This window comes from Synechocystis sp. FACHB-908 (assembly GCF_014698595.1).
Taxonomy (GTDB): Bacteria; Cyanobacteriota; Cyanobacteriia; order Cyanobacteriales; family Microcystaceae; genus Synechocystis.
The window spans coordinates 1-57,671 of record NZ_JACJTH010000006.1; the positions used below are offsets into that span (position 1 = coordinate 1).

Sequence of the window (57,671 nt, forward strand, 5' to 3'; positions counted from 1 at the left end):
CTTTTTTTGCCGAAATATTCTCCTGATTTAAATGATATTGAGCATGACTTTAGTGCCTTGAAACGAGCTAGAATGTACGCTCCTATTGACACGTCTCTTGATGAAATTATCCGTTCTTACTGTGGCGTTTAGCGTCTCAGCTTTATTTTAAACTACTATATATTGAAACCAAGCTCTTTTATTTCTTTGATAATTTCCCCTACTATCTCTGGTTTACTTTTGTATTTATCCCCCTCTTTTAGTCTTGTCTCTGGTTTATATACTTTGCTGATTAATGGTACTGTCATTCCCTTTATAATTCCATAACACATCACCTCTACTATTCCATTTTCTATTTTTCCTAGATTGCCAATATACTGACGCGCAACATAATCTGTCTTTCTTCCTTTTTTCCTATCCCCTGTTTCGTCTATGAGCATTGTTATTGCTTCTCCTTCCGCAAAACTCAGAATTTTATTAATTCTTCTTTCCCTTACCTCCTCTAACGACCAAGGGCTGTTACCGAAGAAATAGTCAAATCCTTGTCCATTTTCTAGTCCTACTACCTTAGCTATTTCTGGGAAGGTTTTTCTCTTTATATTCGCAATTAATCCTAGATGCAAGTATTTAAAGTATTCAAAGCTTCTCACTTTTGGAAATAAAATAAGTCTCTGTATCCTTCGCAGTATTTGTCAATGAATTGTACTGTTTCTTTTGCTTCACGTGGGGCAACCATATACCACCTCTGCATTTCAGACTATCTTCTCCATCTTATCCTACCCACAATGATAGAAGAGCGATATCGTTTTAAGACTTGGTGTAATTTACCTGATTGGCCACATCACCCTCAAGTTTCCGGAGACTGGTTAGGTTCTCGGTTACTCTGCTCAATTAGTAACAGTCCACCAACTCAGGGCATAGTTTTCTGGTCGGGGTGCAGTTCCACCGCCCTGATGTTTGACTTGAATAGTATATTTCCCCGTACTAGCAATGGGGCAGAGAAAATGTTCTACGTTATCAACTTTGCTTTGAGAAGAACAAACCACCGGGGTAGCCCCGCCTTGGTCAGTGATAAATAGATCTAGGTTACTTAGGGGCTGGGCTTGAAAACTCTCCCCTAGGTCATATTGTTGATTACCATTACTGTCCAACAATTGCACTAGTCTTTCCCACACAAGGGTGACACTGGCAAATTCTCCTCCCTTTAAAGGTTTAGACAAAGAATAACTGATGGTCTGTCCCGGTTGAATTGCCCCGTAATCCCAGGCGATCGCCGGGAGATCATTTTCCCCAGGCCCATAGGCTCCAGACTGGAATTGTTCTAGGGCTCGACGGGCGTTCAGTTGACCAGCTCCCATTTCCAAATCCAACGGTAGGACGGGGTCTCGGTAAGCTTCCGTTGCTAGCCAATCCCGTTTTTTACTGCTGTAAAGAGTGTAGTTTGTGCCCAAACCGGCATTGCGAATTTTTACTGCTGAATTGAGTAACACCGCTTTCATCACCATGGGCCTGCGGGCATCTAAATTCCAGCGGCTACTGTTGGTATTGACCAATAACTGGCGATCGCCAAATTCCTGCAATAAAGCAACGGTGCCCGTCACCAGAGGGGAGGCAAAGCTACTGCCACTGACCCATTCCACTCGCCCCTTCATGTCATACAGATAAAAATCACTGCCTGGAGCCACCAAGCTCACCCCCTGGCGTCTCCCCTGATTGATTTCCCGTTCCACTATTCTTTTGCCCATGCCCTCCGGTTGCCGACTCAGATTTGTAAAGGCCATGCGGTCATAGCGCCCCTGGCGATCGGCAGATTGGACAGTGTAGGCGACGGTGATGCCATTATAGTTATCCGTCGGAATGGCAATGCCTCCCGTACCCTGGTTTCCGGCCACCACAAAGAGTAGATTTTGCTGTTGGGTCAGCCAATCTAAACACAAAGTTAATAAAGCATTGCCGTCCAACTGGGCATCCCCCCTAGCGTCCCGCTCCAACGACTCCCCATAGCTCAAATTGACTGCCCGGATGTTGCTCCCATCTTGGCGACTAACAAATTGTCCGGCCAAGCATTGTTGGGGTTGCAAATTTTCTGATAGTGGCCCCATGGCGGTGGAGTAAAGTCGAGCTTCCGGTGCTACCCCTGGATAACGTTTATCCCGGCTAACCATGGCCTGGGCCACCATACCGGCATGGTCGTCAAAAAAACGATTGCGGGGGGAAATTTGATTGAGATGAAACACCCCTGTTAAACGGTAAGGGGGTTGCCAACCGCCCAACTTATCCCAAAGATATTGCACTGGCCGACCCATTTCCATCTGGCCAATGGCGATCTTGCGACCAGTTAGACTGTGGGGAGACTGATGCAAAAACTCACTTTCGATGCCCTTTTCGCTGAGATAACTAGGGTAAACTTCATTGGCAAATACAGAACCGGCCAGCAACGCTCCTTGGCAGAGAATTGTGCAATGGAATGCTAATATTTGTCGAATTTGTTTCAATTGATGACCGTAATTATGTTTGAGCAAAATTTCCTGCCATTAGATCACCGTCAAGTCTTCACCGCAGTGGGAATAAATTTTAGGATAGCGTAGCCTTCTAAGAACCTGTTTATAAAGTCTGATTCTGCCCCCTAAATCTCCTCACTAAAGCTCCGGCAATACTGGGGGACTTTGACTTAGTTTCCCCCCAAACTTGTGGAGCCAGGGGGGCTTTTCAAACACGCTCTAAAGGGCGATCGCCAAAATATCGGCCAGTTGGCTGAGGCGATGATCCACTGGCAAATCCGCTGGGAGGGAACCATAGCCATACTCAGCAAAAATACTCACTGCGCCGCAGGCTTGTCCCATGCGAATGCCCACTTCTGCATCTTCTACGTGCAACAGGGTTTGGTAATCGTAGGGAGCGAGCAATTGTTGTAGGTAACGGGGATCGGGCTTGGCAAATGGGGAATCATCCGCCGCCAGCATGGTTTCAATGGCCGACCATAAACCCACTCCTTGCAAGGCCGCTGTTTGGGTACGGCGATCGCCGGAAGTGCAGGCTAGAATGCGGTAATCCCGTTGCTTTAAAGTAGTTAAAACCGTTACCGCGTTGGGCATGGGGGCCGCCAGTTGGGGGAGATTTTCGATGTAAAAAGGTTGGACAAAATCTTTAAAAATACGTTCTACTTCTTGCCTAGGGCAGCCTAATTTTTCTAGCATGAGGGAAGCTTTCAGTCCCACTAGGGAAACCACCGTTTGGCGATCGGGCCTAGGTAAGCCTAACTGTTCAATGCCATAGGCAAAGGCTTGGTAGTTAGCTTCTTCGGAGTCGATTAATACTCCATCGAGGTCAAAAACAATAATTTTTTCGTTAGCCATAGTTAAGATGAGGGTAACAATTATTTGATTCTTTAAAAAAGTAAATTTGCAAGTTTTTAACTAAATTTTGTTCAAAAGTTAATGAAATCCAAGATTAGTTAGATTAATTTTTAATTCAGCACAACTTTTGGCCGTAACACCGTGCCATGGTCTTCTGGAGTCACCAGGGCAACGCCCAAGCATTTTACTGGGCCTAGCTCCGATGTGATTAGTACCACTCCCACGGGTAGATCTGGCAAGAGCAATCTTTGGCCGTGGAACCACCTTTTTTCCAATTCGCTATTCAGTTGAACTGTGGGTAAATGGCTTAACGCTTCCTGGGGAGGAATGAGAGGAATATGCTCCTCCTCCGCCACGATTTTTTCCAGGGCGGTTAAACCAACGCTATTATCCAGGGCCATGCCCCCACTCTGTTGCCGTACCAAGCCCGCCAACGTTGCCCCTGTTCCCAGGCGATCGCCAAGGTCCCTGGCTAAGGCTCGAATGTAGGTTCCTTCCCCACAGGTAACTTGTAAATCTAATTCCGGCTGATTCCCCGATCGCCAACCGAGTATTTTCAAATCATTAATAGTCACCATGCGACTGGGCACTGCTTGGGGAATGCCAGCCCTGGCCAATTCATACAAACGCTTACCATTAACCTGAATAGCGCTGTATTGAGGGGGAATTTGCTCAATTTCCCCCAAAAAAGTCGGTAAAATCTGTTCAACGGCGGCAAGGGTTAAATAACTAACATTTTTACTCTCTAATACCTCCCCAGCTAGGTCATCGCTGTCGGTACGTACCCCAAAGCGAATAAGGGCTTGATATTGCTTTGCCCCAGGTAAGTAGGGCAGTAAACGGGTAGCCGACCCCACCGCCAGGGGCAATACTCCCTCCGCCAAAGGATCTAGGGTGCCTCCGTGCCCCACCCGTTTTTGCCTTAATAGACGACGCACCTTGGCCACACAATCATGGGAAGTGAGGTGCAGAGGTTTATGGAGATTGAGGAAACCAAACATAGGGGGAGAATTGCTGGAGTTAAGGGGCGGCCACCAAAAACCTTAGCAGTTCCCTTTGGCGATCGCCTGCTTTGGCCGTTGAAAAGAGTTGTTGGAAGTTAGCAGAAACAATTAATTGGGATTGGGGCCTTGCCAGTCTGGACATTGTTCCGTTTCCCAACCGTAGGGATGCATGGCACACACCAACAGTTGCCCGTTGTACACATAGCCATGGTAATGCTGACAACCTTGGCAAGCCGGTTGATGATTGGCGTTGGCCGGCAGATGGGGATTAAGACCAAAGTCCCCGTCCAGGGAAGACCAGGGCACCAGGGAGGAATAGCCTCGATCATCCGTTTGATTGTTCCGTCCTTCCCGGCCCTGGCGATCGCCAAATTCCCCCAGGTCGCTTAAGTCCCCGTCAAAGTCTGACAAGTCTTCCCAGAAGGTGGACCATTCCTGCCAGAACCATTGCAGTTCGGTGCCCAATTCCTCTTCGATGGTTTCGGCTGCTTCCCCTAGGGCGTTCTCCATGTCTTCCACCCAAGTCTCCACCGCTGTGGTCAAGGTTTCCACCGCTAACCAGAGGTTTTTCTCCCAATCTTCCATAACTGTTTTGCTATTTTTTGCTATTTGCAGTGTTGACAACTTGCGGTAGACGGTTTCCCCTATGGTTAGGTTAGGGTTGACGGTTCAAACGTTGCAATTCTGCCTGGAGGGCCGCCACCTGTCGTCGTAGGGCTTCCACGTCCTCCGTTTGGGACTGGGCAGGAGTTTTTTGGGCGAGGGGATCGGGGTTGGCTTCCTCTTCATCGGTGATGATTTCAATGCGCCGGGGCTGTTTATTTTCCCCTTCCCCATGGGCGATCGCCTCCCCTTGGGCCTCTCTAATTAATTCATCCACATAGCGACGGGCTTCTTCCGCATTCATTTCCCCCCTTTCCACCAGGGTATCCACTAACTTCTGGGCATGGTTACCCAATTCTTTGATATTGCTATTGGCTGTTTCGGCGGCATAGGAAGCAATGCCAACCCCTAAATAGACTGCTTTTTGCACTAAGTCCCGCAACATAATAATTCTTACCGAAAACAACGTTGTCTTCATTTTGGCATTCCCCTCTACCAATGGCTAGGCGAGGGAAATATTACCAGGGTAGCTAGATCAGGTTTTTTCCGGCCTGGGCTTCTGCCCCCAAACATCGTCCAGCAAACTATATAAAACTGGCACCACCACCAGACTAAGTACGGAGGAAGTGAATAGACCCCCAATGATGGCGATCGCCATGGGTTGCCTGAGTTCCGCCCCGGCCCCCCATCCCAGAGCTAGGGGGAGCATACCCAAAATAGTGGAACTGGTGGTCATCAAAATGGGGCGCAGACGGATATGGCCGGTTTGCAATAGGGCTTCCTGGCGGGATAAACCCCGATGGCGCAGTTGGTTAGCATAGTCAATCAGGAGAATGGCGTTTTTGTCCAATAGGCCCAGGAGAAAAATTAGGCCAATCAGGGAAATCATGCCAAATTCGCTCTGGGTGACCAGCAGTCCCACCATCGCCCCGACAATGGATAGGGGTAAGGAAAGTAACACCACCATGGGTTCCAGTAAACGGCGGAATAGCCCCAGAAAAATGGCCGCCATGCCCAACAAGGAAAGTAAAAAGGCGAGGGCAAATTCTCGAAATACTGATCCGACCCGGGCCGATTCACCCTGCACACTCAGTTCTACCCCTGGGGGCAATAACCCCTCGGCGATCGCCGTTACCTGTTGGGTGAGATCCCCAAGGGCGTAATTAGGTAGTAAAGAAGCACTGAGATAGACGGCTCTCTGTCCCCGCAAACGTAAAATCCCTGTGCTGTCAGGTTCGGCCCCAGTGAGGCTGATTTGGGTTAAACCGGGCAAAGCCATCACCTTTTCCTCCAGAGCTTTACCCGTGGTTTGTAACAGGTCTAAATCATTGCCCAACAAAGCTAACTTGAGGGGCGTATCGTCCCCCGTTTGCACAAAGAGGATATTTTCCACCCTGGTGGTTACCCGGGGAATTTCCGGCAGAGCTTCCCGCACTTCCGTTTGCACTGTTTGGGTAGTCACCTCGCGGTCTGAGTCCAGTTTGACATAGATCTTGCCTTGGAGGGGATTGCCCTGGATGCCCACCACAGTAAACGTTTCCGTCACGGCAGGATCGGCCAAAATTGGGGGTTCCAACTCTTCCGCCACCCGTCGTCCCCGTCGTAATAGCACTGCTTCCGGATTAGTGGCCAGTTGATCAATCCAGCCAAAGGCTCCACCAGCGCTTGTGTCGTTGTTATTACCCCTGGGGGGAGTAGACAATGCCCCAGCAATTTTGGGGGGAGCGGATTGAAAAATAACGTTAAATTCCCCCCGGTCCAGGGTGGGAACAAATCCCTGGGGAATGAGGGGAATAATGGCTAAGCCTGCCATTAAACTGACTAGGGCCAGGGCCACAATCCACCAACGGTGTCCCAAAGACCAAGCTAGAACCCGTTGATAACCATTGCCGAGGGCATCTAAACCACGACTGAACCAGGACTGGGGCCGGGGAGTTTGGGTTCGTAGCCACAACACTGTCAACACGGGAGATAGGGTACGGGCCACCAGCAGGGAAACGATCACAGCCGCAGATACGGTGACCGCAAAGGGGAAGAAAAATTCCCCTAAAGTTCCCCCCAACAGGGCAATGGGTAGAAACACCACCACAATGGAAAAAGTGGTGGCAGACACAGTTAGGCCAATTTCCTCAGTGCCAATTTTGGCGGCCCGTTTGGGAGGTTCCCCTGCTTCAACGTGGCGGGCAATGTTTTCCACATCCACAATGGCATCGTCCACTACAATGCCAATAATTAACGCTAGAGCCAACAGGGTCAGGGTTTCTAGGTTAAAATCCAACGCCGCCATCACGATGAAAGTGCCCAGCAAGGAAAGGGGAATGGCGATCGCCGAGATTAGGGTGGCCCAACCGCTACGGAGAAAGGGGTAAATAATCAACACCGCCAAGACGATCGCTCCCAACAGGGCTTCAATGGTGGCCTGGGTTGCTTCCCGGATATAACCCGCTGTGGTTTCTGCTTCAATGAATTTTAACTGGGGAAATTTTGGGGCTTGCTCCACAATTAACTGCTCCACCCGGTCCACCACTTCCAGGGTATTGGCCTGGGCTGTTTTGACCACCTGCACCGCCAACACATCCTGGCCGTTATGACGAGTCAAGGTGGGGGGATTGATGGTTTGTTGGGCCAACGCCTTGACCCCTGGCGATCGAAAGTTAGCATCCCCCAGTAAATCCACCCGCAGTACCCCTGCAATGTTTTGGAGCTGGGGCATTAATTCTTGTTGCAACGGTGCCGCCATTTCCTCTAGGGATAACGTCTCGGACGCCACCGCATAGGTCACCGCCACTGATTCGTTCAAGTTGTAGGGAGCAACGGTAATTTCGCTGCCCGCTGGTAGAGTTACTCCCTGTAAAGATTGTTCCACCGCCGTGGTGGCCTGTTCCAGGGATTGGCCCATTAAAAAAATCACCGATGCCACCGTTTGCCCCGGGTAGGTGGAAGATTGCACGTCCGCATCGGCAATGGTAACTAGTTTTTCTTCCAGGGGAATGGTTAACTTCTGCTCCGTTTGGGCCAAATCCAACCCCGCACCACTGCTCTGGACAATCACCACCGGAAAGCTCACTTCCGGAAAGAGGGCATATTTGAGGGAACTAAAAGTCAATAGCCCCGCCACGGCGATCGCCAACCAAAAACCGATGGTAAAACGGGGATGGTCAATGGCCCAATGGGAAAGATTCCAGCGGGGAGCACGGGGGGACTGCATCGAGGGAATTCCTAACTTTTTCTGGGTACGATTCTTTGAAGATGAATTGATTCGCACCTCGGCTAATCTAGCAGAACATGGCCCTGGGCCATCCTTCTCCTCCGGCTTCTCCCATCGGCCCCAACAGTTAAGACCCCTGGAAATCTGTTACCATCCCCAAAAGATAAACCAGCCCCCCTTGAACTAGCTTTTTCCTAAACTTTTGTGATCTTTGAGCAAGGCATTGAAATTAAGGCCAGTGCCACAGTGGTAGAACAGTGTTTCACTGATTTGGATCTGATGCACCTTTGGCTCAACCCGGCCCTGCGTTGTGAACCCATCGGTCAATGGTCCACGGCGATCGGTGGCCGGAGTCGTTTTACTATCCAAATTCCCCTGCTCAAACCCAGCCTGAAAAGCGTCGTGGTGGAGAGATCGCCAGGGTTAGTGGTGTGGCAATTCAAAGGATTTTTCCAAGGGCAAGACCGTTGGGAATGTCGCCCCCTAGAAGAAGGTACCTATTTACTGAATAGATTCGAGTTCACTGTGCCCAACCCCGTTGTGCAATGGGGCTTTCAAATGTTTGCGGCCCGTTGGACCAGTGCGGACATGCAAGCTCAACTGCGACGGTTAAAACAGGTGGCGGAAAGGGAATATATCAACAGCGGCCTACATAGTTAATTCTCGGGGTTTCCCTACCAAAATCTTGAGTTAAGCTGGAAGAAATAAGCAGTGGCGATGACTAGGAGGTGGGCAGTGAAAGTAGAACGTCCTAATTCCCAGCAATTGAGTGGGGAAGAAACCCAAGAATTAGACTATTTACGAGCCCTGATCGAGCAGGCCGTGGCCGATGGTGTGGTCACCAAGGAAGAAGAATCCAACATTAAGGCCTTGGCACTCCACTCCAAGCCCCGGTATGAATTACTATCCCAGGAACTAGCCATGTACCGGGAACTGGTCACCAACAAAATTAATGCTGGCTTACTGGCAGGGGAAACCTTTGCCGATCTTTAACGGGAAAAGCTCCCCAACTTTGCTCTAGCTTCTGCCAAAATTTTGCTGGACCAGCGTTGTCCCCCATGGCCTAGCTAACCTATTGGAACAGAAACTAGAACGATGTCAGGGATTTTAGTTAAGGTCTAGAGGGGCCAGCGCCAATTAACGATTTCTGGCATATCAATGCCGTGTTCGTAGGCGTAGTTGGTGCAGTCAATCTGCATATCCTTGAGCATTTCCTTGATGTGGGCTCCGGCCACCCGCAATTGGGGCAGGCGATCGATCACATCAATGGCGAGGCTGAAACGGTCAATCTGGTTTTGAATCGCTAAATCCATGGGGGTGTTGATGTTGCCCTTTTCCTTGTAGCCCCGCACATGGAGATTGCCATGGTTAGTCCGTCGATAGGTCAACCGATGAATTAACCAGGGATAGGCGTGGAAGTTAAAAATAATCGGTTTATCGGTGGTAAAGAGGGAGTCAAAATCCCGATCGCTCAGGCCATGGGGATGCTCCGATTCCGGTTGCAGTTTGAGCAAATCAATCACGCTGACAAAGCGAATTCTCAGATTAGGAAAAAATTGCCTTAGCATGGCTGTGGCCGCCAAGGCCTCTTTGGTGGGAATATCCCCCGCCGCTGCCATCACCACATCCGGTTCCGTACCGGCATCATTACTGGCCCATTCCCAAATGTCCACCCCTTTAGTGCAGTTACGGATAGCGGAAGTCATGTCCTGGTATTGCAGGTGGGCTTGCTTATCGCAAACGATGATGTTGATGTAGTTTTTGCTCTGTAAACAATGGTCCGCTACGGAAAGCAGAGAATTAACATCGGGGGGTAAATAAATTCGCACCACATCGGGGCTTTTATTGAGAATGACATCGAGAAAACCGGGATCTTGGTGGGTAAACCCGTTGTGATCCTGTCGCCACACGGTGGACGTCATCAAGATATTTAACGAGGAAATATCTGCCCGCCAGTTGAGGTGTCGACAAATATCCAACCATTTAGCGTGTTGGTTAACCATGGAAGTGATCACATGGGCAAAGGATTCATAGGTGGCGAAAAAGCCGTGACGCCCGGTTAAAAGATAGGCCTCTAACCAACCTTCTAAGGTGTGCTCGCTTAACATTTCCATCACCCGACCATCGGGACTTAATTCCCCCCCATCCTGGTCTTCTTCTAGATATTCAGCAATCCAGAATTTTTTGCTAACCTCGTAGACGGCATGGAGTTTATTGGAACTATTTTCATCGGGGCCAAACAGGCGGAAATTGGTCATGTTGTTGGCCATCACATCCCGCAGAAATACTCCCAGGGGTGCAGTATTAGGGGCTTCGATGGTGCCTGGTTGGTCCACATCAATACCATATTGACGAAAGTCCGGCATTTTCAAACCCCGCCGTAACAAACCACCATTGGCGTAGGGAGTAGAGCCTAAACGCTTATCTCCCTCCGGGGCGATCGCCTTAAATCCCGGTTTTAAAGTACCTTGCTCGTCGAACAATTCTTCCGGCTTATAACTCCGCATCCAAGCTTCCAACTGTTGCAAATGGGCTGGATTCTCGTGCATGCCCCCCATGGGAACTTGGTGCGATCGCCAAAAACCTTCTACCTTATGGCCATCAACATAGTCAGGCCCCGTCCATCCCTTGGGAGTCCGCATCACAACCATGGGCCAACGGGGGCGCACGGCAATGCCCGTACTACGAGCTTCTTGTTGGATTTGATGAATTTCGCTCACACAATGATCCAACGTGGCTGCCATGGCTTGGTGCATAGATTCCGGGTCAGAGCCTTCAACAAAGTAGGGGGTATAACCGTAACCTTCAAATAAAGCCTTTAATTCTTCATGGCTAATGCGAGATAAAACACTTGGATTGTTAATCTTGTACCCATTGAGATGCAGAACCGGTAAAACTGCCCCATCCCGAATCGGGTTAATAAACTTATTGGAATGCCAGGAGGTAGCCAAGGGGCCTGTTTCCGACTCCCCATCCCCCGCTAAACCGACCACAATTAAATTGGGATTATCAAAGGCAGCGCCATAGGCATGGGATAGGCAGTAGCCCAATTCTCCCCCCTCGTGGATGGAACCAGGGGTTTCGGGAGTGCAATGACTGCCAATGCCACCGGGAAAGGAAAATTGTTTGAAAAAGCGCTTCATGCCGTCCTCATCTTCACTACACTCGGCAAAAAAGCGAGAATAGCTCCCTTCTAGGTAGCAGGGCCCCAAAAAGCCTGGTGCGCCGTGGCCAGGCCCCACCATGTACAGCATATCCTGGTCAAATTTCCTGATAATGCGGTTGAGATGGGTGTAGAGAAAACTAATGCCGGGACTAGAACCCCAGTGACCCAACAGGCGATGCTTGATCTGTTCCGGTTGAAGCGGTTCCCGCAAAAGGGGATTATCCCGCAGATAAATCATGCCCACTGCCAAGTAGTTGGCTGCCCGCCAAAAACCGTGCATTTGGTTAAGTTCTGTCGGGTCAAGGGGATTGCCAGTGACGGTGGATCTAGCTTGACCAAAGGGACTAAGGGAAAAGGGGGATGTAACCATGGAAAAAACTCCCAGACTTGTACATTTCCCTACCAGGGTAGAACCCACAAGTTATTTTGGCGTTAACCCCAAGAAGGAGGCTGTTTCATCTCGATAGCCTACACCCCCCAGCCCCATTGCTCTCTAAGAAATCCCTAGGCGATGCCCTTAGTCCCTAGCCCATGGGGGAATTTTAGAACAAGTCTATATCAGTCACTGCACCAAGGCTGCTGGAGGAAACTAACTTGGCATACTTGGCTAAAATCCCCCGGGGATAGCGGGGCTGAGGAGGAGTCCATTGGGCCCGCCGTTGGGCCAATTCCTCTTCACTGATGTTGAGTTGCAGTAACCGCTTGCCAGCATCGATGGTGATTTGATCCCCCTCTTGCACCAAGGCGATCGCCCCTCCCACATAAGCTTCGGGGGCAACGTGACCCACCACTAAGCCATAGGTACCACCAGAAAAGCGGCCATCGGTGATTAGGCCAACGGAGTCTCCCAACCCTGCCCCAATGATGGCAGAAGTGGGGGCTAGCATTTCCCGCATACCGGGGCCACCTTTGGGCCCTTCATAGCGCACGACCACCACATCTCCTGCTTGAATTTTGCCGGCTAGAATCGCTTCTAGGCAATCTTCTTCAGATTCAAATACTTTGGCGGGACCAGTGATCACCGGCTTTTTAACACCGCTGATTTTAGCCACACTGCCTTCGGTGGCCAGGTTACCTTTGAGCACTGCCAGGTGACCTTCTTGATAAACAGGGTCATCCCAGGAATGGATTACGTCCTGGCCGGCAGGGGGTTGGTCAGGAATATCGGCTAAAACTTCAGCAATGGTCTGTCCTGTAATCGTTAAAGCGTCACCGTGGAGAATGCCATTGACCAGCAATATTTTCATCACCTGGGGAATGCCACCGGCGGCGTGGAGATTAGTGGTGACGTATTTGCCGGAAGGTTTGAGGTCGCACAGTACAGGTACTTTGTGGCGAATGGTTTCAAAATCGTCCAAGCTTAGGGGCACCCCAATGGTGTTGGCGATCGCCAGCAGATGGAGCACTGCATTAGTGGAGCCCCCCACGGCCATAATCACGGCAATGGCATTTTCAAAAGCTTTCCGGGTCAGAATTTGACTGGGCAAAATCTGTTTTTTGATGGCTTCCACCAAAACCTTGGCGGACTCCTCGGTGCTGTCGGCTTTTTCCCCATCCACTGCGGCCATGGTAGAAGAATAGGGCAAGCTCATCCCCATAGCTTCAAAGGCGGAGGACATGGTGTTGGCGGTGAACATCCCCCCACAGGAACCAGCCCCAGGACAGGCATTCCGTTCAATGCCGTAGAGGGTTTCCTCATCAATTTTGCCAGCGCTGTACTGGCCCACCGCTTCAAAGGCACTGACCACTGTTAAATCTTCCCCGGCATAATGTCCGGGTTTAATAGTGCCACCGTAAACAAAGATAGAGGGAATATTGAGGCGAGCCATGGCAATCATTGCCCCCGGCATATTCTTATCACAGCCCCCGATCGCCAAAACTCCGTCCATGCGTTGGCCATTGCATACTGTTTCGATGGAATCAGCAATCACTTCCCGGGAAACTAGGGAATATTTCATCCCTTCCGTACCCATGGAAATACCGTCACTGATGGTGATAGTGCCAAACAATTGGGGCATGGCCCCCGCTGTCCGTAAGCCGGCCTCGGCCCGTAGAGCCAGATCATTAATGCCCATGTTGCAGGGGGTAATGGTGCTGTACCCGTTGGCAATACCCACAATGGGTTTCGTAAAGTCATCATCGCCAAAACCAACGGCCCGGAGCATGGCCCGGTTGGGACTCCGTTGGGTGCCCTGGGTAATTACCTGGCTTCTGGGATTGTTGGACATTGTTCTCTCCTGTCTCGTAGCGAATCTATGCTTCTGTCCATTGTCGATGGTTTATTCCCCTTTGCTCAAGCCTGGCCACAAAAAGTCAACTTAGGGAGATAGAACCTAAGTTTTGTAAAGAATAATTGCATGTGCGCATAATTTTGGTTGTCGCACCCAGAGAATATGCGTATAATCTTCTTTATACTTCTACTTATGGTTTAACCATGCCTGCACTCAATGTTTATGTGACCGATGATTTAAAAAGTCGAATGGCAAAGGTAGACGCAAATTGGTCTGATATTTGCCGAAAAGCAATAGAGACAGAACTTTTACGTCGAGAAAATAAAGGATTAGGCTCCCTTGATATTGAAGATGTTAAGGAGTGGATAACAGAGGAACTAGATCCCTTAAGTGAGCATGGTAGTGTAGTTGTTAAGCCTTATTTACACACCAAAGGAAAAGCGGCAAATGAAGTTAAAATCTTGTCACAATTTTACGAAGAAATAATATCTGAAGTCAAAAAATATTACCTCAACTCAATTAAGGGTAATTTTAGTTTACTTTTGGAAGACAAATATCAAGTTGACTTGTTGTTTCCGGGTAGAGAATGGATTTCTGGGGCGCTGGGATTACAGTTGTCACTTTTGCTTAACACACCCAAAGAAGAAGAAATAAATGATGAAGTTATTGATGGAGAATTTTTAGAAACTAGCAACTTTATTCCTTTATTAGAATCTGGATTGACACAAGTAGAGATGAAGATGGGTCAAAACAACGAATCCAACGAAATCACTAAATATATTGATATTGATCCAGAAATCCAAAGCTATCAGCAAAAAGAATTTGAAATCCCAGAGTTACCTAGTGAAATATACTCAATATTTAGGAAAGCATGGAAAAATATTTACGACCGCGAATATTGCGATCCACCAAAACCACCGACGGCGAATAAACTAAAACAATTATGGCAAGAATGGTATTATCCAGAAGCTTGGAATGATGCACAAAATTGGCTAGATAAATGGCAGAACCGCTATAAATCTAAAAAATATGTTTATGAATGGGAAAACATAATCGCTTCTTTTATGTGTGTCCTCGATGGTCAGGAATTTGATCCTTTAGATTCAGAATTACCAGAAGAATTAAATTCCTGGAATAGCTCTGATTTTTTATTCCTTTCCTTTATTGAATATATTTCAAAATTCATTTACGATGGAATTTTTTTGGAAATAACTCAAATTAATCCCGCAAAATTGTCAGCAGTACCAATTGAAGAAAGGGACGAACTACCAGAACAGCCTGGAATTTATTTTGTCCTCAACAAAGATGATGCAATTCAATATATTGGAATGTCAGTCAACCTTCAAAAGCGTTGGTATTCTCATCACAGACAATCTGATTTTGACTTAATAGAAGATGGCAAAATTGCTTTCATAACTTCGCTACCTAAACATTATCTGCAGGAAATAGAATCAGTTTTAATCAAAAGCTTTGTCCCTAAACTAAATATCAAGCTAAAACCCAAAGTTTAATGCCCATTATCAATAAATCAATTACCACGACAATACCATGGCTCTAATAGCAAGACTGATCGGCATAGTTCTCATTGGCACCGGCATCTATTTTCTGGGTAACAACATCATTTTCACTACCAACGTTTATCCTTACTTTTGGCGGGGTATTGCCGCCGATGGCTCAATTTTGGCCCTCATTGCTGGGGTGATGATGTTAGTTTTTTTGCCCGCCAGGGAAAAATCCTGGGGCTGGATACCGATTATCATCGGCGTGGTGCTGGTGTTTTTTAGCAGTCGAGCGATCCTTAATCCCACTAGTCTGTGGGAATTTCTGCTTTCTTTTGTCTCCATGGCCGTTGGCTATAAATTGGCCAGCCAAGGTCGCCTGTAGAAATAGGTCTTGTTGGGGGTAGTAAAAGGCCATGGCCGCCTAGTGTTTAGTGGCCAAGTGATCGATATATTCCCAGCGTTTTCGAGGAAATCCTCCCGATCGCCAATTGGTTAGAGGGGAAAACGCTTCATTTGTTGCACCGCAATGCGAGCATTCCGTTTTAGTCGGGGGGAAAGGTGGGGCACCTGGGGAATTTGCCAAAGCAGATCCACCGTGCGCCGGAAAAGTCGGACTAAATCCCCCTCATCCAAACTGGTCTGGCGGCAGAGGTTTTCCCACTCCATGCCCAATGCCCACTGTTCCACCAAGCCCATAAAATCCACTTCCAACCAAAGGGGAATGGCGATCGCCCGTTGATTTTGAGCTTTGATCAATTTACGTCGTAGATCCCAGAGATTAAGCCGTTGCAAATGATCCGCCACCGTCATAGCCTGCCAGAGGGCAAGGGGAGGTTGAGGGTGTTTAAGGCAAAATAATAGGCCAAACAAATCATTACTGGGACGGAGAGCGGCCAACACTACAGGGGAAGGCTTGAAATCAGTCCAAGCATCGGAACGGGGAGTTTCCGTAATGAGGGCACTGGCGGCGGCGGCCAACTGTTCTGGTTCCAAATCGTTGAATTTGCCGGAAATCAGGGCCAAACCCAACCACAATTCATTTTCCCCCCTCAGGGTGGCGGCCACTTCCCCCAACAGTGTGGGGGTATATTCCTCCAGGGCTTCCATTTCCTGCAAAATGTCAATTAAGTCTAGGAACTCCTGCCAATAGTAGGATTGACGGGATTGTAGGCGATCATACTCCTGTTGTCGTTTGCTTAGGGTTTTACGTAGTTCTTGCCGTTGGTGGAACTGCTCCAAAAGTTTGCCGGGATGTTTTTGGCTAGCCAGGGGATGTACTGCCAACAGTTTTTCCACATGGTCTACCCTGGCCTGTTGTTCTACCAGTTCTGGGCTGGGTTCTAAGGGATAGGTTTGGGGGTCTAGGCCTGCGGCGATCGCCAATGTTTCCTCATCTCCCTTCACCGATTTACCGGGAGCCAAAAGTTCCGCTGGGGGCGGGGTTAAATGCTGCCATTGGGCTGGGGACAGATTACCAATGGGCACCGCATAAATATCCCCCACAGTGACATGATACCAACGGTTATCACTGCCCAGGCAGCACCATTGGGGCAAATTATGGGCGGGGGCCAGGGGGGCAACAATGACCGCTAAACGAGGTTGATGGATTTTGACGTGGCGACCTTTGAGATATAAAAGCTGACCCGGTGCCAGGGTTTTGAGTTGATCCTTTAACTGTTGCTTTCGTTCTTTTTCCGCCTGTTCTTCCAGAATTTTCAGCAACCTTTGTTCTTCCCGCAGTCGCCCCCGGAATTTTTCGTAACTGCGTAAATCCTTTTCCCCAATGCCTGCCAACTTAATATCCAATTGGGATAATTTTTTCACCGTTTCGGCGATCGCCACCTTAGTGGGTTCCAGGGCAAACTGGGCCAAGTATTCGGCAAAGCTCCGTTCCAGCAAACTTTTTACTTCTTCCAAATCATGTTTTTGCAACAGATTCAGCACCATGCCATAGGAAGGGGTAAACCAACTTTTTAACGGTTCCGCCTCCGCTAGAGCTAAGTAAGAGGCCTCATTGGCCCCTTCAAAGGGAGTTTGCACCGTAATTACATGGCCCTCCGTATCCATACCCCGCCGCCCAGCCCGCCCCGCAATTTGTAAAAATTCCGAAGGACTGAGCATGGCATGACCTTCATTGGTACGTTTGGATAGGGCAGAAATCACCGTGGTGCGAGCAGGCATATTAATCCCCGCCGAGAGGGTGGCTGTGGCAAATACCACTTTGATCAAGCCCTGCTCAAATAACTTTTCCACCAGGGTTTTCATATCTGGCAAAATGCCGGCGTGGTGCACCGCAATGCCCCGTAAAAGGGGTTCAATCTGCTCGAACCTAGTCATGGGAGAAGATTGGGCAATCCAACCCCAGAGTTTGAACATACCTTCTGGATCGATCGCCAACGCAGTCAAAAGTCTTTGGGCCGCTTCACTGTCCTGGGGATGATCCAAATAGGCAACGACCGCTTGGACTAAATCCGGCAAACCATTGGCCAAATCCCGTTCCAACTTCTGCCGCAGTAGGGGATTTTTGCCAAAGAAAAAATCCAGTAGTTGCAGTTGGATACTTTCCTGCTCCGCCGGTTCCACCAAAGATAAATCTTCCAGGGATTGGGCCGCCTGTTCACAGCCCCGCCGACTAAAAATTACATAGATTACCGGCAACAAATTCCGTTCCTGTAGCTGTTGCATCACCAACAGGGGATAGGGACAATCCTCCCGGCGCATGCGGCGATTTTTACCAGAACGGGTATTTTTATTCCCAGCCTTGGGCAATAGGCGAGTATTAACTCCCGTTTTTTTCTCATTCAACAGGGGAAATAAACCTTTGCGGGTGCTGTAGTGAAAGGTGAGGGGCACAGGACGGAAATCGGAATTGACCAGCACACAGGGGGGGGAATCATTACGTTGCTCTCCCTGGCGTAATACTTTCAGGGAAACCCCAGTGCGGACTTGATTAATCCATTCGGTCAACTGTTCCGGGTTGCCAATGGTGGCGGACAAACCCACCAGTTGAATGGTGCTGGGACAATAAATGATTGACTCTTCCCACACAGTGCCCCGACCCCGGTCGCTGATGTAATGGACTTCGTCAAACACCACTGTTTCCACGTCCTCCAAAGAAGTGCCTACTTCCCCAATGGGGGTTTCGTAGAGCATATTCCTAAAAATTTCCGTGGTCATTACCACCACCGGGGCATCGGCATTGATCACCGTATCACCGGTAATTAAGCCCACTAGTTGGGCCGCATTTTCTAGGCCTAACTTCTCTAATTTTTCCTGGAAATCCCGAATTTTTTGATTGGACAAGGCCTTCAAAGGCGTAGTATAAAAAACCCTTTTTCCCCTGGCAATGGCTCGATAGATGGCATATTCTCCGACTACCGTTTTACCGGAACCTGTGGGGGCACACACTACCACTGACTGGTCTTGGTCCAGGGCGGCGATCGCCTCTTGTTGGAAGTCATCCAAGGGAAAGGCGAATAGATCAGCAGGGTTAGCGTAGGCTAGGGTTTTCACAGATTTAGGCAAAAGGGTGATTAAGTTCCCATTTTATCTGGTTATCCTGGAGGCAATTCAAACCGGGTGCTTTCTGTCTGTGCTTAATTAGTTAGCAGGGCTATCAGCTTGGGGAGATTCTAAGCGTCCCCGGTCAGTAAAAATTTAATCTGTTAGTAACAATACAAAACAGTTTAAGTTGTTTGAACCTGTGTAATGGCAATGGATAAGGGATGGGGTCACTTTAATATTGGCGCCGTGACTATTAAAGCTTTAGGGAATAACTCAAGGAACTCTCGCTTAGAATCGAAATGACTTGGGCTCACCCGCAGGCGCTTGATTTTTTCAGAGCAGTGCATTAGGCTAATGGGCGAACTCCCGCTCTGATGAATCATTTCCATTATTGTCTTTCTGGGTTTTTGCGTGAAAAGCTGGATTTTGTTCTCTTTGTTGGCTCTAGTATTAGCCGGTTGTGGCCAGAGGGGAGGTTTACCCTGTGTGGAAACAGACCAAGGGATGGTAGAGCGCAGAGACGAACAATCTTCCCCTGGGCCTTTTGAAAACCTGGATGTAATGGTGGGGGTAGATGCCAGTGAGTCCATGGTGGGTTTTGTCAGTCAACCTGGTGGTCGCTATGGCCAGGCGATCGCCTCTTTGCACACCCTTTTGCAAAACAAAAATTTGCCCACTTCCTATTGGCGGGTGGGGAGCAATGAAAATATTAGTCAGGCCCAACCGATTTCTGCTAACCAATTTCTGGCCGCCAGTAAAGCGCCCTTTTATTGTCGTCGGGATCAGCCAATAGCGGATTATCCTTGTGTTTCCAGTACTTTGGGGCAACTTTATGAATTGGAAAGCCCGGCCGCCGGCACATCTAATAATCAAGGGGAAAGAAATGAAGGGAGTGAAGAGGATAGCAACACTTCCACCAATACCAGTGCTACCCGCAGTCTGAAAATTTTACTCACCGACCTAGAACCGGACGATGCCGCTGTGGGACAAATTTCTGGCCTGATCAGCAAAGAGTTAAACAATAATCCCAACTATAAAGCCGTGCTCTTGGGAGTTCGGAGTCAGTTCCGGGGCAATGTTTATTCTGCCAACGCTGGTTATCCCACTTTTGTTTACAACACCACTGGCCAGGACGTGGATCAAAAGGGCAGACCATTTTTTATCCTGATGACGGGGCCCCAGGAAACGGTGGATGAATTGGTAAGGGAATTCCGTCAGCTTCCCTTAGATGTCAATAAAGCCTTTCGGGCCTCCGCCTTTGAGCTTGGCCAAGCAGATACGGTGACTCTAGACAACAGTTCTTTAAAAGGCACTATTCAAGAATGCGTAATTGACATTGGTTCCATAGACCGTCAGAGGCCAAACCAAGACCAGGAAAAGGATTGGCTTATGGTCGAACAAACCAATTGTGGTGAAAATTCTGCTAGCCCTCTGCCACCGTTGGAGTTAAATATTCCTTCTAAAAGTACCGTTTCCCTCACTGGTGGAGAGCTAACCCCAGATCTTTTCAATGTGTCTGAACCCTTTTTGACGGTGAAAAAAGCAGAAATTGCTCAAAATCCCGGGGGAGAGAATGCCCGCCTTTTATTAACCGCTGTTTTTGATGGCAATCAGGTACCCCAGGGGCAAGGAAAATTAGTTTACGTCACCCTTGGCGATCGCCAATTGGATCAGGCAGTGTGGCGGGATTGGGATATGGACATTAGTAACCCGGACGGGGCCAGAACCCAAAATTTACTGCTTTTTGTATCGGGACTACGGGGGGCGGTGGCCAATAATCAAGATGCTGTTAAGTTTTGTCTCGGCTATAGCCACTATTAAATTGCTTAATCAAAATTTTTGCTAATCTTCACGTATTAGTTCGGCAGGATAGGGGTTATGAAAATTACGGAGATAGTGGCCCTGGTGGTTACAGTAGCGATCGCCACCATTGTCATTTTTGGGTTACAGCCATGGTTGCTAGGGGGAAGTGGACTGCCTTTGAGTTTATCCCGGGGTAACTTGGATAAATGGGCCGCAGAGATTTTATTCCCCACCCTTTACGTGGTTTATGTATTGGGAGCGCTGTTACTCCTATTCTGGATTGCTAAAGCCCTCAGCAGTGGCTTCACCAAGGCCCAGGACGTGCTCAGCACCGGCGGTCTTTGGTGGATTTTTGCCATTGTCCTCGGTGTAGTGACCATGTTGGCTCTAGTGGGTCTGAGTTTCCTTAACGGCTGGTTTGATGACAGCCGTAACCTAGAACCATTTTTCTGGCTACTGGGCTTCATCATTGTCGATGTCTTGTTAATTTTCTGGCTGCCCACGGCCCTAGCCACTCCCAAATCCATGCGCTACGTGCCACCGGGGTCAATGTTATTACGCAAAATTTATGGAGGTTAGAGGTTAAGCCATGCAAAAAATTTATGCCATCGGTGTGGGGGGCAGTGGAGCTAAATGCGTGGAAGCGGCCATTTTTCTCCATTCCCTGGGGCTGTACGGCGACAACTCCGAACTAAGAATTTTATTGGTCGATGCAGATACCTCTAACGGCAACTCTCAAAGAACTGGGGTCAACTTCCGTACCACCGACGATGCCCAAAAAGCTTTTGGCCAAGGGAAAAGCCCCTTAATGAGTGGACAATTTTTCCACTACGGCACCTGGAATCCCCTGGGGGACCAAGTTCATAACAACAACTTAGCAGGGGTTTTTAACAAACAAGCTTTGCGGGCCAGTGCTCCTCCCTTAGCAAAATTATTTGATGCCCTTTACAGTCCAGCGGAACAAACTGCCGATCTAGGAGTGGGGTTTCGGGGCCGGCCTCCCATCGGTTCAGCGGTGATGAGTCGTTTAGAACTGGATAGTCTCCAGCAAACCCAGGCTGGGGGATGGCAACAGCTATTTAATAATCTAACCACGGATTTAGGGGTAGGTCGGGGCAATGATGTGGTGGTGCATTTCTTTGGCAGTATCTTTGGGGGAACAGGAGCTTCCGGGGTTCCTACCCTGGCTAAACTAATTAGTAATCAGTTAAAACAGGACAATCTTCGAGTTCGTATTCACGCATCTTTGTTGTTACCGTACTTTGCCTTTGAACGTCCTGACGACGGCGATCAAACGGTGTTTGCCGAAACTCGCTTTTTTGCCCTCAATACCCAAGCGGCATTGCAATACTTAACGGAGCAGTCCCAAGGCTGTTTTGATAGTGTGTACTTGATTGGGGACAATGCCCAAACTAGGTATGATTCCCACACTGGGGGCAAAAATCAGGAAAATGGGGCCCATTTTGTCGAACTGTACGCCGCCCTGGCCGCTAACCATGGTTTCGATCAACCCATGGGGGAAACGGTGGCCCACTACATCAGTCGGGGGGATATCAATAGTCTGATTTGGACGGACTTGCCGGATGACGAAATCGCTAAATTAGCCCTCAGTAAGGGAGTGCGCTTTGCCTACGCTTGGTTCTATAACTTTTCCTTGGAGTTGGAAGCGGCCCGGAAGTTGGGAGGTAAAAAGTTTGCGAAGGGTGCTCCTTGGTTCCAACACTTTTTTGCTCTTAGGGCAGGGGAAGAGGATAAACCCCTGGTGGACAATGCCCAGGAAGTGGCCAAAAATGATCTACTCACAGCCTGGGCCAAGAAGTTTTTGCAATGGGCCCAACAGGTTTCCTCTGCCCATGTCAATGGCGAGCAACTTTTTCAGCTCAAACATTTGGACGATCTGAAACAAAACCCCGGTTATCGTGAACATCTCCACCAATTAATTATTGATAAGGAGAAAAGTCAAGCGGCGCAAAGTGGCGATCGCCTGGACACAATCAAGAACCGTTTAGCAGATGAGGGCAAAAGTTATGATAAAGGCGTTTTTGGCTTAGCCCATGCCCTGTTTGATTTACTTTAGTCCGCTTTACGTTCATTTAACTGTGAATCAGCTTTTTGACCTAGGCTAATTGCACCCTATTTTTCCCTTCCCCCAGCTTTATTTTTAATTGCCTGACTAACCATGACTAACCAACCCCTACTTCCCAAAACTAATCAAGATTTTGCTGGTGGCGCTGCTCCAGGGGAATGGATCGCCGAGGGAGTGGGATTGTTTAACCGCTTGGGTAATAGTTTGGAGTTTGAAGCAGGAGCCTACCGGGAAGTAAATTCTATCCCTAGTCCTTGGTCTCGGCCGTTGCAATTAATTTCGGCTTTTCGCAACCGACAATACCCCAGTCGGGATTGGTTAATTGAGCAATATCGAGGTTTATTAACGGCTTTAGCCCTGGCGGAAAATTTAAATCTTAAGATCACTGCCACCCAGGTGCGGCTCAAGGATTATCAAGATAAGGAATTTGCCCGCTGTCTTTGGAAATTGCGCCCCAACGATAAAGATAATGTGTTGGCCATGGTTCCCCCCGATGGTCCCTGGGCGGAGTTGTATTTGTTTGAACTGGACGGCGTGGCGATCGGTATGACTAGTCCGGCCACCATTGTTTGCCCCACGGGTTATTTTCCTGAGCATTTAAGTCGCCGTATTGCGTGGATAAAAAATGGCTTTTTCACTAATCCCATTGGCAATGGTTTGGCTCCCAATCAAAAGGAGGTGTTGTTGCCTTGGTTGGAAAATTTGAAGGGTAATTTGATGCGTAATCCCCAAAATGAGGATTTGGCGGGACGGGTTTCGGGGATGATTGACGACTATATCCAAGATTTGGGGGTCACCACCAGTAATGTCTTTCAACCTACTACAAAAAATTTACCGTTTGGTATTCCTTTAGCTCCACCTCCGTTGAATGCTTTATATCCAGCGGAGGCGGTACAAAATCCTTCCAATGTGAGGGTAATTGCTTCAGCCAGTCGCAATCCCAGTAAGCAACTTTATATTCTTGATCCAGTACAACTACCAGGACTGTTAGGTAAACAACCCCAGGAAATTAATGTTATTGACGCGTCCCCTCTGCTCAATTTTGATCCTAATCTTCACCGGCGTTCCGATGCCATTTTTGCTACCCCGGCGGATATTTTCCAAGATAATCTTTATTTCCACAAAACAAAGGGTTTGTTACCGGGCACTTGGTTAGACCAAAAGCTAAATCTGGATAATCTGACCATTCTGTTACCCTTTAAGCCCTTTCTGCGGGAATATTTCAGCAGTGAAGATTTGGAAAAACAGGTGGAGTTAGCCCCGGTTTCCACTCCTGAAGGCCCGGGGGTACGGATTTCGCTGACGGTGCAAATATCAGGATTTGAGCGGCCTGTGGCCTATACAATGTCCCAGGAATATCCCCTCAAGGCGGAAAATGAAATTAAGCAGGATTTTCCCACCTTGGCGCTTTGGCCCAATGTGCCTCCCAGTTTATGGAAAGAATATTTCTTGCTAGTGGAAACCACGGAAGAGTATGGTGAGTTAGCTTTTCGGGTGGATCAGCCCACTCCCAATGCCCAAGCGGAAAATCGACGATCGGGTCAGGAAAGTTATCAGTACTGGAAATGTGATGCCTACCCCGATGTCCTCCTGGCGATTGATAAAAATGCCCAGCCGCTTGGTCTTATTCCTCTGCGGATACCCAAAGCCCAGGGCGGAAATGCCACCACTTGGACGGTGGGATTAGATTTCGGCACGTCATTTACCAATGTTTACGTGCGGAAAGGCTCTAGCGGTACTCCAGAAAGGTTGCAACTCCAAACTAATTTGCTGAAAATCACCCACAGTTTGGAAGATATTCAAACAGTAATTTATCGAGAATTTTTCATTCCTGATCTGCTTTTACCGGAAGGTAATAATCCTCCCATGCTAGCAATGCTAACCACCAGGGGATGGCAAGAAATAGATGGAGATATTCCAGAGCTTGTGGTAGATGGTCGAATATATTTTCCTCGGCTCGATAAATATGAACTCAATAAAGAGTTTATTAAAACAAACATTAAATGGGAAAAAGTACAGCATCAGCGTCCATTTTTATCACAACTGGCACGCATGATTGCTGCCCAAGCGGCATGGCAAGAAGTTCGAGAAGTAAAATGGTCCATTTCTTATCCATCTGCTTTTTCCACGATGGATCTCAATCGTTACCAGATTACTTGGAAGCGTGTACTAGACCAGTTGAATTTAGTCAGTGGACAAAATCACATCGTAGATGACAGAGGACTAAGAACTGAAAGCGTTGCTTTTGCACAATTTTTTGCCGATATTCTCAAAAAGAATCTCATTAACACAACTTGTATTGATATTGGAGGCGGCACATCAGATATTTCAATTTGGCAAGATAACAATTTAATACATCAAGTTTCGGTGCCATTTGCTGGAAGAAATATCTTTCACCGCATTTTAGAAAGTAATCTTAATTTTACTGATGAAATTTTTGGTTTGCCGCCAGAAGCTGCTCGTAATGTTGCGAAAGTATTAAGTGGTAATAACTTTGATTCTGCCCTTGATACTTATATGAGAAGTAATGCAGAAAGAATTTTATCGGAAGGTTATGCTATCAACTGCGACAAGCGGAGAAATCGTGAATTCAGAACGCTAATTAGTTTTGCTGTCGGAGGTCTATTTCACTATGTTGGACTAATCCAAAGAATACTACACGTACAAAATAAGCATTTCACGGATGGAATAGCAACTACTTTTCTCTTTGGTGGCAATGGTTCTCGATTTCTACATTGGCTAACTCCAACAGGTGAATTTTCAGAATCATCGGAAGTAAATATTCTTTTTCAGGGACTTTTAACAAAAGCATCTGGGCTATCATACAATCCAGAGGTTTCTACGCTATCTGAATATCCCAAAGAAGAAGTGTGTGGAGGGTTAGTTGTTCCAGAAGATGGAGAAAAGCTTCAGGGCATTGCAACTAACCAGAAAACTTATCCTTTTCTAGGGGAGTCTTGCACAATCAATGGTAAGGATTATGGATCTGAAGATTTATTACAAACTGATGATGAGTGGGAAGAAATAAATCAGTTTGAAATTGCGTCTTTTTCCCAATTAGAAAATTATATTAAAAATTTTAATCAGACAGTCAAAGAATTAGGAATAAATGAAGTTGATATATTGAGAAATTTTGATGGATCTGGACTTTATCAGTTGAGCAATGACGATCAAGTAATTTTGAAATCTCGTATTAAGAAAGCTTGTCTTCGGAAACATGGCCCAGTATCTGAATTTGAAGCAGAGCCAACTTTTTTAATCGTACTTAAATGTTTTATTGATTTAATTGCAGATAAGTGGTCTAAATCTTAAATATAATTGATAGTCTCATAGAATTTAAATTAGGTAAAAAATCAAACTCATGGAATTTTTTAAACTTATATCAGAACAGTCGTGGATATCAATCTCCATTACCGCTTCAATACTTGCCTTCATATTTTCAATGGTTAGTATTGCTATTAGTATTTTAAATAACAAAAAAATGCGTGGATTTTCATCAGACTTCAGAAAAGTCAAAAAAATCAGTGAAACCGTAGAAACACAAGGAAAAAAAATACTTTTGAATACTTCCGATATCAATCAAGTGCAACAACAACTAAATGTATTAAGTAATCAAATTCAAAAATATAAAGAAAAAAATATTACTTTACACACAAAGGTAGCCGACCTGAGCAGTCAGTTAAATTATTTAAATTCAGTCAATCGATACCACGACAATCGGCCAAAAAGCTTTAATGTAAATGAACTTCAAGTAGGGGAAATAGAGCAACAAAAAGAACAAATTGATCAAGTAAAAATTATTCTTGAGCAGTACGCACAACTAAATGTCGATTATTTCAATCATCCTAACTTTATTCCTGTTGAGCTAACAGAAGAATCTAAAGACAATAGACGAGCTATTGATGGGGAACCAATTATAGAGTTTAAGTCAATTTCAGATAAAGCCAATGCTATTTACCTTATTTTTCAATTCAATAATCAGTTCTACTTAATTCCCAATGCTACCATGCCGAAAATATCAAGATTAATTAAACTAAATAATGATAGTAGAATATTTGAAATGAATGCCGTATCAGATAGATTTGAACTCAAGTTTCCTGCTCATTTAGAGTTAATTAAAGAAAATCATTGGAAGCTAACTTCAAAAGGGAGTTTTGGCGACAAATAAATGAATTTATGAATAGACTGAGAAATTTTGCAATTGTTTTTATTGTTGTAATAATTCGGAGCATTAGTCCAGTTTATGCTCAGCAAAATAATCCTTGTCCAGCAATGAGGGATTATCAGATGTCATTTTCTGATTTTAATTTGGACGTTTACGATATTCCCAATATTAATGGTGAAATTATTGCCGAAATTCCCGCTGGCAGAAGATTTGCTTTGTCTGACATCTATGCCAAATTTTATGACGGTTTTTGCTGGTATAAAATTGTCACTTTTTCTGTAGATGAAAGGGGCTGGATTGGTTTACGAACAAAGGAAAGTCAAGTTAATAATACCCCTTACTATCCAGACGAGTCGACCAGTCCAACCATTGCGCCGACGCCAACCCCCACAGTAAATTCGGGTAGGGCAGAAACCACCACTGAAATTGGTGTTCAGAAAAGCCAAGACTTGATAATTCTGATTTATTTGTTTATTGCTGGCACCATAGGTTTGAGTATCGTCGTCGGCAAGTTGGCAGTTGACTTGTTGAATGCTTTTTCAACTAAGCCTAGTAAAAATAAATCTCTCCAACAAATGGGAAGCAAAACTTTAAAAAAAATTACCGCTTCTAGGCTTACTAGGGGTGCAAAACGCAAAGTTATTAATGTTACCCAAACTGATATTGTTTTACCAGGTGAAAATCAACCGAATACACCAGATTCGATTATCGAGGCAGATGTTTATAATTATTTTTTAGAAAATAATTGTATCGATGCCAAAGGCCATGCAATAAGCAATGAAGAACAAGCTATAGATGCCTTAGTAGAAGTAGAAAATACCGAAAAATCAACCCAATCTTTTGGCCTCAGCTTAGAATATTGCATCACTAATTTTAACCAGGGCAATAAGAATTTTTTTGATGATCAATCCCAGTTCCAATACCTTAAGCCCACAGAAAGTGTTATCCATGGCAAGGCAGGCAATCTTAGTCTTGGCGATCGCCAGGAATTTGAAGAAGGAGAAAGGAGCCAAGCTTCCTATTTGGCCTTTACCATTGGGGAAGAAATTTGGTTAATTCCGAATCTAATGCTCAGCCGCTGGCAAAGACTACTGACTAACAGTTCCTTTTTTGACAGCTATGGCAATTTACAAAACCCTAACCTAGTCAAGCCCGCTAAACTTCTCCTAGTCGGCGATCGCCGTTGGCAAATAGTCGAAAAAGGCGTGTTTAATTAAAATCATTAACAGTAAGAGATAAATTAAACAACATGGCTGGCAATCAACCGGATAAATTAAATCAAGCTAAGCTGATTCAGTTGGAAAAAAATCAACTTAAGTTACAACAGGAGTTTGCGGCCCTACGATTTTTTCAAGCACAAAAAAATAATGAAGTTCAGACCCAGAGTAATGCTGACTTAATCAAAGAAATAGAAGTCCTTAAACAAAAAATCAGTCAAATTGAGACTGTAGTTAGCCGACCCACTGCCTTTCCCGCCGATGCCTATCCCCATTTAATAGTTGAACAACCCCCTCCTCTATTAGATTTACCCATCAGTAAAATTATTGACATTTATCACGAAACTCCCCAAATATTAGAAGTTTATTGTCAGCGGGTTTCTCTGTTAATTGACCAAGAAGATGTTCTAGAAAAAAATAATGTTGGTAACTTTTGGGTAATGCAACTCAAAAACCAAGGATTTTATCTATTTCCTCGTCCCGAATCCTTTAGCCATTTTAGTTCCCTGGCTAGCTTCGCCAAACTATTTAAAGCAACTAATGAAAACCCAGGGAAGAATTATCAATTTACTCTACAAGCACCGGCAAAATTGGACGTTTTAAAAATTGGTGAAAAATGGAAATTACTCAAAGCAGGCAAGATAGTTTTTGGTCAAAGTCCATTGGAATATGCTTGGCAACGGGAAATCACCACTGTGCGAACGGAATATGAAAAGTTCAATAAACTCTTAGATACTAGGGGAAGTGCGGGGTTAGATTTCACCTTAATTACCCAATATTGGCAACAATCATTAATGCATAAATATGGTGAATTAGTCACCTTAGCAATTAATACCTGTATGCCGATCGCCTATGCTATTTATAAAGGCCCCATGTTAGTGCCGTGCCAAATTTTATTGGGAGCTAATCCTTTGGTGGTGCCGGGTTGGGACCGGGGAATACCCTGGGATACGTCCATCTATTCCCAATTCCATAGCAAATTGAACAAAGATTATCTCCGTACCACCGCTGACCATCCCCTGTTACCCAATCAAATTTATCTGCGGGAAAGTAATGGCAAAACCCACCATACTTGGGCGATCGCTAAAAGTTATGAAGAGGCAACAGCAATTGTGCAAAGGCTAAATGGTCATTGGATTTCTTTAGATTAAAACCCTATTTAACTTCCGAATAACTACAAAGCTTTAAGTTTAAAATTAGCATCATTGAAGATAATCAAATTTGTTTGCAATTACAAATAATCATTGACGATAGACATAGCAGACCACTTATTGAGAATCGCCATCCCTACCATTGCTCCCAATAAATTAAGACACTGATAACGGAGGAGTAAACGCTTCAATTTTTCATTCCATCTCCTCGTTTGGCCAAAGCCCGCAGACGATCGCAGTCTAATAATTGGATCTCGGCTCCCTTGACGGCAATTAAATCTTCATTTTTTAATTGGTAGAAAGCTCTAGAAAGGGTGGCGGGAATAGTTCCTAATTGGGCGGCCAGTTGGCTTTTGGGTAAATCCAAAGTCACCCATAGAGATAATACCTCCACCGTTCCAGTGTCCACTCCCCCTAGCCGGAGCAGATAGCTAGCTAACCGTTGGGGCACATCTTTGAAGGATAATTCTTCGATTACAGCGGTTAAATGGCGCAGATGGCGAGATAGGCTGGACAACATATTCAAAGCCAGGGTGGGATGCTGGGCTAACATTTCTAAAAAAGGAGAACGTGGGAAAAAAATCATTTCTGCCTGGTCCAAAGTGGCCGCTGAAGCTGGAAAAGGAAGATTATCAAACACTGCTATTTCAGCAAAATGTTCTCCTCGATGAAAAATTCGCAAAATTTGCTCCTTTCCCCCTGGCGCAATTTTATAAATCTTGACCCGCCCGGATCGGACAATGAAAAATCCCTTCGGTTTATCCCCCTCTTTGAAAACCACATCCCCCTTGCCATAGCTTTTGACCTGGGCGATCGCCGTGATCATTTCCAGGTGATGGGAATCAATATTCTGAAACATCAGGGTTTTACTAAGCCAAAGGGCCAGATCCGGAGCAACAGTCATGGGATTTAGGAATTAAGAGCTTAATAATTTTTAATGATTTTTAATAACTTCTCGGGTTTTTGTCGTGACCATAATATTCACTAAATTTGTCAGTACTATTGACTAGGGTAACAGATGGCGTAAATTTTCTTGGCCATGGCTAATTTTAGTCAAATGAGTTTTGGGAAACCGTTGCCGTTGCCAGCATTGATGGCTCTTCCGGTTTGTGCCTATGCCCCTAGGTCTAGGGTTAGAATCCATAAATATCAGCTTCTGACTCCTAAAAACTTTAGATTTTCTCAAGGTTATTTTTGACTTAAGTCAAGGAAAAAATAAGGATAACTCATCTAAAGTAAAAGCAATTAAAACAGGAATGAATCTACCGAATCAGTGGAAATTTATTTCTAAAGAATTGTTAATTAATCGCCATTTTTTCATTCTTTGTGTATGGCAAATTCAACCTTTGATCTCCCGATCGCCACACCACCCCGGACTAAATCCTTCGGACTGCCTGCCTGGTTGGTACTGGTTTGCGTAGTTACTTTTTCTGTGCTCCTGGGGGCAGGGGCTGCTATCTATAAAAATGCTCCCCCCATTCCCGTCACGATGGTTTCTCCCCAACAGGAGATCGTTATGACCCAAGCAGAAGTGCAACGGGGCCAAGCAACTTACCTGGCCCGGGGGGGACAACATATTGGTAGTGTGTGGGGCCATGGCAGTTACCTTGCTCCCGATTGGACGGCGGATGTGTTGCACCGTTGGGGGCTGGCTACGGCCGGTGTGCTCTACGATGGCGATGCAAATTTTAGCCAAACGGATTTGGAAGCATTGCCACCAGTGGCACAGGCCCAACTCCAGGCAGAAGTGAAACAGGAGTTTAAACCTAACCGTTACGATCCAGAAACGGGGATTTTAAGCCTAACCAATGCCCAAACCCAGGGTTTAGCTCAGGTTTTTGATGATTATCAAGCTCTTTTGCTGAACGGCTCAGCTATTCACTCCATTCCGAGGGATTGGTTCCCAGAAGCTGGCGATCGCCATGACGTGACGGCCTTTTTTGCCTGGACTGCTTGGACTGCGGCGGCTAATCGCCCCAATTCTCCCCTGTCCTATACAGCCAACTGGCCCCACGATGATCTGATTGGCAACCAAGCCCCTGGTCAATTTATTGTCTGGTCCATTGTGTCGGTGATTGTCCTGATTGCGGCGATCGCCTTGTTCCTATTTGTGTATTTAACCCAAGAAGATGCGGAAGAAGTGCAGGCAGTGGCAGAACGACCAGCCCTCCGTCTAGCCACTCCGAGCCAAAGGATAACCACTCTGTTTTTTGGGGTGGCCATGGCTTTATTTGGAGTCCAGCTATTAATGGGGATGGTGACAGCCCATTACGCTGTGGAAGGGGAAGGATTTTACGGCATTCCCCTCCAGCAATATTTACCCTATGCGGCTTCCCGCACCTGGCATTTACAATTGGCAGTATTTTGGATCGCCACCTGTTGGTTAGCGGCGGGATTATATTTTGCCCCTCGCTTTGGCAAACATGAACCCAAGGGCCAGGCGATCGGCAATGGCATACTTTTAGCAGCTTTAACCCTCGTCGTCGTTGGTTCCCTCGTCGGGGCCTGGTTCGGCATCCAAGGTTACCTGGGCAACGATCAGAGTTTTTGGTTCGGTCACCAAGGCTATGAATATGTGGAATTGGGTCGGCTCTGGCAATTACTGCTCATCGGCGGCATGGTTTTCTGGCTCTGGCTAATGTTCCGAGCCCTGCGACCAGCCCTGAAAGCGGAGGGGAACAAAACCGGCCTAAATCACTTTTTCCTCTACAGTGCCATCACCATTCCCCTGTTCTATGCATCCGGGTTAATGTACACCAATCACACCCCCATCAGTGTGGCGGAATATTGGCGTTGGTGGGTAGTCCATCTCTGGGTGGAAGGCTTTTTTGAAGTGTTTGCCACGGTGGCGATCGCCTATCTATGTAGTGAATTAGGTTTCTTGAAACGCTCTGCGGCCCTGCGCGCAACCTATTTGACCACCATTTTGTACCTGGGTAGCGGGGTGATTGGTACTCTCCATCATCTCTATTTTGCTGGGACTCCGGTATTTATCGCCGCCATGGGAGCGGTGGCTTCCGCTCTGGAAGTGGTTCCTTTGACCCTAATTGGTTTTGAAGTGGTCAAATCCCTCAAACTCTCCCAGGAAGCCCAAGGTTTTTACCGTATGCCGCTGAAATTTTTCATTGCCACCTGTGTCTGGAACCTAGTGGGGGCAGGGGTTTTTGGTTTCCTGATCAATCCCCCCATTGTCCTCTACTATTCCCAGGGCATTAACACCACCCCCATCCATGCCCATTCTGCCCTCTTCGGCGTTTACGGTTCCCTGGCGATCGCCTTGATGCTGTTTGCCCTGCGGGAAATTACCCCCGACCAATTCTGGAATGAAAAGAAATTTAACTTTGCTTTCTGGTGGATCAATGGCGGCTTAGTAACCATGCTAGTCACGGGGCTGATTCCCAATGGCTTCTATCAACTGATGCAATCCATTAACCATGGCACTTGGTACGCCCGCAGTGCGGAGGTAATTGGTTCCAGTTGGATGCAGGGCACTGTTTGGTTGCGGATTCCCGGCGACTTGATCTTTGCTGTGGGGGCAATAGTGTTACTCTATGGCGTTGGCCAGGCCATCTGGGGCATTTTTCAACAACCCACCCAACCCCAACCGTTGGATGAAGTACAGGTGGAAACGCCTGCGACTTAATTGCTCTCCAATCCTAAAAATTGTTTAAAAAGTCCCCTGGCTCACCAAGTTGGGGGACAATTAACTCAAAATTTCCCAGTATTGCGACAGCTTTTGGGAAAAAAATTAGGTTAATAATTGCCAATATGGAAAAAAGGCGATCGCCGTGGAAATTAATTGGTCTTGGCAACGGTTTAATGATATTTCTGGGGAAGCAATGCACGAAATGCTTGCCCTACGGCAGGAAGTGTTTGTGGTAGAGCAGGGATGTTTATATCTAGACGCTGACGGGTTGGATAAACAATCATGGCACCTGTTTGGTCGCACCAATGATCAACAATTAGTGGCCTACGCACGACTGAATTTTCCCAATACCAGATACCCGGAACCATCTTTCGGTCGGGTGCTCACAAGTAAAGCAATAAGGGGAATGGGCGCTGGCAGGAAGATTGTCGCAGCCTGCATCCAGAAAAGCTTGCGGGAGTATCCAAACTTAGATCTGCAGATTTCAGCCCAGGCTCACCTTACCGAGTTTTATGCAGAATTTGGTTTTACAAAGGTTGGTGATCCCTATGATGACCACGGTATAGAACACATCAGTATGATTTTCCGTGTTCCGCCCAATGGGTGACCAATAGGACAATGCCTTTTAGTTACAATTGCTTATTACTGTTCTGGAAAAAGCCTTCCAGGAGGAGGCTTATGATGGGAACTACAAAGGCGAACTGTCCTAACACAAATATTTGTATTGCGGTAAATTAGTATTGCATAGGGCTTTTCCTGAAATTGCCTATTCCCAGGCTAAAATTCAAAGGATGAAAACAGACAAATGGTTTTACGAGTTATTTTTATCCCAGCCGGGGATGATGGCGGAGTTGGTGCCAGGCATTGAGCCGGAGTGGGAGTTTGTTTACAGTGCCCCGGTGGTGAAGGAAAAAGAGTTTCGCCTGGACGGGGTGTTTATGCCGGTGTCGGAGGATCCCCTAGTGCCCATAATTTTTGCTGAAGCCCAAATGCAGGCGGATGAGCAATTTTATGGACGTTATTTTGCGCAGCTATTCGTTTACCTTTACCAGTACAGGGTTAGCCGTGACTGGCGGGGACTAATGATTTTGCAGAGCCGGGAGCAACGATTGGGGAATGATTTGCCCTATCGGGATTTGTTGGCCCAGCGGGTGACTAGACTTTACCTAAGTGATTTGAGGACAGGGGAGGCATCAAGCCCTAATTTAGCTTTGTTGCAACTTTTGGTTGCGGACAAAAATAAAACCCTGGAACTGAGCAAGGGGTTATTAAGATCAGCACCGACTGACAATGAGTTTCAACGGCGGCTCAGTTTGATTGAGACTATACTGGCCAACAAGTTCCCTGACTTAACCAAGGAGATCATTATGCAAATGCTGGATCTGAAACAAATGGACATTACCAAGTCTCTGTTCTATCAAGAGATAATTCAGGAGGGACTTGAGGAAGGTCGCCAAAGAGGACTTGAAGAAGGTCGTCAAGAAGGTATTCAGGAGGGACTTGAGGAAGGTCGTCAGGAGGGGGAGGCTAATTTGATCGTGCGGCTGTTAACTAGGCGGCTGGGGGAATTATCTAATGAGCAGATTGGCCAAATTAGGGAGCTTGCTGTGCCTCAGTTGGAGGAGCTTGGGGAGGCATTGCTGGATTTCACCACCATGGCGGATTTGGAACAGTTTTTGGCTAATTTATATTAGGGATTGGGGAAAAAGCTAAACTTGATGACGCCGGCGGCCGTAGCTCCGGTAATAGCGATAATTAAAAGTCCAAATTTGGCGGTTTTGACTGTCTTCCAGTTTTCCCACTCTGTCGTCTAGGGAATTTAGTTTTTCTTCTACTCTGGCTTGGGAAACTTTGATGGTAGTCAGGTCAGACTCTATGCGCTCCAACCGGCTGTCAATCTTTGTCAGGATTGCTTCAAGGTCATTGTCGATGATAGTGGTCATGGGGCAACCTAAGCAAAAGAAGAATTTGACGGGACATGATCCATTGATTCCTATTTTACAAAAAAGGCTTCCGAAGGAGGGGCGGAATCGATGCCTTTCCCCCGGAAGGTGATCGCTGGAGGCGAAATCTATTTGCTGGCTCTGGGCCCGGATGAAGCGGCTGGGGCCCTAGGTTCCCGCAAAGTTTGGGCAAACCCTTCGGTGGCGTTGGGTTTGAGCACCAGACTTTTGGCTGGCTTGGGGATAACCACAGTGGTATTGACTTTTTCGGCCATGGCCAAGCTAGGACTCAAGGTAATTGCCAGACTAAGGGAAAAAATAAATAGGCGCATGGTGATACCTCCGAGCCGAAGCTAGGGATGCTCCATACGCACTCTCTCCCGGCGATCGGCTAGCAATTAATTGGTGGTAAAGGTGGCGGTAACAGGGCCAACAGGCAATTCTTTGGGCCAGGGCAAAACAAAACGGCGTTTATTGCCGGCTAGTATGTTCTCCCCAATGACCCCTTTCAGTTGTTCATCCCCACTTAAAGTGACAGTTTTTCCCTCTGAAGTCAGATTGACTGTCAAACCCCTGAGTAGTTGATGGGCAGTTCCTTGATTCTCGAAATTAAGTACTAACTTCTGGGAACCATCTTCTGTAGTTGAGGGCTCGGCACCTTCTAGAAACACTTTGGGAGAGGCATTAGGAGGGGTAACATAGATCGTGCCCACATACCTAAATAGAACCTTGATGTCAGCAACTCTACGGTCGGTCGGCATATCAACTGTTGGCTGAAGATCATCAATGGGCACTTGTTCGGCAATAATCCTATAAGGGAGTTCCTGCGCCGGAGTGGGATTGCCTACCCAAACAACCCTTACTGCCTGCACTTGATTGGGCCTGAGAATCACCTGGGGGGGATAAAGAACAAAATTTTCCTCTTCTATAGGTAGTTCCTCCACTCCATCTATAGACATCTTCCGGCCAGCAACACTAAGTTGAACGGCTACGGGCTGGGTGCCAGTGCTTTGGAGCAGGAATGAGCGGCTTGCTCCGCCCCCGACGGGGCTTAATCTCATTTCCATAGGGGATAATTGGAAAGAGGGAGAAGCGTCTACCCTTGTCGGTAGTGTCAGATTGAAAACAATACTTCCTAGCAAGCTACACGCAAGAGCAGGTAGGGCAGACATCTGACTAGAACGTTGATAAGAAATCCTCACTACAACTACCCTCCGATAAAAGTAGGCGTCCGACAACATTTCAGCTTAGCTAAACTTCGTGCGAACGCCAATTCCCTTAATTTAACTATTTATTTGTCAATGTGAAAGTAAGGGTATCTGAATAAGTACCAGCAGGCTTACTAACAACTTGCTCTTCTGCGATTGCAATTTTAACATCGCGGTCACAACCAGTAGCATCAGAACAATCTGGTATGTCAGCCGATGGAGTTTCCATATCTCCTACACCAGCAGCAAGTGTTTTATCTGACCCGTTATAGTTGATAGTGTAGATAATGGTATCGCCAGCATCCGGATGTTTAAGCACTCCCCCAGCCGCACTTGCCGTAACTCCATTAGCCGAACTCACTGACACAGTAAAACCCAAATAACTGTTAGATTTGACGTTGACATTTCCGATAGAAGTCAACGTTAATTCCCCGTTGTTAGTAAGAACAATAGCCTTCCCTTCAGTCTCTTTGGAGGGGGACCAAGTCAAAGTCTCCATCTCAGGATTATTAGCAAATACATTAGCACCTTCAGCAAAAGCGGAAGAGCCAAAACCGACTAGGGAAGTCAGAACTAAACCAGAAGCTAGAAGAACTTGATTGAATTTAGTGAACATAATTTGTCGCCTCCTTCCCGTGGCCTCGTGGGTGGTAACTCGATGTATCGCTCGTCGGTCTTGGGAAATGAATGTTGTTTTTTTCTTTACTTCTTTATTGTAGGGAAATGACAATTTGTGCGTATTGGCACTAATACTGGACTTTCACTAAATTTGAATTTTTTACTGCTCCGTAGAAATACGATTTTTTGTAACAAAAACCACACAAATCGAGAAATGTATTGTCCCTAATCACTCAATGGTTGTGACCCAGATCACAACTGTTGTGTATCTAGATCAAGATAGGGTTTTCCTGAAAAAGAAAGCTGTTTACGTCAATTCTGAATAGTTTCTTGAGAGGGTGATTGTGAAGTTGTGTTAATCAAGCTCTGGTTACTGTCCTTATTCCTCTTCGGGATGTTGACGCTTAGAATATTGACCAACGTTTAAAAGTCCATACCGTGAAACTTTATCTAGACACCAGCGTGTTGAATCGGGTTTTTGACGATCAAACCCAGGCAAGGATTGCCTTAAAGACCCAAGCTCTGAGGATGATTTTGCAACTGGTGGAAACAGAAGAGGTCGAATTTCTCAACTCGGCAGTCTTAGAGTTTGAAGCTCAGAAAAATCCCTATCCGCCAAGACAACGTTGGGTACAGCAGTGTTTAGCCCTAGCCAAAGCCTATGTGCCCATGGATGAAGAGATTGTGGCTAGGGGGCAATCCTTAGAGCAAATGGGAGTGAAATCCATTGATGCCTTGCACATGGCCAGCGCAGAAAAGGGTGGATGTGATTATTTTTTAGCCTGTGATGATCGATTGCTCCGTCGTTATCATGGAAAAGTCAAAGCCCTAAATCCAGTAAGCTTCATTTTATTATTAACAGAGGGAGAGCGATGAATCTCAAGATCCCCAAGGAACAAGATGTGGTAGAAGAAGCCTTACTAATTCTGGAACAGAAACTTCCCCCATCAAAACTGGCTCTATTGCTTTCCCGATGGCAATCAGATCAGGGAGATTATTTAAAAACGCGGGACGAACTGTTCAAATGTGAAACGGTAGAATCGTTGGCCACAGATATTTTAGAGTTTGAGGCCCGACGAGCATCTTCCCAACAAGCTGAAACATAGGCCAAAGCCTGTTGAATATCCTCCTCTTCCAACTCTGGAAATTCCTGGTAGAGTTAGTTCATGGCGGTCTGGATAGGTAGCAAGTAAATCGATTACCCTTTTCACTGTCAAACGTTGTCCCCGAATACAGGGTTGACCATTCATTTGATTGGGGTTGATGGTGATCCGTTCAAGTTTCATGGGGATAACCCGTTTCTGAGCCGACGGGATTAGGCAGATCCGCCCACCAAATTTCGCCCCGATACATTACCAGTCCTCGGAGGGCAGAGACAAAAATTGCATCCCGGCCATAATTGGATCTAGAGCAGAAGTTTCTTCGGCATAAACTTGATTCAGCCTCTGCAAAATTTCTCCCCTTCTATACTTCTCCAAGTGGGCCTTCAGCGCATTTGTATAAAGCTCACTACGGGACAAACCCAATTGCTGAGCGAGGGCCTCTGCCTCATGAAAAACCGAATCTGGAAGGGAAATTGCTGTTTTTATTTGCATTTAGCCAATCTGACAGGGCACTCTACACTCTAGTTATACCTTAGTCAGACCGTAATCCTGCCAGGGGACATAATTAGGCAATCAGTTAACAGCCTGTTTTAAAAGCCCCCCTGACCCCCCAAATTTGGGGGGAAACTGAGTGAAAGTCCCCAACAACAAGTCAACATTCTTGTGCCAGGATTAGGGAATGTCTCCCTAGCGTCCCACTTTGTCACGGGGAAAGAACTTTTGGCATCAAAACCCCGCCGTTACCTAACCATCCATGGAATTTGACCCCGATTCCCTCGTTTTTAATGCCAGGTATGACCTGTTTCAGCTTTTGGTGAATCACTTTAACGTCATTGCCTGCCTGTATCCCCGTTTGTTTGCCGTATCCGTCGCCCGCATTTCCTCTCAACGACCAAACAAAAAGAAAGTCAAAATTTTTACCCTACAAAGCGAAGCCCTAACCTACTTTGAACAACAGCCAGAGCCATTGGTGGTGGTCATTTGCCAACGGTTAGAGGATGGTTCCGGTTTAGACCTGCTGAAACAACTCAAAGCCCATGCCCGATCGCCGCAGTGTTTACTATTGCTGTTGAATGACCATGCGGCCATTGTGGAAGAAGCCCAGCAGTACGGAGCCGATGCCATCTTTTTAGAATCTAGTTTGGGTAATGGGGAAATTAATTTGGCGGTGGAATGTCTACTCCAGGGCAGAACTTACATTGACAGTCGCCTTGAGGCGATCGCCGATTATCGCAAATCTCAGAAGGATGAATTGACCCAGCGGGAAGTGGCCATTTTAAGGTTAGTGGCGGAAGGCAAAACCAATAGCGAAATTGGCCAGGAATTACATCTCGCCAGCTCCACGGTGCGGGAATATGTGCAGACCATTATGCGTAAACTCAACGCCAGGGACAGAACCTCAGCGGCGATCGCCGGGTTAAGGGAAGGGTACCTAACCTAACTTATTTTGACGAAACAGATTTGAACCCTACCAATCCAGCACAGGTTTTTCTGTCCCCTGCTCCCGTTTCCTTTTGGCATCCTTTTCAAACCAAGCAATGATAATTTCCGGGGTGAGGTCGGCGATCGCCAATTGTTCCTCCGCCGCAATGGTTTGCAAAAGCCGGAAGGAAGAAATGGTGAGGCGGGTGAGAAACTTTTCCGACTGACTGAGCAGGGCCCCATCAACAGCGTGGGACTCAGCGGGGGTGAGGAATTGTTGTCCGGCTTCCATGGGCATAGATGATTGATGGTGGGAGAAGTTTACAAACTAGGTAAAACCTGGCTAATTTTTTCAGCCACCGTTTGCACCGTTTCGGTTTCCATTTCCGGCCAGATGGGTAAACTCAACACCTCCGTGGCCAGGCGATCGCTGATGGGGTTGGGGGCATACTGACCCCGGTACACCGGCAATTGATCCTGGGGCACAGGGTAATAGATCATGGTACTAATCCCCATGCCTTGCATTGCGTTAGCGAGGGCGTCCCTTTGACCGTTCAAAATCCGCAGGGTGTATTGGTGAAACACATGGCCAGCAGTGATGGTGGGGGTAATAATGCCTTCCACCCCTTGGAACAGATCATTATAGGTCTGAGCCACCCGACGACGGCCCAGGCTCCATTCCTTTAAATGGGATAGTTTGACGTTCAAAATGGCCGCTTGCAACGCATCTAAGCGGGAGTTATAGCCCAGCATTTCGTTTTGATAGCGTTGTTTAGAACCATGCACCCTCAGACAGCGGGCCAAATCGGCGATCGCCGGATCGTTAGTGGTGATCAAACCACCGTCACCATAGGCTCCCAGATTTTTAGTGGGAAAAAAGGAAAATGCGCCCACATCCCCCATGGCCCCAGTGTATTGACCCACTAGGGCTTGTCTAACTTGGTCATCACAGCCCTGGTCACAACCCAAGCAATCACCGGCATAGATAGCCCCAAAGGACTGGGCACAATCTTCAATAATTTTCAAACCATGGGCATCGGCAAGGGCTTTAATTTGGGCCATGGCTGCCGGCTGACCGAATAAATGCACTGGCATAATCGCCTTGGTGCGGGGGGTGATGGCCGCCTTGATTTTGTCGGGATCAAGGTTAAAATCGGTGATCGCCACATCTACAAAAACCGGTTTAGCCCCCACATTACTAATGGATTCCGCCGTGGCAAAAAAGGAAAAGGGGGTGGTAATTACTTCGTCCCCCGGGCCAATGCCCAATGCCCTTAGGCCAATCATCAGGGCATCGGTGCCGGAATTAACCCCAATGGCATATTTCACCCCCAGATAATCGGCGGCGGCTTGCTCAAAATCTGCAACGGTTTTGCCCAAAATGAATTGTCCCGATTCCAAGACACCATTCACCGCCTGTTGAATTTCGGCTTTGATCCTTTGGTACTGGGGCTTAAGGTCAAGGATGGGGATGTTCATCGAGCTGATTAACTAGTTATGGGGTGGAAAAATAGCGGTGTTGGGCTGAAAAGATGTCCATCAAATTCTAGGGCATGGCCGTCCCTTAGTTGAACAGATTAGCCGCCCACCATCCATGCAGTAGCTGGAAATGGGTTTACGTTGCTCAATGTCTTTATCTCTTTCCCATTGGCAACATTCCTTAAGAAAGTAAAACAAGAGTATTTTTGTTCAAATCTCCGCCTGGCCGCTGAAGACTCTCTGGGCTGGCCCCGTCATATAAAGCCGATTGTCCTGGGCAGACCATTCAATTTCCAAGTTGCCACCGGGTAATTCCACCGTGCAACGGCGATCGCCCCGGCCGGTCAATACTGCCGCCACCACTGTGGCACAGGCCCCTGTTCCACAAGCTAGAGTAATACCCGCTCCCCGTTCCCAGACCCGCATTTTCAGGCGATCGCTTCCTAAAACCTGGATAAACTCCGTATTAGTACGTTGGGAAAATTGGGGGTGATGCTCAAACAAAGGACCAATCTCAGTCAGGTTGAGGCTGTCCACATCATCCACAAAGGTCAAACAGTGGGGATTACCCATGCTCACACAGGTCACCGCCCAGGTTTGCCCCGCTACGGCCAAGGGCAGATCCACCACTTTTTCCCCCGCTGGCGCTAGGGTGGTGGGAATAAGCTCCGCCAATAATTGGGGTTCCCCCATATCTACTTTGACCTGGCCGTCGGCCAACAGTTGGGGCGTAATTACCCCCGCCAACGTGTGGATGCGATAGGTCTTTTCCTCCACCCCTTCTAGGTCTGCCAAAAACTTGGCCAAACAACGGATGCCATTGCCGCACATTTCCGGCTCCGAACCGTCGGAATTAAAAATCCGCATGGTGTAGTCCGTTCCCCCCTGCCCCGGCAAAGCAAAAATCACCCCGTCCGCCCCAATGCCAAAATGGCGATCGCACAACTGTTGGGCTTGGTCTGGGGTTAAGCAGGGTTCCGTACTTTGGCGGTTATCCACCAAAATAAAGTCGTTGCCGAGACCGTGGTATTTACTAAAGCTAAGGGCCATGGGATCAGGTTAGAGGGAAACTAAAGTCAGGCGATCGCCGTTGGGAATAATAAAGAAACTATTGCCATCAGTATTTTACGGCAATTTTGTCAGGAAAAGAAAGAGAATTACTACTAATTAGGAAATTGGTGCCAAACTTTGTTCAATTACACTTTCAATTTGATTTTGCTGGAGCACTTTTTTAAGTTTTGTCGCCTGGTGATGGTACATTTTAACGGGTAAAGTTGCCGGTAAGTTATTCATTGTTTCCGTTGCGATTTTTAAGGAACAACCCGCAATGCGAGCGATGGCGCTAATGCCGTCGAAAACAGACATTTTAGAACTAGCTTTAATAATTTTAAGTTTCCATTGCTTGGGCTTTAAATCACCTGCTTCAATCGATTGTAAACCTGCCATTGTTGCTAGAACAATTAGCAAATTTCCAGGCATTAATGATCGGTCTTCCGAGGGCAAAAAAATCGCTTCATCTTCGGATTTATCTTGATAAATTATTGGCACTACTCCATAACCATAGGCCACCTCTGCAATTGATAAACCCTGGAGCGTATCCTGTTCTTCAATATAATATTGGGTGACTAAAACCGTCTGTTCTTGCCAACAGGATAAACCGAGAATGTTTTCGCCAAAGGCTGCCCCTGTAAACACTTCCGCCGCTGCTACATAGGGATCAATAATAATTGCTTCTGGTAATAATCGTCCTAGATTTTTGGTTAAGGTATCGCCATTGGTGCGAATTACTAATTGACAATGGGGATTAATTTTTTGAGTCAGTAACGCCGTTTCAATATTAACAATGTCGTCATCGGTGACCACAATGACACTACTGGCGGTTTCTAAGTTAGCTAACTGTAAACTATCGACTAAATTATGGCCATAAATTAAGGGAAGATCTAAAAAATCTGACTGGCTAGTAATAGGATTAAAAGTTAATCCCAACACATTAATTTTTAATTCCCGCAATTTCTTGGTAATTTCTTGACCTAACTTACCTAAGCCAATAACCACCACATGGTCAGCTTCGGGAATAGGGGGACGTTTATTATAAAATTGAAATTTAGATGATAATAAAGCCTGGGTTAATAGGGCGTATAAAACTCCGACAAAGGCAGTGCCGGTAACAGTGAGAGCCAGGCTAAATAACTGTAACCATTCCGGCAAAGTTGATATGGGTTCAAAGGAGTCGAACAGGTCAGAGTAACCGCCTAAGAGTAAAATAGCAGTGACGTAAAAGGAAGAAACCAAGGTGGTGCCGGGGTAAAAGAAGCGGAATAATACCGTTCCCGTAATTAAAAGCAGAAACACTACCAAGCCATAGATAATAGCAACCCTCGCCACCTGCTGCTTAAGGCTTAGCCCCCAAAAATTTTTGACCCAGTCACTAATTTTGGTCTGTATCAAACTGCGATAATATAGAAAATTTAGACTAATCTTTTTTCTATTTGGATTAATGCCATAGCCCTTGTTAAGGGAATAATTATCCTCTGTTTCCACGTAAATAATCGTATCCTGGGGCTGAATTTTTGCTTCTGGATGCCAGCAGTGAAACTCAATGGATTGGGACGGAGAGTCGCCCTGCCGATCGTGGCTGAGAATACGGCGGTGACGATTATTAATTTCATCCACACAACTGTAGCTGAGCCAATGGTGATAACCGGGAACTTGCAAGCGATTGATTCTGATTTTTATCCCTCCTAAATTGAGCAGACTAATGGTTTCTTTGCCCAGGGCAGAAAGGGCATAAGCATTGGCTGGCAAATGTTTGGGTTCATAGGCAATAAAATTCCCTAATTCGTTACTCAATAAAAAATTAAGATTATCCCGTACACTTCTGACAACTAAACGGGTATTAGCATTTAAAGTACGAATGGTTATGGCTGTTTCAAGATTAATTTTTTCGACTGTGGTAACAATTAAAGCAGCTCGAATTTGACTAATAGGCAACTGGAGTAAAATATTAGCTTGACTACAGTCGCCAATAATTAATCGGTCTAGGTAATGGTCTAAATTTTTAATTTCCCACTGGGGCGGTGGCTGTTTTTCAATGGCAATTACCTTAACGCCAAATTTTTTCAGCGCAACAACGCAATGTTGTCCCAGATACCCTAACCCACAAACTAAAAAATAGTCCATAAAAGTCTTGCTGATGATCAAAAATTAAGGACAAAAACTATTAGTAAGTTTGAAATTTATTCTGTGTGTAATGGCTGGCTGAGACTAGGTTGCTCCAGGGAGGGAGAGAGTCATGTTATGTTGGACTTTAAACAAAGTTTGCCTTCGATTGTACACCCACTGCTAAAATTCCTACCATGCTTGAGCTTCATCAGTTTGAACTGTCCCAATATTCGGAAAAAGTCCGCCTGATTCTCGACTTTAAAGGGTTGGATTATCGGACAGTGGAAGTGGTGCCGGGGGTTGGTCAGCTCGATTTGCTCCGTCTTTCTGGACAAACAAAGGTTCCAGTGCTCAAGGATGGGGACATTGTCATTGCAGATTCGACGGAAATTGCCCTCTACCTAGACCGTAAATACCCCGAAAATTCCCTTTTACCCCACGATCCGGTGCAACGGGGACAATGCTTGCTGATGGAAGAATGGGCCGACGAATCCATTGGTCTGAAGGGTCGGGTTGCCATGGTGGGGGCGTTGAACCAAAATCCTGGTCTGCGGGCTTCTATTTTGCCCAAACAAACCCCAGGCATTTTCAAAAATTTAGTCAGTGCAGTACCCCCGGCTATGTTAGACCTATTGGGCAGTGGCGTTGGTTTTGGTGGTGATGCGGTCAAGGAAGCCATGCGGGGCTTGCATCAGGACTTGGAGGCTTTAACTCTGATTCTGCAACATCAGCCCTACCTAATTGGCGATCGCCCAACGTTGGCAGATTTAACGGTGGCGGCATTGAGTATGGTGATCAAAATCCCCGGCGGAAATTACTTAAACATTGCCCAGGAGTTGAAGGGTAAGGGCATTCCTGGCTTGGCGGATAACAGTGCCTACAGTGCATTTTTTGAATGGCGCGATCGCCTTTATCGGGAATATCGCCGCAGTCATCAACAGGACAATAATCAGAACAACGGCAGCGGTAGCAGTAACAATAGTTCCCCCACCACAATCACCATTGAGTAGGTGGTTTTCAACAACTGATTGGTTGGAACGCTCTGGTTAAGTTGACCCGCTAAAGCACCGGCAAGGGAGGACAACTCTAAATGGACATCTCTGAAAAATGGGAAAAACCACGGCGTTCCCCAAACTCCCTCTCTCAGTTACTTGCCAAAGGGAGGGCGGTAATTGAGCTGGAAGTATAGGCCGTCATTTTGCCAATTGCCGGTCAGGTTATCCAATTTGATCACGGGAATGCCATAGTCAAACCGGAAGCTCAAACCGGTCATACCCAAAATATCCCGCCAAATAAGGCCCAATCCAGGCCCCACCAGCACAGAATTGGGCGGCAATTGGGTGGGGTTGCCGGCACTGTTCCACACTGCGCCAAAATCCACAAAGGGAGCGAGTTCAAACACAGATTTATTATCTCCATCCCTGGCCAAGGTGATGCGATTTTCCACCGAGAGACGAACGCCATTGTCAGCGGAGCGGGCATTTTGTCGATAGCCCCGCAGGGACTGCCCACCGCCGATGATGAACAGATAATCCGGTAGCAAACTATCGGGGGTGAGTTGTAAATCTGCCTGCACAATGAGCAGGTTATTATCATCCAGTCTTTGCAGCCGCTGGGCTTGTCCCAACCAACTAAAAAATTTGCCGCTGGGTAGAGGATCGGGATTGGTGGTGGCATCAAATAGTCCTGTGCCCAGGTTCATTTGGGAGCGGAAAAACCATAGCCCATTGGGGTCGCGCAGGGTGTAGTCCTGGCCAAACTGAAACACGCTGGTGCGGCTGAAATTGGTCAAATCGGGACGATTTAGCCCTAGGGTGCGACCGTCTTGGTAACGGAAACCAAAACTAAGGGCAAATTCATCTGTTAAAGAAGTCCAGAGGGGTTGGCGATAACTGATTTCGTAGAGGGGGTTGCTGCCGGTGATATCAAAAACGTCGAAGGGGGACTGGGTGATTCTAGTCCAGGTGGGCACAAAACGTAGATTGAGAGTGCCATCGGTGGGATTAAGGGGAACCTGATAGTTAAAATCGAGGATGTCCAAACCCCCAGTGGTGGAAACGTAATAGCTCCCCGACAGGCGATCGCCAAGGCCGGTGAGATTTTTATAGTCCAAGCTAAGGCCGATCCGCTCACTTCCCAAACTGATGGGGGAATAGTTATCAAAACTGAGATTGGCACTGAAGGGGAAAGCTTCCTCCACCGTGACAGATAAATTGCTCAGCCCAACTTTTCCGGTGGGCAAAAGGCTAGCTTGCACCTTTTCCAGCATGGGATTAATTTGCAACAGCCGTAGACTTTCCTCCAACTGACCCACATTGATGGGACTATGAACTCCCCGAGCTACCCGGTCGCAAATGTAAGCTGGGCGCAAACGACCCCGACCCCGTACTTGGATCGACTCCACCTGCCCTTCCACCACCTGGATTGGTTGTTCCAAAAACTCACCATTTTTAACAGGTTCAATGGGTTTGGCGATCGCCTGGGAAGTAATGTAACCCTGATTGATGTATAGCTGGGTAATGCCCTCTACTATGCCTTGGTATAAAACTTCAAATTCCGCCGCCGTCAAATTCGTATCAATGATGAGGGGAGCAGTGCCGCTGGGGGGATCAGTTTGCCAAGGTTGTAGGGCTGGTAAAGCTAACAACTCCTTCGGGGAAAATACCGTCATGCCCAGTAGGTTCACCCGGAGGGGAGTGCCATCCACCGACCCTTGTAACAGAGGTATGGGCGTTATGTTGGTAGGAGCAGATGGTCTATAACCACAGGTGTCCACCGCTTCTTCGGCGCTGGGAGGGGAGGACTCTGGCCCTAGTTCCAATGGAGGACTAGTAGGGGGGACCTGAATATCGTCTTCCGATGGCAGTGGTTGTAGGGGAGGGGTGGGAACTTGTCCTTGGCTAAGGAAAAATTCTTTGGCGGCGATCGCCTTTATCTCTTCGGTATCTGGGTCTAGGGTTAAATCTTTCTCTTCTTGCTCAATTACTACTGGCACCTTAGAAGTAAAGGTACCCAAACCTGTGGCCAAAGCCTGATTTACTAGCCCCAATGGTAAGCAAAAGCACAACGCCAATTGCAGGGTATAACGGCAACTTAACATGGCCCTGGGCATCTCCGGTGGTGAACAGGTCGGCGTGGAAGGCTACAAAGTAGCTAGTCAGAGTGGGGAGGAGATATTTGCGTCCCTGGCTTTGATATCAGGCTTAAATTGGGACTGCACAGTTTTTTACAGAGACTTTAACAGGATTGTCAGCTTTTGTCAGCCCTAGAAGATGGCTACTAAAAGTATTTTGTAGCATTCAAACCTTAACAGGTTCCGCTGCTCCCATGGCCCGAGGGATTATGGCCCCCAGGTGGCACGGTGAAATTTTTGCGAACTCAGTACTCCAGTGTTTTCATCCGCATCAAATCAATGGGATATTGATGATATTTCTCCCTACTGAAATGTTTGAGCAAATTTTCTCCTCAGTGTTGCTTTGCGAGGGGTTGATAACAATGGACAATGGGAAAGTTAAGTTAGGGACGGTTAATTGGCCCTAGGCTGGTTGGTAGAGTTTTGACCCTAACTCCCCCGTTCCTGTCCCCTTGAGAGTGTTAACCCATGGCTCCTTCCTCTGCCCAGATTGTTGACCCCTGTATGTTGGCGGCCATCGACATTGGAACCAATTCCGTTCACATGGTCATTGTCCGCATTGATCCAGTTCTGGCCACCTTTACTATTGTGGCTCGGGAAAAAGATACTGTCCGCCTAGGCGATCGGGACCCCCAATCTAATAACCTCACTCCAGCGGCCATGAATCGGGCGATCGCCGCTTTGAAACGTTGTGTGGAATTGGCCAAGGGTTTGGAAGTGGAAAACATTATCGCTGTGGCCACCAGTGCCACTAGGGAAGCCAAAAATGGCCAAGATTTTCTTACCCGGGTGCAAACGGAAGTGGGGCTAACGGTGGATTTAATTTCTGGCCCAGAGGAAGCCCGACGAATTTACCTGGGGGTATTTTCCTGCATGGATTTCCATGAAGTACCCCATGTGATGATCGACATTGGTGGCGGTTCTACGGAGCTAATTTTGGCCGATCGCCGGGACGTGCGGTTTTTAAGCAGTACCAAAGTAGGGGCGGTGCGGCTCACCCAAGACTTTGTCCACAGCGATCCCATTGATGCCACCGAATTGGCCGTGTTGCGGGCCTATGTGCGGGGCATGCTGGAGCGCCCAGTGGATGAGATTAAACAACGGCTCAAGGGAGGGGAAAAAGCTCAAATGGTGGGGACTTCCGGCACCATTGAAACCCTAGCCACCATGACCGCTTTACAAAAACAAAAAGAGGTTCCCAATCCCATTCAGGGTTACAGCATTAGCCAAAAAGATGTGGAGGAATGGGTCAAAAAATTGGCTGGTCTCAACTGCCAAGAACGGTTTGAAGTGGCGGGCCTGTCCGATCGCCGGGCGGAAATTATTTTGCCGGGGGCAGTGATTCTACTCGAAGCCATGACCATGCTGGAATTGGATAGCATCACCATCTGTGAGCGGGCGTTGCGGGAAGGCATGATCGTCGATTGGATGCTCACCCATGGGCTAATCCAAGACCGGATGCGTTTCCAGGGAGAAATTCGTCAACGGGGAGTGCTAAAAATCGCCCGCAAATACCAAGTGGATCTCGGTTTTGGGGAAAGGGTCGCCCAATTTGCCACCAGCTTTTTCGATCAACTGCGGGGAGTTTTACACGACTGGGGGGAAACGGAACGGGAATGGCTCTGGGCCGCCGCAATTTTGCATAATTGTGGTACTTATGTCAGCCACTCCGCCCACCATAAACATTCCTATTATTTAATTCGTAATGCGGAACTGCTAGGTTACACAGAAATTGAGCTAGAACTAATTGCCAATATTGCCCGTTACCATCGCCGTAGTAAGCCGAAAAAACGCCACGATGATTACATTAAATTATCTGAACCCCACCGTTTAGCGGTGCGGCAATTAAGTTCTTTGCTACGCTTAGCGGTGGCCTTGGACCGTCGCCAAGTGGGAGCCATTGAAAGCTTTGATTGTCGTTATGATCAAGATAAACGGCAGTTACATTTGCACATTACCCCCAAAGATCCCGACGATGACTGTGCCTTGGAACTATGGAATTTAGATTATAAAAAAGTTGTTTTTGAAGAAGAATTTAATACTAAAGTAGTAGCAACTCTAGCAATTTTGCTCAAATCTCGTCAGGGTTAAGAAAAATTTAAAATACCTCCCCTGGTCCCTCAATTATGTAGGGAATTCAATTCAAAATTTCCCAGTATGATGAGATGTACAGGGAGAATTTAGACTTTTCAGACCCTCTCTAGGAAAGTGTTTAAAAATTTGAGTTGTGGCTGTTTAATCCCCCCTACCCCCCTTGGGAAGGGGAGAACTGTTACAAAAGACCTCCTTTTTAAGCCGGAGCTTTAGTGGGAGGATTTGGAAGGATGAATACCTAGCTTTGCACTTTTCAGACCCTCTCTAAAGCTAAAATTTCACCTAAGTTAAGGGGAGATTTTTCACAGTTAATCATGTAGTTATGAGCAAAAAAGTAGCGGCCCTGGGCTTAGATGTGGGGCGAAAACGTATCGGGGTGGCGGGCTGTGACGGCACTGGTTTGATTGCCACTGGCATTACCACCATTGTCCGCAGTTCCTACGATCAAGACATTGCTCAGATTAAGCAATTGGTGGAAGAAAGGAATGTTAATCTGTTGGTGGTGGGATTACCCTACACCATGGCTGGAGAGATTGGTTCTCAAGCTAAACAGGTGCAAAAATTTGCGCGACGGGTGGCGGAGCAGTTACACTTGCCGTTGGAGTATATGGATGAACGGTTAAGTTCAGTAGAAGCGGAAAATCAGTTAAAAGCGCGGAAAAGATTTTCTAGTTATGACAAGGGTTTAATTGATCAACAAGCGGCGGAAATTATTCTACAACAATGGCTAGATTTACGGCGTTCTCATTTACAAGAAGGGGGTGATAATCTCCATCGATAAATTTTGATTAATTAGATTGTTTGGCAAATTTACTAACTCTTATTAATAATCTTCTGGCAAATTTAGCTTAACTTTTTCTGCAGCAAAAACAACCAATGTCAATTCTGCTAAAGCCACGATACAGGCAGTTCTAAGAGCAGTGCAATCTCGCCCCAAGGCATTATTGCCGGCGGAATGATGCCAGGGTCCTAATCCTCCATGTAATCCAGTGGGCAGATCCACCGGGAATGGAAAACCCAAGGGAGCGACCAAAACAAATTTTGGCTGGCAATAGTGCCCGCCTTTATCGATCGCCGTGGGAAAATCGATCAGCTTTTACCTATAGTTCAGCAAGCAGTCCAGGGGGGAATTGTCCTGCGGGATCAAGTTGAAGTGGTGGTCCACACTTGAAATGCAAGAATGTCGGCAAAGTCCCGATTGGCCCCATAACCTAGGACAACTCTTCAAACGGATCCAGGAGCTAAAACTTATCCGTAGCTGGCCTGGGCCCCACTGCCCCCGGTTGATTGGTGAATAAATTCCCAGCCGCTTCATTTTGGTAAATACAATCAATGCGAGGATTACCTTCCAGAGGCCCGGTGAAACCAAAGGTATTCATCCGATTTTTGCAATCATTGACCTGACGGCTGTCCACCAATTTTTCCCGCTCTAAAATGCTCCAGTTATTGCGGCGCAACACACAGCCCGGTTGCATCACTGGTTGGGTGACAAATACATTAAAGGGATTCAGGGTCACAAACACCCGCATATCGGTGACAATGGCGCTGGAGCCAAACTGTACACACACTTCAGCGTTGGGGGCACTGCGGTCAATCACTTCCCTGGAAGCCACATTTTCCGGACTAAAGCTAGCGGTGGAACTAAAACCAATGCCTACCCCAATGCCCAAAACAAAAATTCCCGCTAATAAGGCGATCGTGCCATAGTTGATGGCCCCCAGGCTGAACTTACCAGGGGCTTTTCCCGGCGGGGGCCCATAATCCCGATCATAGCTGGGACGGGGAGGAGGAGTGTAACGGGGTGGGGGTCTGCGGGCCATAGGGAGAAATTGAGAAGGTGGAGTTTCCTAGTCTAGCTTTGGCAGAACTATTTCAGCCGGTAAAAACCTGGGGTGAGCTTTGGGTCAACCACAACCAAGAGGGGGAAAATTGTCCGATGGCTTGCCATTCCCAACACCAGTAGATCAAGAGAGGGAATATTAACCTAGCCACGTTTCCCATCGAGAATTTTAGACGAATTCCAAGGTTAAATCAGGCATCAGTCGTTGGAGGTTTCTCAAGGATTTCATTTGCCAGAGAATGTTTTTAGAACCCTTAAAAACTAGGCTGGTGTCTTCCTTACCCCGCACCTTCATCACAAACATAGACAGCATGCTGATGCCGGAACTATTGAGAAATTCTAACCCCTCTAAGTTAATGATCAGCTCACTACAATCAGACAAAATCTCCAGCATGGTGTTCATAATGGGCTGATATTCCTTCATGCCTTCCAACCGCAAAAAGCCCCGAAAGTAAAGGGTCTTGTTGGCCTCTTCAAAGTAAATCCGATAGTCTTCAGTGGTTATTTCCATGGGAATAGGTCGCAATAAAATTAGGGATTTGGGGAGAATAATTTTTTCTTAGCTACCACTGCTCAAATTTCGACACCCAAGTGAGTCATCACCGTAACTTTGATCAAATCCTCGGAACCGGAAACCGGGACAAATCGCCAACCAAACTGAGCTTGGTAATCGTTAATCATAGTCAACAAGCCGATCTGGGACGCTTCGCAATCTTCCAGGGCGGATTTTTCTAGTCGTTCCATGTATAGCTCCAGCGGATCTGCCTCTAATAGCACTTTGATGAAATTCTCATAGTCAATGGTGGTTGGCAGGGGAGAAATATTACTGGTCTCAAAAATTAATTTATGGTCGTAGAGATGGAGAGTAATGGTGATGGGACAATCATGGTCGGTGGTGCTGTATTTAACGGCGTTTTCCAACAATTCGTTGGCAATATAACTGACGGAGCCTTTGATGGTGTCCCGCTGACTAAGGCCGTCGTCTGCTCCGTTGCCGGGAAAAAAGGTGGCAAAGTAGTCCCCCAAAAAGTCTGCTGACAGGCCATAGTTGCGCCAGCGTTGTAAACGATTTACCCGGTCGAGGGAAAAGTTTAGGGTCAGAAATTCGTCGCTGGGGGGAATGGGATCGAGGAACTCTCCCCATTGTCTGACGTTGGTTTGGTCAGTGCTCATGGTTATGTCTATGGGACTAGCTCACTTGGTTTATTCGAAAAATCAATGGCCGAAAATGCAGTTCCGGCCCTGGCGTTTCGCCTTGTAAAGATTTTCGTCCGCTTGGGCAATTAGGTCTAGGGGGAGTTGTCCCGGCTGGGGATACAGGCGACCGATGCCAAAGGACATGGTGACGAATTCGCTAGTGGGGGAATGGTGATGGGGAATTTCTAGCATTGTCAGAGAGGCCTGCATCCGTTTAGCAATCTGCTGGGCAGCTTCACTGGTCACCTGGGGCAAAATTACACCAAATTCTTCACCACCGTAGCGAGCAAAAAGATCAAACGGGTTGCGGAGGGTGGCACTGAGGGTTTTGGCAATGCGCCGCAAACAGTCATCCCCACTGAGGTGGCCGTAGAAGTCGTTGAATTGTTTGAAATGGTCGATATCACATAAAATCAGGGCGATCGCCTCTTGGCTATCCATGGCCCGTTCCCATTGTTGGGCCAGATGGAGGTCAAAATGGCGGCGGTTGGAAACCTGGGTGAGGCTATCGAGGTTAAGTAACTCTGCGGTTTCCCCTAGTTTTTGTCGCCATTGGGCATCCACCACGTCCCCATGTTGCATGATGGTTTCCACAATAATTTCTAGGTCTTCCTTTTCCCGGGAAATTAAACTGAGAATATTTTGTAACTTCGCCTCTGCCCGCTGTCGTTCCAGGATTTCGCTTCTGAGCTTGACATTGGTTTCATTCAGCAATGACTCGATCATGTCCCCATGTTCGGCGATCGTGGTCAAGGCAATGTGGAGATCATCATTTTCCCGTTGTAACCGATTAATTTCTTGCTGAAGTTGAGTTAGGGTGGCCGCCGTTAATTCTGTCGTAGTCATAGTGGGGAGCGAAGACGGGGATAGGATCCGGAAATTTTTGAGTGAGTTTATTTACTTACCTAGGTTATTCAATGTAACTCACTTGGTTAGGAATGACTGCTTACCCAGGACTATTTTCCCTAGATTGGTGTTTAATTATCCTCTGCTTAGTTGGGGCAGGGAAACGGAGCTGGCATTGTTTTTCCCATAGATTCACAAACTAAAAATAGTGATCAAGTTTTATCTTGATTTGGGAGGTGTTGGCAAAGTTCGGGTTTGCCCTTAAATCGACTGACTAGGAAACCTTTCCCGAGTTTCCCCCAAGCTTGGGGAAAATTAGGTTGGATTTTACAACAGTCTTTTGGATGAACCCAGTGACTACGTTGCAGCAGGCTGGGTCAATGTCAGCGGGATTTTTCCACTGATGCCCGGACGATCGCCGCTAACTGTTCTGCACTATCGAGGTCAGCCAATGTGCCAGCAGCTTTGGCCATGGTAGCCAAATTTTCTGGACTCTGGAGCAGGTCTAGCCCAGCTTGTTCCAACTGTTCCGCCGTCAGGGATTTTTGGGCAAACATTAGGGCGGCCCCGGCATCAACAAACACCTGGGCGTTATACATCTGATGATTTTCCGCCGCAAAGGGATAGGGAATTAAAATGGAGGGGGTCTGGGTGACAGCCAATTCGGTTAGGGTGCCCGCTCCGGCTCTGCTAATGGCTAAATCCGCCTTTTGCAACAGGGCCGCCATATTATCGAAAAATTCCAGGGATAAATAATGGTCATGGCTAAAGGTGGCCGCTTCCGGATCGTTCTTGCCGGTCAAATGGACAATAAAGGCCCCCGCATTTACCCAAGCAGGCACACAACTACGAACTTGTTGATTGACTGTCACTGCTCCCTGAGAACCTCCTGCCACCACAATTAAGCTTCTGTTTGGGGGAATGGGCAAATCCAAAGACTGGGGCTGACGAAATTGCTCCCGCACGGGGGTGCTAATCCAAACCGTTGCACAATTGGGCAGATATTTGGCTGTGCCCCGGAAACCGATCGCCACTGTGTCGCACCAACGGCCCAACCAAGTGGTTACTTTACCGGGAATAAAGTTAGATTCGTGGAAAATTACCGGAATGTTGCATAATTTAGCTGCCACAATGGCCGGAGCGGCAATATAACCCCCTGTGGTCGCCACAGCATTAATTTTTTTGCTCTTAATCAGTTTTCTAACCGTGAATACTGACCGTAATAAATTCCAGCCAATCTTGATTGTTTTTAAGCTGGGCCGTCCCTGGAAACCTTCCACCGGGATCGTTTGCAAAGGATATTGCCGGGGTACCAAGGTCGTCTCCAGGCGATCGGGCACCCCCAACCAGATAATTTCATAGTCCGGCAACTGCTGGGCCAGGGCCAAAGCCGGAAAAAGATGCCCCCCCGTGCCACTGGCGGCAATTAGTAAACGAATCGGTTCAGTCATCTTGCCCAAATATCCGTTAAAAACTACACAAGCCTTTGATAAGCCCACAAAAAAAATACCCCACCCGCTGGCGGAGTAACAAATCAAAATGTCCAATCCCCCGCATAACGGAGGAATCCTGACCCACCCAAAGATGGTTAGACATTTTCAATTAAAAGACCATTAGTCTTCAAACCTTTCCAGCCTAACCTTCGCCTTCACTCTCAATGTGAATGAAAAGCAACCCCATGGTCACAGCGGGAAATAACCAACCCACCATAGGAATCAAAATCCAAGGCAGGTAAGATGCAGCGTAGGAACCGTCCATTAGTTAATACTCCTTATTAATTGGATGATTGTAAGCTCAGGCCGTCGTGGCAACGGCAAAATTGAAACAGTTTAAAGGTTATAAGGTTATTTAGTTAAATAGACCCCGGAAAATCCCATCCACAACGCTGAGGTTTTCCAACAGGAAGTAAGCCACAAAGGCACCTCCCATGCCACCCACAAAAAAGCCAGCAGCAAATTGGCTCCAACCATCGGCTGTTTGCAGAGTGTCGCCGGAACCCTGTTCCCCTTGGAAGGTAACCAGTCCATAGCTACTAAGAGCAGCGGTAGCCACCAGGATCAAAGCCAAAGCTCCGATCAGACCACCAATGTACTGGTACTCAGAATCCCGCAGCGGGCCCAGCAGGGTCCAGGGGCCAATCAAGAAGTAACCGTGGGCCATGCCCACTTCCAAACCTCTGAGGATGGGGGAAAGGCCTTTGCGATAGGCGGGCAAATTGCCGATAAAAGTGCGGGTGAAAGCGGAGTCGGAAATGGGGGTGGAAAGATGCCCCACAAAAGGATCGCCGTTATAGGCTTGTACAACTTGGTTAGATTCAGCCATTGGTATTGAGTTCTCCTATTAAAGAATTTCGTCAGGGACGTGACAAAACTTTAGTCCCCATTTTACGCACGGGGGGACGTTTTGCGAGGAAAATGGCTTTTAGCTTTAAAAAAATTCATTAAGTTTTATTGACCTCCACTCAACAGCGGCTTTTCCGCCTGGGATCTCTACTTTGGAGGCTTTCTTTGGATGGAATTTTCCCCACGAGCCAAATTTTTTCTCTTTTTATAATCCTCTTCAATCTGCCCCAGTTCGCTTTTCATGGTCTGGGCAAATTAAAACCATAGAGCAAAAGACGATGTTTGCAATATTCAAATAATGCCCCCTGCCTGCCTGAAGTTGTCCGATCGCCGTTGGTCAATCTTCAAAAGGTGCGGACTGAAGCCTTCGGTTGCTAGGGGCATTTCACCCGTTCATTTTTTCGTCTATTGACAGTAACTCCTATTTAGCCCTAGGATAATTGCCGGGATTAAATGAAAATTATTTTTATTAAGGAGCTTGCTGATGAAATGGGCTAACCGGTTGCTATTATTTGGGGTTATGTTGTGGGTGCAATCCATGGAAGTTTCCTTTTCCCCCAATAATCCCAGCTTAATTAGCGGTCTAAACCTAGAGCTAGCCAAGGTTGCGGCGCAAGAAATGACCCCAGGAGAACAGGCTAACCGTGATTTTCAGGACAAGTTAAATAAGAAAGATTTGCTAGAAGCATTACGTCAGGGAGGGTATGTCATTTACATTCGCCATGGCCAAACAGAAAAGGATTATGCTGACCAAGTCACAGCGGAAATGGGTAACTGCGCCACCCAAAGGACTTTAAGCGAGGTCGGTTGGCAACAGGCCAAGGCGATCGGTGAAGCATTCAAAAAATACGCCATTCCCTACGACAAAGTTTTTTCCAGTCAATATTGTCGAGCCTGGCAAACAGCGGATTTAGCCTTTGGACGATACGAAAAAAATGGCGACCTTAATTTTCCCAAAGCGGAAGACTATAGCCCAGAACAAATTGCCCAAATGAAAGCGTTGTTAATGCCATTTTTAACCGAAATTCCTGCCCCTGGAACTAATAATGTTGTTGTTGGCCATGACGATCTATTTGAGGCGGCAACTGGAATTTATCCCGATCCCCAGGGCATGGCCTATGTGGTTAAGCCCCTAGGTGGTGATCAGTTTACGTTGGTGGCTAATGTACGGGCGGAAGAGTGGTTAGAGCTTGGCCAGTAAGGATTAGGAAGTAATCGGCTTGGTGAAACCATCTATCTAAAAAATTCCAGAAAAGCCCATGCTATGATAATGATTATCATTATTTAGAAGTTTGCCCGTGATGGCCATGGGGAGGAAGGGCATTGTTTTTCCCTTGGCTGTTGCCTATATTCTCGATAATTTGTTGGCTAATTCCTAGGGTGTGAGGACTCCTATGTTAAGAAAACTGTCACTAGTGTGGGGTTTGGGTGCCCTGATGGCGATCGCCGGGGGAGGGGGGGAAGCTTTAGCCGAACCAGGGGGCAAAATTGAACCTTTGCAGTTCGGTCAATCCGTGGAAGAGATGGACTCCAACCCCATGGGACAGATCACTTCCGTGTCGGAGCTTAGGGATGTGCAGCCCACCGCCTGGGCCTACGAAGCACTCAAAAGTTTAGTGGAGCGCTACGGTTGCATTGTTGGTTATCCTGACCGCACTTTTCGCGGCGATGGAGCCCTATCCCGTTGGGAATTTGCTGCGGGACTAAATGCCTGCATGAACGTCATGGAGCGGTTAATCCAGGAGAACGTAGCGGTTTTACGGGAAGACGTTGATAAGTTGAAGCGCTTAGCCCAGGAGTTTCAGGGGGAATTGGCCGCCCTGGGGGCCCGGGTTGATAATTTGGAAGTCCGCACAGCTTACCTGGAAGACCATCAATTTTCCACCACCACCAAATTAAGTGGACAGGTGGTGACGGCCCTGAGTGGCATTGTCAGCGGCGACAAAAATAATGGCACTGAATCAATTACCAGAAACACCACCTTGGGTTACCGCACCCGTTTGGAGCTCAATACTAGCTTTCGGGGAGATGACGATCTGTTCATTCGCCTATCCAGTGGCAATTTAGAAGACTATGGCCCCATTGCCGGTACTTTCCAGCCAGTGTTAGGGGCAACGGAACCGGAAGATGGCAACCTCAGCAATAGTGTTTTGTACTATACTTTTCCTGCCACGGAAAATATTCGTCTGTGGGCCATGGGGGCCGGGGGCGCTTTCGACGATTTCACCAATACAGTCAATGTTTTAGACGGGGATGGAGCCTTTGGAGCATTGACTACCTTTGGCACCCGTAGCCCGATCTATTTCTTGGGGGAAGGTACCGGGGCGGCCCTCCAGGGCACCTGGGATAAATTACAACTTAGCCTTGGTTACCTGGCCCCCGCTGGCAATGATCCTTCCCAGGGAGAAGGATTATTTAACGGCAGTTTTGGCACGATCGCCCAGGTAAACTATGATTTCAGCGATAATCTGACCGTAGCTTTAACCTATAGCTATGGCTATAACACCTTGGACACTAGCACCGGTAGCCAACGCTCTAATTTTCGCTACTTTACGGAAACCACCTTTGGGGAAGCGGCCAAAACTTCCCACAACGCCTATGGGGCCGCTTTTTCTTGGCAGTTGAGCGACCATTTTGTCCTAGGGGGTTGGGGAGGCCTTACT

51 protein-coding genes and 1 pseudogene (1 of these 52 running past the window's edge) are annotated in these 57,671 nt (G+C 47.1%); 24 read left to right on the forward strand and 28 right to left on the reverse strand.

All coding sequences use genetic code 11. From position 1 onward, the window contains the following. On the forward strand, window positions 1-132 hold a 132-nt coding region (locus H6G46_RS00810; protein ID WP_190759818.1), incomplete at its 5' end, for a transposase. Window positions 133-158: 26 nt separating this feature from the next. Here H6G46_RS00810 and H6G46_RS00815 read toward each other — a convergent pair. The 7 genes and pseudogenes from H6G46_RS00815 to H6G46_RS00845 form a co-directional block, all read right to left on the reverse strand. Beyond that, window positions 159-629: pseudogene (locus tag H6G46_RS00815) on the reverse strand (IS701 family transposase); the annotation flags it as partial. Window positions 630-866: 237 nt separating this feature from the next. Further along, complete coding sequence (locus tag H6G46_RS00820; RefSeq protein WP_223211312.1) at window positions 867-2,501, reverse strand: S8 family serine peptidase; 1,635 nt, start codon at window positions 2,499-2,501, stop codon at window positions 867-869. Between the two features lie 198 nt (window positions 2,502-2,699). Then, window positions 2,700-3,335, reverse strand: coding sequence for an HAD family hydrolase (locus H6G46_RS00825; RefSeq protein WP_010874296.1), 636 nt, complete (start codon window positions 3,333-3,335; stop codon window positions 2,700-2,702). Window positions 3,336-3,445: 110 nt separating this feature from the next. Next, complete coding sequence (truB, locus tag H6G46_RS00830) at window positions 3,446-4,336, reverse strand: tRNA pseudouridine(55) synthase TruB (protein ID WP_010874295.1); 891 nt, start codon at window positions 4,334-4,336, stop codon at window positions 3,446-3,448. 111 nt (window positions 4,337-4,447) lie between these two features. Then, window positions 4,448-4,924 (reverse strand): hypothetical protein, encoded by a 477-nt coding sequence (locus tag H6G46_RS00835; RefSeq protein WP_010874294.1) that lies wholly within the window; start codon window positions 4,922-4,924, stop codon window positions 4,448-4,450. Window positions 4,925-4,994: 70 nt separating this feature from the next. Continuing rightward, window positions 4,995-5,420: a phasin family protein gene (locus tag H6G46_RS00840; RefSeq protein ID WP_010874293.1), complete on the reverse strand. Its 426-nt coding sequence runs from the start codon at window positions 5,418-5,420 to the stop codon at window positions 4,995-4,997. 57 nt (window positions 5,421-5,477) lie between these two features. After that, complete coding sequence (locus H6G46_RS00845) at window positions 5,478-8,150, reverse strand: efflux RND transporter permease subunit (RefSeq protein WP_020861886.1); 2,673 nt, start codon at window positions 8,148-8,150, stop codon at window positions 5,478-5,480. A 204-nt stretch (window positions 8,151-8,354) separates the two neighbouring features. On the opposite strand from H6G46_RS00845, the gene H6G46_RS00850 reads away from it, so the two are divergent. Together H6G46_RS00850 and H6G46_RS00855 are read left to right on the forward strand one after the other, a co-directional pair. Next, the gene (locus H6G46_RS00850; RefSeq protein WP_010874291.1) at window positions 8,355-8,810 is read left to right on the forward strand and encodes an SRPBCC family protein; all 456 of its coding nucleotides are present in this window, start codon (window positions 8,355-8,357) and stop codon (window positions 8,808-8,810) included. Window positions 8,811-8,885: 75 nt separating this feature from the next. Further along, window positions 8,886-9,143 carry a hypothetical protein gene (locus H6G46_RS00855; RefSeq protein WP_020861887.1) on the forward strand — a complete coding sequence of 86 codons (258 nt, stop codon included), beginning with the start codon at window positions 8,886-8,888 and terminating at the stop codon, window positions 9,141-9,143. Window positions 9,144-9,268: 125 nt separating this feature from the next. On the opposite strand, the gene H6G46_RS00860 is transcribed toward H6G46_RS00855, so the two are convergent. Next, window positions 9,269-11,686, reverse strand: a complete 2,418-nt coding sequence (locus H6G46_RS00860; protein WP_020861888.1) for a phosphoketolase family protein — start codon at window positions 11,684-11,686, stop codon at window positions 9,269-9,271. A gap of 172 nt (window positions 11,687-11,858) precedes the next feature. Next, entirely contained in the window at window positions 11,859-13,544 is a 1,686-nt protein-coding gene (gene ilvD / locus H6G46_RS00865; RefSeq protein WP_010874288.1) for a dihydroxy-acid dehydratase, read from the reverse strand. A gap of 143 nt (window positions 13,545-13,687) precedes the next feature. Here ilvD and H6G46_RS00870 point away from each other — a divergent pair, with 143 nt between their 5' ends. Further along, a complete protein-coding gene (locus H6G46_RS00870; RefSeq protein ID WP_223211311.1) occupies window positions 13,688-15,058 on the forward strand; it encodes a GIY-YIG nuclease family protein in 1,371 nt (456 codons plus the stop codon). 37 nt (window positions 15,059-15,095) lie between these two features. Continuing rightward, window positions 15,096-15,431 carry a hypothetical protein gene (locus H6G46_RS00875; protein WP_010874286.1) on the forward strand — a complete coding sequence of 112 codons (336 nt, stop codon included), beginning with the start codon at window positions 15,096-15,098 and terminating at the stop codon, window positions 15,429-15,431. Window positions 15,432-15,541: 110 nt separating this feature from the next. On the opposite strand, the gene H6G46_RS00880 is transcribed toward H6G46_RS00875, so the two are convergent. Next, window positions 15,542-18,562, reverse strand: a complete 3,021-nt coding sequence (locus tag H6G46_RS00880) for an RNA helicase (RefSeq protein WP_010874285.1) — start codon at window positions 18,560-18,562, stop codon at window positions 15,542-15,544. Between the two features lie 402 nt (window positions 18,563-18,964). On the opposite strand from H6G46_RS00880, the gene H6G46_RS00885 reads away from it, so the two are divergent. The 7 genes from H6G46_RS00885 to H6G46_RS00915 all read left to right on the forward strand — a co-directional run bounded on the left by H6G46_RS00885 (window position 18,965) and on the right by H6G46_RS00915 (window position 28,975). Continuing rightward, window positions 18,965-20,374 (forward strand): lipoprotein, encoded by a 1,410-nt coding sequence (locus tag H6G46_RS00885; RefSeq protein ID WP_010874284.1) that lies wholly within the window; start codon window positions 18,965-18,967, stop codon window positions 20,372-20,374. 57 nt (window positions 20,375-20,431) lie between these two features. Further along, the gene (locus H6G46_RS00890) at window positions 20,432-20,935 is read left to right on the forward strand and encodes a hypothetical protein (protein WP_010874283.1); all 504 of its coding nucleotides are present in this window, start codon (window positions 20,432-20,434) and stop codon (window positions 20,933-20,935) included. A gap of 10 nt (window positions 20,936-20,945) precedes the next feature. Further along, a complete protein-coding gene (locus H6G46_RS00895) occupies window positions 20,946-22,433 on the forward strand; it encodes a hypothetical protein (protein WP_010874282.1) in 1,488 nt (495 codons plus the stop codon). A 102-nt stretch (window positions 22,434-22,535) separates the two neighbouring features. After that, window positions 22,536-25,754 carry a hypothetical protein gene (locus tag H6G46_RS00900; RefSeq protein WP_010874281.1) on the forward strand — a complete coding sequence of 1,073 codons (3,219 nt, stop codon included), beginning with the start codon at window positions 22,536-22,538 and terminating at the stop codon, window positions 25,752-25,754. 130 nt (window positions 25,755-25,884) lie between these two features. Further along, window positions 25,885-26,610 (forward strand): hypothetical protein, encoded by a 726-nt coding sequence (locus H6G46_RS00905; RefSeq protein WP_020861892.1) that lies wholly within the window; start codon window positions 25,885-25,887, stop codon window positions 26,608-26,610. A 119-nt stretch (window positions 26,611-26,729) separates the two neighbouring features. Further along, window positions 26,730-27,824, forward strand: coding sequence for a hypothetical protein (locus H6G46_RS00910; RefSeq protein WP_020861893.1), 1,095 nt, complete (start codon window positions 26,730-26,732; stop codon window positions 27,822-27,824). 32 nt (window positions 27,825-27,856) lie between these two features. Then, window positions 27,857-28,975 carry a hypothetical protein gene (locus H6G46_RS00915; protein WP_010874278.1) on the forward strand — a complete coding sequence of 373 codons (1,119 nt, stop codon included), beginning with the start codon at window positions 27,857-27,859 and terminating at the stop codon, window positions 28,973-28,975. A gap of 187 nt (window positions 28,976-29,162) precedes the next feature. On the opposite strand, the gene H6G46_RS00920 is transcribed toward H6G46_RS00915, so the two are convergent. Then, on the reverse strand, window positions 29,163-29,879 hold the full coding sequence (locus H6G46_RS00920; RefSeq protein WP_010874277.1) for a Crp/Fnr family transcriptional regulator: 717 nt from the start codon (window positions 29,877-29,879) through the stop codon (window positions 29,163-29,165). Between the two features lie 426 nt (window positions 29,880-30,305). Here H6G46_RS00920 and H6G46_RS00925 point away from each other — a divergent pair, with 426 nt between their 5' ends. The 3 genes from H6G46_RS00925 (at window position 30,306) to H6G46_RS00935 (ending at window position 34,315) form a co-directional block, all read left to right on the forward strand. Next, window positions 30,306-32,618, forward strand: coding sequence for a nitric-oxide reductase large subunit (locus tag H6G46_RS00925; protein ID WP_010874276.1), 2,313 nt, complete (start codon window positions 30,306-30,308; stop codon window positions 32,616-32,618). A gap of 145 nt (window positions 32,619-32,763) precedes the next feature. Continuing rightward, window positions 32,764-33,228, forward strand: a complete 465-nt coding sequence (locus tag H6G46_RS00930) for a GNAT family N-acetyltransferase (RefSeq protein ID WP_010874275.1) — start codon at window positions 32,764-32,766, stop codon at window positions 33,226-33,228. 184 nt (window positions 33,229-33,412) lie between these two features. Further along, entirely contained in the window at window positions 33,413-34,315 is a 903-nt protein-coding gene (locus H6G46_RS00935; RefSeq protein WP_010874274.1) for a DUF2887 domain-containing protein, read from the forward strand. Between the two features lie 15 nt (window positions 34,316-34,330). Here the strand turns inward: H6G46_RS00935 and H6G46_RS00940 are convergent, their stop codons facing one another. The 4 genes from H6G46_RS00940 to H6G46_RS00955 all read right to left on the reverse strand — a co-directional run bounded on the left by H6G46_RS00940 (window position 34,331) and on the right by H6G46_RS00955 (window position 36,388). Next, complete coding sequence (locus H6G46_RS00940; protein WP_020861896.1) at window positions 34,331-34,564, reverse strand: hypothetical protein; 234 nt, start codon at window positions 34,562-34,564, stop codon at window positions 34,331-34,333. 128 nt (window positions 34,565-34,692) lie between these two features. Beyond that, the gene (locus tag H6G46_RS00945) at window positions 34,693-34,896 is read right to left on the reverse strand and encodes a hypothetical protein (protein ID WP_010874273.1); all 204 of its coding nucleotides are present in this window, start codon (window positions 34,894-34,896) and stop codon (window positions 34,693-34,695) included. Window positions 34,897-34,962: 66 nt separating this feature from the next. Continuing rightward, a complete protein-coding gene (locus tag H6G46_RS00950; protein ID WP_223211310.1) occupies window positions 34,963-35,631 on the reverse strand; it encodes a fimbria/pilus periplasmic chaperone in 669 nt (222 codons plus the stop codon). A 220-nt stretch (window positions 35,632-35,851) separates the two neighbouring features. Next, complete coding sequence (locus H6G46_RS00955; RefSeq protein ID WP_010874271.1) at window positions 35,852-36,388, reverse strand: hypothetical protein; 537 nt, start codon at window positions 36,386-36,388, stop codon at window positions 35,852-35,854. A 440-nt stretch (window positions 36,389-36,828) separates the two neighbouring features. On the opposite strand from H6G46_RS00955, the gene H6G46_RS00960 reads away from it, so the two are divergent. From H6G46_RS00960 to H6G46_RS00975, 3 genes are all read left to right on the forward strand, one after another. Further along, the gene (locus H6G46_RS00960) at window positions 36,829-37,266 is read left to right on the forward strand and encodes a PIN domain-containing protein (RefSeq protein WP_010874270.1); all 438 of its coding nucleotides are present in this window, start codon (window positions 36,829-36,831) and stop codon (window positions 37,264-37,266) included. Beyond that, a complete protein-coding gene (locus H6G46_RS00965) occupies window positions 37,263-37,496 on the forward strand; it encodes a hypothetical protein (RefSeq protein ID WP_020861899.1) in 234 nt (77 codons plus the stop codon). The genes H6G46_RS00960 and H6G46_RS00965 overlap by 4 nt, the downstream gene beginning before the upstream one ends. A gap of 751 nt (window positions 37,497-38,247) precedes the next feature. Next, entirely contained in the window at window positions 38,248-38,934 is a 687-nt protein-coding gene (locus tag H6G46_RS00975; protein WP_010874269.1) for a response regulator transcription factor, read from the forward strand. A gap of 27 nt (window positions 38,935-38,961) precedes the next feature. Here the strand turns inward: H6G46_RS00975 and H6G46_RS00980 are convergent, their stop codons facing one another. The 4 genes from H6G46_RS00980 to H6G46_RS00995 form a co-directional block, all read right to left on the reverse strand. After that, entirely contained in the window at window positions 38,962-39,213 is a 252-nt protein-coding gene (locus tag H6G46_RS00980) for a hypothetical protein (RefSeq protein ID WP_010874268.1), read from the reverse strand. Window positions 39,214-39,236: 23 nt separating this feature from the next. Continuing rightward, window positions 39,237-40,394 carry a DegT/DnrJ/EryC1/StrS family aminotransferase gene (locus tag H6G46_RS00985; protein WP_010874267.1) on the reverse strand — a complete coding sequence of 386 codons (1,158 nt, stop codon included), beginning with the start codon at window positions 40,392-40,394 and terminating at the stop codon, window positions 39,237-39,239. A 210-nt stretch (window positions 40,395-40,604) separates the two neighbouring features. Next, a complete protein-coding gene (dapF, locus tag H6G46_RS00990) occupies window positions 40,605-41,444 on the reverse strand; it encodes a diaminopimelate epimerase (RefSeq protein WP_010874266.1) in 840 nt (279 codons plus the stop codon). A gap of 117 nt (window positions 41,445-41,561) precedes the next feature. Further along, window positions 41,562-43,574: an NAD-binding protein gene (locus tag H6G46_RS00995; protein ID WP_010874265.1), complete on the reverse strand. Its 2,013-nt coding sequence runs from the start codon at window positions 43,572-43,574 to the stop codon at window positions 41,562-41,564. Window positions 43,575-43,750: 176 nt separating this feature from the next. On the opposite strand from H6G46_RS00995, the gene H6G46_RS01000 reads away from it, so the two are divergent. After that, a complete protein-coding gene (locus tag H6G46_RS01000) occupies window positions 43,751-44,566 on the forward strand; it encodes a glutathione S-transferase family protein (RefSeq protein WP_010874264.1) in 816 nt (271 codons plus the stop codon). Window positions 44,567-44,703: 137 nt separating this feature from the next. On the opposite strand, the gene H6G46_RS01005 is transcribed toward H6G46_RS01000, so the two are convergent. Beyond that, window positions 44,704-46,656, reverse strand: a complete 1,953-nt coding sequence (locus tag H6G46_RS01005; protein ID WP_020861901.1) for a ShlB/FhaC/HecB family hemolysin secretion/activation protein — start codon at window positions 46,654-46,656, stop codon at window positions 44,704-44,706. A 501-nt stretch (window positions 46,657-47,157) separates the two neighbouring features. On the opposite strand from H6G46_RS01005, the gene H6G46_RS01010 reads away from it, so the two are divergent. Next, a complete protein-coding gene (locus tag H6G46_RS01010; protein ID WP_010874262.1) occupies window positions 47,158-48,780 on the forward strand; it encodes a Ppx/GppA phosphatase family protein in 1,623 nt (540 codons plus the stop codon). Between the two features lie 325 nt (window positions 48,781-49,105). Further along, window positions 49,106-49,564, forward strand: coding sequence for a Holliday junction resolvase RuvX (gene ruvX / locus H6G46_RS01015; RefSeq protein ID WP_010874261.1), 459 nt, complete (start codon window positions 49,106-49,108; stop codon window positions 49,562-49,564). A gap of 42 nt (window positions 49,565-49,606) precedes the next feature. On the opposite strand, the gene H6G46_RS01020 is transcribed toward ruvX, so the two are convergent. Further along, window positions 49,607-49,804 carry a hypothetical protein gene (locus H6G46_RS01020; protein ID WP_143705310.1) on the reverse strand — a complete coding sequence of 66 codons (198 nt, stop codon included), beginning with the start codon at window positions 49,802-49,804 and terminating at the stop codon, window positions 49,607-49,609. Window positions 49,805-49,837: 33 nt separating this feature from the next. Between H6G46_RS01020 and H6G46_RS18595 the strand changes: the two genes are divergently transcribed. Then, entirely contained in the window at window positions 49,838-49,954 is a 117-nt protein-coding gene (locus H6G46_RS18595) for a DUF190 domain-containing protein (protein ID WP_143705309.1), read from the forward strand. 70 nt (window positions 49,955-50,024) lie between these two features. On the opposite strand, the gene H6G46_RS01025 is transcribed toward H6G46_RS18595, so the two are convergent. The 7 genes from H6G46_RS01025 to H6G46_RS01055 all read right to left on the reverse strand — a co-directional run bounded on the left by H6G46_RS01025 (window position 50,025) and on the right by H6G46_RS01055 (window position 54,988). Continuing rightward, window positions 50,025-50,603 (reverse strand): DUF3172 domain-containing protein, encoded by a 579-nt coding sequence (locus H6G46_RS01025; protein WP_010874260.1) that lies wholly within the window; start codon window positions 50,601-50,603, stop codon window positions 50,025-50,027. Window positions 50,604-50,792: 189 nt separating this feature from the next. Continuing rightward, on the reverse strand, window positions 50,793-51,134 hold the full coding sequence (locus H6G46_RS01030) for a hypothetical protein (RefSeq protein WP_010874259.1): 342 nt from the start codon (window positions 51,132-51,134) through the stop codon (window positions 50,793-50,795). A gap of 62 nt (window positions 51,135-51,196) precedes the next feature. After that, window positions 51,197-51,796 carry a hypothetical protein gene (locus H6G46_RS01035; RefSeq protein WP_010874258.1) on the reverse strand — a complete coding sequence of 200 codons (600 nt, stop codon included), beginning with the start codon at window positions 51,794-51,796 and terminating at the stop codon, window positions 51,197-51,199. A gap of 42 nt (window positions 51,797-51,838) precedes the next feature. Further along, a complete protein-coding gene (locus H6G46_RS01040; RefSeq protein WP_010874257.1) occupies window positions 51,839-52,666 on the reverse strand; it encodes a diguanylate cyclase in 828 nt (275 codons plus the stop codon). 383 nt (window positions 52,667-53,049) lie between these two features. Then, window positions 53,050-54,117 carry an undecaprenyldiphospho-muramoylpentapeptide beta-N-acetylglucosaminyltransferase gene (gene murG, locus H6G46_RS01045; protein ID WP_020861913.1) on the reverse strand — a complete coding sequence of 356 codons (1,068 nt, stop codon included), beginning with the start codon at window positions 54,115-54,117 and terminating at the stop codon, window positions 53,050-53,052. A gap of 184 nt (window positions 54,118-54,301) precedes the next feature. Further along, a complete protein-coding gene (locus H6G46_RS01050; protein ID WP_010874255.1) occupies window positions 54,302-54,424 on the reverse strand; it encodes a photosystem I reaction center subunit VIII in 123 nt (40 codons plus the stop codon). A gap of 90 nt (window positions 54,425-54,514) precedes the next feature. Continuing rightward, complete coding sequence (locus H6G46_RS01055; protein ID WP_010874254.1) at window positions 54,515-54,988, reverse strand: photosystem I reaction center protein subunit XI; 474 nt, start codon at window positions 54,986-54,988, stop codon at window positions 54,515-54,517. Window positions 54,989-55,492: 504 nt separating this feature from the next. On the opposite strand from H6G46_RS01055, the gene H6G46_RS01060 reads away from it, so the two are divergent. Both H6G46_RS01060 and H6G46_RS01065 read left to right on the forward strand, forming a co-directional pair. Further along, window positions 55,493-56,209, forward strand: a complete 717-nt coding sequence (locus H6G46_RS01060; RefSeq protein ID WP_010874253.1) for a histidine phosphatase family protein — start codon at window positions 55,493-55,495, stop codon at window positions 56,207-56,209. 193 nt (window positions 56,210-56,402) lie between these two features. Further along, on the forward strand, window positions 56,403-57,671 hold the 5' portion of the coding sequence (locus H6G46_RS01065) for an iron uptake porin (protein WP_020861914.1). The gene runs 354 nt beyond the window's last position; the window shows 1,269 of its 1,623 coding nt (coding positions 1-1,269); its start codon is at window positions 56,403-56,405; its stop codon lies off the right edge, out of view.

What these genes read in the sequence shown, in the direction of transcription:
- H6G46_RS00825 (WP_010874296.1), bottom strand. Translation starts at nt 3,335, where the DNA reads ATGGCTAACGAAAAAATTATTGTTTTTGACCTCGATGGAGTATTAATC.
- truB (WP_010874295.1), bottom strand. Translation starts at nt 4,336, where the DNA reads ATGTTTGGTTTCCTCAATCTCCATAAACCTCTGCACCTCACTTCCCAT.
- H6G46_RS00835 (WP_010874294.1), bottom strand. Translation starts at nt 4,924, where the DNA reads ATGGAAGATTGGGAGAAAAACCTCTGGTTAGCGGTGGAAACCTTGACC.
- H6G46_RS00840 (WP_010874293.1), bottom strand. Translation starts at nt 5,420, where the DNA reads ATGAAGACAACGTTGTTTTCGGTAAGAATTATTATGTTGCGGGACTTA.
- H6G46_RS00845 (WP_020861886.1), bottom strand. Translation starts at nt 8,150, where the DNA reads ATGCAGTCCCCCCGTGCTCCCCGCTGGAATCTTTCCCATTGGGCCATT.
- H6G46_RS00860 (WP_020861888.1), bottom strand. Translation starts at nt 11,686, where the DNA reads ATGGTTACATCCCCCTTTTCCCTTAGTCCCTTTGGTCAAGCTAGATCC.
- ilvD (WP_010874288.1), bottom strand. Translation starts at nt 13,544, where the DNA reads ATGTCCAACAATCCCAGAAGCCAGGTAATTACCCAGGGCACCCAACGG.
- H6G46_RS00875 (WP_010874286.1), top strand. Translation starts at nt 15,096, where the DNA reads ATGGCTCTAATAGCAAGACTGATCGGCATAGTTCTCATTGGCACCGGC.
- H6G46_RS00890 (WP_010874283.1), top strand. Translation starts at nt 20,432, where the DNA reads ATGAAAATTACGGAGATAGTGGCCCTGGTGGTTACAGTAGCGATCGCC.
- H6G46_RS00895 (WP_010874282.1), top strand. Translation starts at nt 20,946, where the DNA reads ATGCAAAAAATTTATGCCATCGGTGTGGGGGGCAGTGGAGCTAAATGC.
- H6G46_RS00900 (WP_010874281.1), top strand. Translation starts at nt 22,536, where the DNA reads ATGACTAACCAACCCCTACTTCCCAAAACTAATCAAGATTTTGCTGGT.
- H6G46_RS00905 (WP_020861892.1), top strand. Translation starts at nt 25,885, where the DNA reads ATGGTTAGTATTGCTATTAGTATTTTAAATAACAAAAAAATGCGTGGA.
- H6G46_RS00910 (WP_020861893.1), top strand. Translation starts at nt 26,730, where the DNA reads ATGTCATTTTCTGATTTTAATTTGGACGTTTACGATATTCCCAATATT.
- H6G46_RS00915 (WP_010874278.1), top strand. Translation starts at nt 27,857, where the DNA reads ATGGCTGGCAATCAACCGGATAAATTAAATCAAGCTAAGCTGATTCAG.
- H6G46_RS00920 (WP_010874277.1), bottom strand. Translation starts at nt 29,879, where the DNA reads ATGACTGTTGCTCCGGATCTGGCCCTTTGGCTTAGTAAAACCCTGATG.
- H6G46_RS00925 (WP_010874276.1), top strand. Translation starts at nt 30,306, where the DNA reads ATGGCAAATTCAACCTTTGATCTCCCGATCGCCACACCACCCCGGACT.
- H6G46_RS00935 (WP_010874274.1), top strand. Translation starts at nt 33,413, where the DNA reads ATGAAAACAGACAAATGGTTTTACGAGTTATTTTTATCCCAGCCGGGG.
- H6G46_RS00940 (WP_020861896.1), bottom strand. Translation starts at nt 34,564, where the DNA reads ATGACCACTATCATCGACAATGACCTTGAAGCAATCCTGACAAAGATT.
- H6G46_RS00945 (WP_010874273.1), bottom strand. Translation starts at nt 34,896, where the DNA reads ATGCGCCTATTTATTTTTTCCCTTAGTCTGGCAATTACCTTGAGTCCT.
- H6G46_RS00950 (WP_223211310.1), bottom strand. Translation starts at nt 35,631, where the DNA reads ATGGAAATGAGATTAAGCCCCGTCGGGGGCGGAGCAAGCCGCTCATTC.
- H6G46_RS00955 (WP_010874271.1), bottom strand. Translation starts at nt 36,388, where the DNA reads ATGTTCACTAAATTCAATCAAGTTCTTCTAGCTTCTGGTTTAGTTCTG.
- H6G46_RS00965 (WP_020861899.1), top strand. Translation starts at nt 37,263, where the DNA reads ATGAATCTCAAGATCCCCAAGGAACAAGATGTGGTAGAAGAAGCCTTA.
- H6G46_RS00975 (WP_010874269.1), top strand. Translation starts at nt 38,248, where the DNA reads ATGGAATTTGACCCCGATTCCCTCGTTTTTAATGCCAGGTATGACCTG.
- H6G46_RS00980 (WP_010874268.1), bottom strand. Translation starts at nt 39,213, where the DNA reads ATGCCCATGGAAGCCGGACAACAATTCCTCACCCCCGCTGAGTCCCAC.
- H6G46_RS00985 (WP_010874267.1), bottom strand. Translation starts at nt 40,394, where the DNA reads ATGAACATCCCCATCCTTGACCTTAAGCCCCAGTACCAAAGGATCAAA.
- dapF (WP_010874266.1), bottom strand. Translation starts at nt 41,444, where the DNA reads ATGGCCCTTAGCTTTAGTAAATACCACGGTCTCGGCAACGACTTTATT.
- H6G46_RS00995 (WP_010874265.1), bottom strand. Translation starts at nt 43,574, where the DNA reads ATGGACTATTTTTTAGTTTGTGGGTTAGGGTATCTGGGACAACATTGC.
- H6G46_RS01000 (WP_010874264.1), top strand. Translation starts at nt 43,751, where the DNA reads ATGCTTGAGCTTCATCAGTTTGAACTGTCCCAATATTCGGAAAAAGTC.
- H6G46_RS01005 (WP_020861901.1), bottom strand. Translation starts at nt 46,656, where the DNA reads ATGTTAAGTTGCCGTTATACCCTGCAATTGGCGTTGTGCTTTTGCTTA.
- H6G46_RS01010 (WP_010874262.1), top strand. Translation starts at nt 47,158, where the DNA reads ATGGCTCCTTCCTCTGCCCAGATTGTTGACCCCTGTATGTTGGCGGCC.
- ruvX (WP_010874261.1), top strand. Translation starts at nt 49,106, where the DNA reads ATGAGCAAAAAAGTAGCGGCCCTGGGCTTAGATGTGGGGCGAAAACGT.
- H6G46_RS01025 (WP_010874260.1), bottom strand. Translation starts at nt 50,603, where the DNA reads ATGGCCCGCAGACCCCCACCCCGTTACACTCCTCCTCCCCGTCCCAGC.
- H6G46_RS01030 (WP_010874259.1), bottom strand. Translation starts at nt 51,134, where the DNA reads ATGGAAATAACCACTGAAGACTATCGGATTTACTTTGAAGAGGCCAAC.
- H6G46_RS01035 (WP_010874258.1), bottom strand. Translation starts at nt 51,796, where the DNA reads ATGAGCACTGACCAAACCAACGTCAGACAATGGGGAGAGTTCCTCGAT.
- H6G46_RS01040 (WP_010874257.1), bottom strand. Translation starts at nt 52,666, where the DNA reads ATGACTACGACAGAATTAACGGCGGCCACCCTAACTCAACTTCAGCAA.
- murG (WP_020861913.1), bottom strand. Translation starts at nt 54,117, where the DNA reads ATGACTGAACCGATTCGTTTACTAATTGCCGCCAGTGGCACGGGGGGG.
- H6G46_RS01050 (WP_010874255.1), bottom strand. Translation starts at nt 54,424, where the DNA reads ATGGACGGTTCCTACGCTGCATCTTACCTGCCTTGGATTTTGATTCCT.
- H6G46_RS01055 (WP_010874254.1), bottom strand. Translation starts at nt 54,988, where the DNA reads ATGGCTGAATCTAACCAAGTTGTACAAGCCTATAACGGCGATCCTTTT.
- H6G46_RS01060 (WP_010874253.1), top strand. Translation starts at nt 55,493, where the DNA reads ATGAAATGGGCTAACCGGTTGCTATTATTTGGGGTTATGTTGTGGGTG.